At 64.7% G+C, this 51944-nt stretch carries 55 protein-coding genes and 1 tRNA gene (1 of these 56 cut by a window edge); 24 read left to right on the top strand and 32 right to left on the bottom strand.

Annotation, left to right across the window (positions count from 1 at the left end; genetic code table 11):
* The 3 genes in view from AAHM44_RS06135 to AAHM44_RS06145 are tightly spaced (at most 2 nt apart) and all read left to right on the top strand, a layout consistent with a single transcriptional unit that may run on beyond the window.
* Positions 1-170: the final stretch of a hypothetical protein gene (locus tag AAHM44_RS06135; RefSeq protein WP_342249385.1), read on the top strand. The gene continues 427 nt to the left of window position 1, outside the view; 170 of the gene's 597 nt are visible here — the last part of the coding sequence; the start codon falls outside the window, past its left edge; it ends in the stop codon at positions 168-170.
* 2 nt (positions 171-172) lie between these two features.
* Complete coding sequence (locus tag AAHM44_RS06140; protein WP_342249386.1) at positions 173-823, top strand: hypothetical protein; 651 nt, start codon at positions 173-175, stop codon at positions 821-823.
* The gene (locus AAHM44_RS06145) at positions 820-1269 is read left to right on the top strand and encodes a DUF6950 family protein (RefSeq protein ID WP_342249387.1); all 450 of its coding nucleotides are present in this window, start codon (positions 820-822) and stop codon (positions 1267-1269) included. The genes AAHM44_RS06140 and AAHM44_RS06145 overlap by 4 nt, the downstream gene beginning before the upstream one ends.
* Positions 1270-1335: 66 nt before the next feature.
* Here AAHM44_RS06145 and AAHM44_RS06150 read toward each other — a convergent pair whose 3' ends face one another.
* Both AAHM44_RS06150 and AAHM44_RS06155 read right to left on the bottom strand, forming a co-directional pair.
* Positions 1336-1692 carry a hypothetical protein gene (locus AAHM44_RS06150; RefSeq protein ID WP_342249388.1) on the bottom strand — a complete coding sequence of 119 codons (357 nt, stop codon included), beginning with the start codon at positions 1690-1692 and terminating at the stop codon, positions 1336-1338.
* 541 nt (positions 1693-2233) lie between these two features.
* The gene (locus AAHM44_RS06155; RefSeq protein ID WP_342249389.1) at positions 2234-2527 is read right to left on the bottom strand and encodes a hypothetical protein; all 294 of its coding nucleotides are present in this window, start codon (positions 2525-2527) and stop codon (positions 2234-2236) included.
* A gap of 238 nt (positions 2528-2765) precedes the next feature.
* Here AAHM44_RS06155 and AAHM44_RS06160 point away from each other — a divergent pair, with 238 nt between their 5' ends.
* The 7 genes from AAHM44_RS06160 (at position 2766) to AAHM44_RS06190 (ending at position 10411) form a co-directional block, all read left to right on the top strand.
* Positions 2766-6266 carry a hypothetical protein gene (locus tag AAHM44_RS06160; RefSeq protein WP_342249390.1) on the top strand — a complete coding sequence of 1167 codons (3501 nt, stop codon included), beginning with the start codon at positions 2766-2768 and terminating at the stop codon, positions 6264-6266.
* Positions 6263-6877: a DUF4376 domain-containing protein gene (locus AAHM44_RS06165; protein WP_342249391.1), complete on the top strand. Its 615-nt coding sequence runs from the start codon at positions 6263-6265 to the stop codon at positions 6875-6877. Before AAHM44_RS06160 ends, AAHM44_RS06165 begins: the two co-directional genes overlap by 4 nt.
* A 2-nt stretch (positions 6878-6879) precedes the next feature.
* On the top strand, positions 6880-8154 hold the full coding sequence (locus tag AAHM44_RS06170; protein WP_342249392.1) for a tail fiber domain-containing protein: 1275 nt from the start codon (positions 6880-6882) through the stop codon (positions 8152-8154).
* A gap of 18 nt (positions 8155-8172) precedes the next feature.
* Complete coding sequence (locus AAHM44_RS06175; protein WP_342249393.1) at positions 8173-8706, top strand: hypothetical protein; 534 nt, start codon at positions 8173-8175, stop codon at positions 8704-8706.
* Positions 8703-9125 (top strand): hypothetical protein, encoded by a 423-nt coding sequence (locus AAHM44_RS06180; protein WP_342249394.1) that lies wholly within the window; start codon positions 8703-8705, stop codon positions 9123-9125. Before AAHM44_RS06175 ends, AAHM44_RS06180 begins: the two co-directional genes overlap by 4 nt.
* 15 nt (positions 9126-9140) lie before the next feature.
* Complete coding sequence (locus tag AAHM44_RS06185) at positions 9141-9830, top strand: glycoside hydrolase family 19 protein (protein ID WP_342249395.1); 690 nt, start codon at positions 9141-9143, stop codon at positions 9828-9830.
* Positions 9831-9949: 119 nt separating this feature from the next.
* Positions 9950-10411, top strand: a complete 462-nt coding sequence (locus AAHM44_RS06190) for a hypothetical protein (protein ID WP_342249396.1) — start codon at positions 9950-9952, stop codon at positions 10409-10411.
* Between the two features lie 168 nt (positions 10412-10579).
* On the opposite strand, the gene AAHM44_RS06195 is transcribed toward AAHM44_RS06190, so the two are convergent.
* From AAHM44_RS06195 to AAHM44_RS06205, 3 genes are all read right to left on the bottom strand, one after another.
* Positions 10580-11110: a demethoxyubiquinone hydroxylase family protein gene (locus tag AAHM44_RS06195; protein WP_342249397.1), complete on the bottom strand. Its 531-nt coding sequence runs from the start codon at positions 11108-11110 to the stop codon at positions 10580-10582.
* A gap of 366 nt (positions 11111-11476) precedes the next feature.
* On the bottom strand, positions 11477-11812 hold the full coding sequence (locus tag AAHM44_RS06200) for a hypothetical protein (RefSeq protein WP_342249398.1): 336 nt from the start codon (positions 11810-11812) through the stop codon (positions 11477-11479).
* Between the two features lie 69 nt (positions 11813-11881).
* The gene (locus tag AAHM44_RS06205; RefSeq protein WP_342249399.1) at positions 11882-12286 is read right to left on the bottom strand and encodes a hypothetical protein; all 405 of its coding nucleotides are present in this window, start codon (positions 12284-12286) and stop codon (positions 11882-11884) included.
* A gap of 183 nt (positions 12287-12469) precedes the next feature.
* Here AAHM44_RS06205 and AAHM44_RS06210 point away from each other — a divergent pair, with 183 nt between their 5' ends.
* Entirely contained in the window at positions 12470-13390 is a 921-nt protein-coding gene (locus AAHM44_RS06210; protein WP_342249400.1) for a hypothetical protein, read from the top strand.
* Positions 13391-13537: 147 nt separating this feature from the next.
* On the opposite strand, the gene AAHM44_RS06215 is transcribed toward AAHM44_RS06210, so the two are convergent.
* On the bottom strand, positions 13538-14245 hold the full coding sequence (locus tag AAHM44_RS06215; RefSeq protein WP_342249401.1) for a hypothetical protein: 708 nt from the start codon (positions 14243-14245) through the stop codon (positions 13538-13540).
* Between the two features lie 138 nt (positions 14246-14383).
* Here AAHM44_RS06215 and AAHM44_RS06220 point away from each other — a divergent pair, with 138 nt between their 5' ends.
* Positions 14384-14575, top strand: coding sequence for a hypothetical protein (locus AAHM44_RS06220; protein WP_342249402.1), 192 nt, complete (start codon positions 14384-14386; stop codon positions 14573-14575).
* A 66-nt stretch (positions 14576-14641) separates the two neighbouring features.
* On the top strand, positions 14642-15067 hold the full coding sequence (locus tag AAHM44_RS06225; RefSeq protein ID WP_342249403.1) for a hypothetical protein: 426 nt from the start codon (positions 14642-14644) through the stop codon (positions 15065-15067).
* Positions 15068-15107: 40 nt separating this feature from the next.
* Here the strand turns inward: AAHM44_RS06225 and AAHM44_RS06230 are convergent, their stop codons facing one another.
* The 4 genes from AAHM44_RS06230 to AAHM44_RS06245 all read right to left on the bottom strand — a co-directional run bounded on the left by AAHM44_RS06230 (position 15108) and on the right by AAHM44_RS06245 (position 17038).
* Positions 15108-15512, bottom strand: a complete 405-nt coding sequence (locus AAHM44_RS06230) for a hypothetical protein (RefSeq protein WP_342249404.1) — start codon at positions 15510-15512, stop codon at positions 15108-15110.
* 517 nt (positions 15513-16029) lie between these two features.
* The gene (locus tag AAHM44_RS06235; RefSeq protein WP_342249405.1) at positions 16030-16356 is read right to left on the bottom strand and encodes a hypothetical protein; all 327 of its coding nucleotides are present in this window, start codon (positions 16354-16356) and stop codon (positions 16030-16032) included.
* An 84-nt stretch (positions 16357-16440) separates the two neighbouring features.
* A complete protein-coding gene (locus AAHM44_RS06240) occupies positions 16441-16671 on the bottom strand; it encodes a hypothetical protein (protein WP_184171477.1) in 231 nt (76 codons plus the stop codon).
* Positions 16672-16759: 88 nt separating this feature from the next.
* Complete coding sequence (locus AAHM44_RS06245; RefSeq protein ID WP_342249406.1) at positions 16760-17038, bottom strand: hypothetical protein; 279 nt, start codon at positions 17036-17038, stop codon at positions 16760-16762.
* Positions 17039-17452: 414 nt separating this feature from the next.
* Between AAHM44_RS06245 and AAHM44_RS06250 the strand changes: the two genes are divergently transcribed.
* Positions 17453-17689: a hypothetical protein gene (locus AAHM44_RS06250; protein WP_342249407.1), complete on the top strand. Its 237-nt coding sequence runs from the start codon at positions 17453-17455 to the stop codon at positions 17687-17689.
* 150 nt (positions 17690-17839) lie between these two features.
* Here the strand turns inward: AAHM44_RS06250 and AAHM44_RS06255 are convergent, their stop codons facing one another.
* From AAHM44_RS06255 to AAHM44_RS06265, 3 genes are all read right to left on the bottom strand, one after another.
* On the bottom strand, positions 17840-18115 hold the full coding sequence (locus tag AAHM44_RS06255; protein WP_342249408.1) for a hypothetical protein: 276 nt from the start codon (positions 18113-18115) through the stop codon (positions 17840-17842).
* A gap of 242 nt (positions 18116-18357) precedes the next feature.
* On the bottom strand, positions 18358-18783 hold the full coding sequence (locus AAHM44_RS06260) for a hypothetical protein (RefSeq protein ID WP_342249409.1): 426 nt from the start codon (positions 18781-18783) through the stop codon (positions 18358-18360).
* 997 nt (positions 18784-19780) lie between these two features.
* Positions 19781-20206 (bottom strand): hypothetical protein, encoded by a 426-nt coding sequence (locus AAHM44_RS06265; protein ID WP_342249410.1) that lies wholly within the window; start codon positions 20204-20206, stop codon positions 19781-19783.
* Positions 20207-20460: 254 nt separating this feature from the next.
* On the opposite strand from AAHM44_RS06265, the gene dld reads away from it, so the two are divergent.
* Positions 20461-22176 carry a D-lactate dehydrogenase gene (gene dld, locus AAHM44_RS06270; RefSeq protein ID WP_342249411.1) on the top strand — a complete coding sequence of 572 codons (1716 nt, stop codon included), beginning with the start codon at positions 20461-20463 and terminating at the stop codon, positions 22174-22176.
* A gap of 12 nt (positions 22177-22188) precedes the next feature.
* On the opposite strand, the gene AAHM44_RS06275 is transcribed toward dld, so the two are convergent.
* The gene (locus AAHM44_RS06275; protein WP_342249412.1) at positions 22189-23031 is read right to left on the bottom strand and encodes an amidohydrolase family protein; all 843 of its coding nucleotides are present in this window, start codon (positions 23029-23031) and stop codon (positions 22189-22191) included.
* Between the two features lie 173 nt (positions 23032-23204).
* Between AAHM44_RS06275 and AAHM44_RS06280 the strand changes: the two genes are divergently transcribed.
* On the top strand, positions 23205-24185 hold the full coding sequence (locus AAHM44_RS06280; RefSeq protein ID WP_342249435.1) for a bile acid:sodium symporter family protein: 981 nt from the start codon (positions 23205-23207) through the stop codon (positions 24183-24185).
* Here AAHM44_RS06280 and speD read toward each other — a convergent pair.
* The 14 genes from speD to AAHM44_RS06350 form a co-directional block, all read right to left on the bottom strand.
* On the bottom strand, positions 24182-24538 hold the full coding sequence (gene speD, locus AAHM44_RS06285) for an adenosylmethionine decarboxylase (protein WP_342249413.1): 357 nt from the start codon (positions 24536-24538) through the stop codon (positions 24182-24184). The two genes, AAHM44_RS06280 and speD, sit on opposite strands and share 4 nt — an antisense overlap.
* On the bottom strand, positions 24535-26145 hold the full coding sequence (locus tag AAHM44_RS06290) for an FAD-dependent oxidoreductase (protein ID WP_342249414.1): 1611 nt from the start codon (positions 26143-26145) through the stop codon (positions 24535-24537). The genes speD and AAHM44_RS06290 overlap by 4 nt, the downstream gene beginning before the upstream one ends.
* A complete protein-coding gene (locus AAHM44_RS06295) occupies positions 26135-27670 on the bottom strand; it encodes a polyamine aminopropyltransferase (RefSeq protein WP_342249415.1) in 1536 nt (511 codons plus the stop codon). Before AAHM44_RS06295 ends, AAHM44_RS06290 begins: the two co-directional genes overlap by 11 nt.
* Positions 27663-27875 carry a DUF350 domain-containing protein gene (locus tag AAHM44_RS06300; RefSeq protein ID WP_269573826.1) on the bottom strand — a complete coding sequence of 71 codons (213 nt, stop codon included), beginning with the start codon at positions 27873-27875 and terminating at the stop codon, positions 27663-27665. Before AAHM44_RS06300 ends, AAHM44_RS06295 begins: the two co-directional genes overlap by 8 nt.
* A gap of 10 nt (positions 27876-27885) precedes the next feature.
* Positions 27886-28032, bottom strand: a complete 147-nt coding sequence (locus AAHM44_RS06305) for a hypothetical protein (protein WP_184161688.1) — start codon at positions 28030-28032, stop codon at positions 27886-27888.
* Positions 28029-29402, bottom strand: a complete 1374-nt coding sequence (locus AAHM44_RS06310) for a DUF4178 domain-containing protein (protein WP_342249416.1) — start codon at positions 29400-29402, stop codon at positions 28029-28031. Before AAHM44_RS06310 ends, AAHM44_RS06305 begins: the two co-directional genes overlap by 4 nt.
* A complete protein-coding gene (locus tag AAHM44_RS06315; protein WP_342249417.1) occupies positions 29392-30066 on the bottom strand; it encodes a DUF4178 domain-containing protein in 675 nt (224 codons plus the stop codon). The genes AAHM44_RS06310 and AAHM44_RS06315 overlap by 11 nt, the downstream gene beginning before the upstream one ends.
* A gap of 7 nt (positions 30067-30073) precedes the next feature.
* Positions 30074-31075, bottom strand: coding sequence for an SPFH domain-containing protein (locus AAHM44_RS06320; RefSeq protein ID WP_342249418.1), 1002 nt, complete (start codon positions 31073-31075; stop codon positions 30074-30076).
* A gap of 128 nt (positions 31076-31203) precedes the next feature.
* The gene (gene rtcA, locus AAHM44_RS06325; protein WP_342249419.1) at positions 31204-32226 is read right to left on the bottom strand and encodes an RNA 3'-terminal phosphate cyclase; all 1023 of its coding nucleotides are present in this window, start codon (positions 32224-32226) and stop codon (positions 31204-31206) included.
* A complete protein-coding gene (locus AAHM44_RS06330; RefSeq protein WP_342249420.1) occupies positions 32223-33020 on the bottom strand; it encodes a nucleotidyltransferase domain-containing protein in 798 nt (265 codons plus the stop codon). The genes rtcA and AAHM44_RS06330 overlap by 4 nt, the downstream gene beginning before the upstream one ends.
* Positions 33021-33028: 8 nt before the next feature.
* Positions 33029-33472, bottom strand: a complete 444-nt coding sequence (locus AAHM44_RS06335) for a hypothetical protein (protein ID WP_342249421.1) — start codon at positions 33470-33472, stop codon at positions 33029-33031.
* A 53-nt stretch (positions 33473-33525) separates the two neighbouring features.
* On the bottom strand, positions 33526-34752 hold the full coding sequence (locus tag AAHM44_RS06340) for an RtcB family protein (RefSeq protein WP_342249422.1): 1227 nt from the start codon (positions 34750-34752) through the stop codon (positions 33526-33528).
* A gap of 570 nt (positions 34753-35322) precedes the next feature.
* A complete protein-coding gene (locus AAHM44_RS06345) occupies positions 35323-36867 on the bottom strand; it encodes a vWA domain-containing protein (protein ID WP_342249423.1) in 1545 nt (514 codons plus the stop codon).
* Positions 36868-36885: 18 nt separating this feature from the next.
* Positions 36886-36963, bottom strand: a tRNA-Pro gene (locus tag AAHM44_RS06350).
* 263 nt (positions 36964-37226) lie between these two features.
* Here AAHM44_RS06350 and rtcR point away from each other — a divergent pair.
* Positions 37227-38822, top strand: a complete 1596-nt coding sequence (gene rtcR, locus AAHM44_RS06355) for an RNA repair transcriptional activator RtcR (protein ID WP_342249424.1) — start codon at positions 37227-37229, stop codon at positions 38820-38822.
* 140 nt (positions 38823-38962) lie between these two features.
* The gene (locus AAHM44_RS06360) at positions 38963-39979 is read left to right on the top strand and encodes an alpha/beta hydrolase (protein ID WP_342249425.1); all 1017 of its coding nucleotides are present in this window, start codon (positions 38963-38965) and stop codon (positions 39977-39979) included.
* Positions 39980-40097: 118 nt separating this feature from the next.
* Here AAHM44_RS06360 and AAHM44_RS06365 read toward each other — a convergent pair whose 3' ends face one another.
* From AAHM44_RS06365 to AAHM44_RS06380, 4 genes are read right to left on the bottom strand one after another with little or no spacing between them, the layout of a single operon-like run.
* Entirely contained in the window at positions 40098-41339 is a 1242-nt protein-coding gene (locus tag AAHM44_RS06365; RefSeq protein WP_342249426.1) for an MFS transporter, read from the bottom strand.
* Complete coding sequence (locus tag AAHM44_RS06370) at positions 41340-42062, bottom strand: IclR family transcriptional regulator (protein ID WP_184161717.1); 723 nt, start codon at positions 42060-42062, stop codon at positions 41340-41342.
* Between the two features lie 39 nt (positions 42063-42101).
* The gene (locus AAHM44_RS06375) at positions 42102-43268 is read right to left on the bottom strand and encodes a mandelate racemase/muconate lactonizing enzyme family protein (RefSeq protein WP_342249427.1); all 1167 of its coding nucleotides are present in this window, start codon (positions 43266-43268) and stop codon (positions 42102-42104) included.
* Positions 43269-43270: 2 nt separating this feature from the next.
* Entirely contained in the window at positions 43271-44191 is a 921-nt protein-coding gene (locus AAHM44_RS06380) for a dihydrodipicolinate synthase family protein (protein ID WP_342249428.1), read from the bottom strand.
* Between the two features lie 211 nt (positions 44192-44402).
* Here AAHM44_RS06380 and AAHM44_RS06385 point away from each other — a divergent pair, with 211 nt between their 5' ends.
* From AAHM44_RS06385 to AAHM44_RS06410, 6 genes are all read left to right on the top strand, one after another.
* Positions 44403-47078, top strand: a complete 2676-nt coding sequence (locus AAHM44_RS06385; RefSeq protein ID WP_342249429.1) for a TonB-dependent receptor — start codon at positions 44403-44405, stop codon at positions 47076-47078.
* 27 nt (positions 47079-47105) lie between these two features.
* On the top strand, positions 47106-47834 hold the full coding sequence (locus tag AAHM44_RS06390; RefSeq protein WP_342249430.1) for an SDR family NAD(P)-dependent oxidoreductase: 729 nt from the start codon (positions 47106-47108) through the stop codon (positions 47832-47834).
* Positions 47818-48735, top strand: a complete 918-nt coding sequence (locus tag AAHM44_RS06395; RefSeq protein WP_342249431.1) for a 2-dehydro-3-deoxygalactonokinase — start codon at positions 47818-47820, stop codon at positions 48733-48735. The genes AAHM44_RS06390 and AAHM44_RS06395 overlap by 17 nt, the downstream gene beginning before the upstream one ends.
* Positions 48732-50171, top strand: a complete 1440-nt coding sequence (locus tag AAHM44_RS06400; protein WP_342249432.1) for a 2-dehydro-3-deoxy-6-phosphogalactonate aldolase — start codon at positions 48732-48734, stop codon at positions 50169-50171. The genes AAHM44_RS06395 and AAHM44_RS06400 overlap by 4 nt, the downstream gene beginning before the upstream one ends.
* Before the next feature lie 69 nt (positions 50172-50240).
* Positions 50241-51524 carry a BNR-4 repeat-containing protein gene (locus AAHM44_RS06405; RefSeq protein ID WP_342249433.1) on the top strand — a complete coding sequence of 428 codons (1284 nt, stop codon included), beginning with the start codon at positions 50241-50243 and terminating at the stop codon, positions 51522-51524.
* A 60-nt stretch (positions 51525-51584) separates the two neighbouring features.
* Positions 51585-51854, top strand: a complete 270-nt coding sequence (locus AAHM44_RS06410; RefSeq protein ID WP_269573808.1) for a hypothetical protein — start codon at positions 51585-51587, stop codon at positions 51852-51854.
* Positions 51855-51944: the final 90 nt, after the last annotated feature.

The raw sequence follows: 51944 nt of genomic DNA on the forward strand, positions 1-51944 counted from the left end.
AAGTAACCTTGAGCATCCACCCGATGTTGCGGGTGCAGCCGTCCAACGGAGCGATCTGCGAGTTCGCGAAGCCCTATATCGAGGGCATCGTCGGCGGCCAGAGCATCGACGTCGAGCTGAGCATCGCCAAGATGCAGGTGCCGACCATCACCATCACCGAGCGAGCCTGACCATGACCGCGCTCACACCCGCTCTCGACAGCGCCCTACGCGCCGACGCGCCGACCGTTTTCGGCGCGGTTTCGATCGACCTCCCCACCGCCCAGGTCAACCTGCTCGATGGTGCTGGCCTCCTTTCCTTCGGCGGCCGCACCTATGTCGGGGAGGACGCAACCTACGGGGTGCTTTCCGACGTCGAGGACATCACCGACGGGACCGGCGACAGCGCGCCAGCATTCTCGCTGACCATTCTGCCAAGCGGCGACGCCGCTGCCGCGGCGCTCGCCGCACCCGACATGCAGGGTTCTCAGGTGCGCGTCTGGTTCGGGGCAATCAATCCGCTTACCGGGTTGGTGATCCCTGACCCTCACCTGCTGTTTCTGGGGGAGCTGGACGTTCCGTCGCTGATCTCGTCCGGTGACGGCCGCCGGCTGGATTACGAGGTGGTCAGCGTCTTCGAGCGCCTGTTCGAGGATGATGAGAGCGCCCGCCTTTCGGACGGCTTCCACCGCAGCATCTTCCCGAACGAGTTTGGCCTCGAATACGTAACCGGCGTTGCGGAGCCGGTTTACTGGGGAGTGGCCGGCAACCCGTCGGCTGTGGTGCAGAACGCTTTCGGCAAGTTCTACAAATTCGAAGACGGCAGCCTCGAGTACCGCGAATGACAGACTCCCTCGTGCGCCGGCGTGATGCCGCGCAGCAGATCCTCGATGCCTGGAAGGCGAGGCCGCTCCGGCTGGGCACCAATGATTGCGTCCGGATGATCGCGGCGCACCTGCGGAAGCTCGGCTATAAGGTGAAGCTGCCGCCGTCAGGATCCTACCGCACCGTGGCGAGCGCGACTAAGGCGCTGCGGGCAGCGGGCTTCTCTTCGGTGGGCGCCGCGCTCGATGATTTAGGCCTGGAGCGGATCGCACCGGCGGCTGCCATCATCGGCGATATCCTGGAGTTGCCGGCAGTTGATGGCCTCGGGGCGTTTGCCATCGCGCTCGGGAACGGTCGCGCAGCAGCTTACCACGAAGACGTCGCTGGGGGCGTCCAGGTTATTCAGCCACTCGAATACGTAGACGCGTGGAGAGCTCCGCCGCGGAGCAAGGTCGTGAGCCCATAAACGACTGCTTTCGGCGTACCGGGTCAATCGGCTGATATTGGGTGGATTGCGGTCATTAGCGGTCGCTCACCCCAGCACGAAGGCGACCGCGCCTTCTGGTGACAGCCTGCTCCAGTAAAATCGCATTTTGTCTTGCAGCGCTGGAGTTTGAGCTAGAGTGCCGCGCAACTCTGCAGCCGCAAGATTTACCTTGATGCCAGCCCCTGCCGCTTCCTCCAAAGAGTGGAGCGCCAAAGCACTCAGAGCGCACTGTTCTTCTTCGTCGAGGTTTTCAGTTCGCAGGACACGCAGCATGTCGCCCAGCTTAGCCGGGTCGGCAAATTCTATCTCCCAATCTTGCTCATGGCCTGTAGCCGGCAGATCGAGCAGCCGGTTCAATCTTTCGACTGCGGCTACCGTGGGTCCATAGTATTCTGCGCTCATGCGACCGAATTAACGCTCAACACCATTTGCCGCAATGTCCGCTACTGGGGCGTTTTCAGCCCGACTGCTTTTGGATCGGCCGTTTCGCCGCCGAACGGCCGAAGATGGGTGGATCGCGGACATTGAGGATCGCCGCTTCCACGATGCAGCAGCCACATTATAACAAATGCGATGAGCCCTCTGTCCCGCTTTTACACCGCCACCTTTGGGCCATTTTTACTGATCCCGATCACTGTCCTGATTGGCGGCTATGACGATCGCATTGGGCAGCCTTTACTCTGGGCAACACTGGGAGTTTTTGCAGCCTCGACCATCTACCGGCAACTTCTCGCACGTTGCCCAACGTGCCGATGGAGGATTGCCTCCTTCGGCAAGCCGTTTGTGCGATCGCTCCCGCCTCGCCAATGTCCTCGGTGTGGTACTGACCTGAGCCGCGCGGCCTAATGTCCGCTTCTGGGGCGTGAGCCGCCGGGCGGCTTTAAATTCGGCCGGGCGGCGCCTGAACGTCGGCGTTTGGGTGGTTTGCGGTCATTACCAAACGTCATGCGCCTGCGTCATGCACCTCAATTCCCAGCACACCGGTTAAGCGCGCGAGAAGGTCGCTCATCCAACTTTCCCAACGGTCATTGTCCAAATTACCACTGATCAGCAGGCCAGACGGTTCTACCGACGCCCACAGAAACTGCGCGTCACCATCGTTTCCGAACCAGTAGGGAATCCCGTCTTTGTATCCGCGCCAACCCGCCATTTGTTGATATACTCCAGCAATCGAGCGCCAAGTTTCGTCGGGCAGCTCGTAGCTAACGTTCAGCGTGATCGTTTGAGCAGGCGCCACACAGAGTCCTCGAAATTTTGCGACCATTCGCTTCGGCAACTGTCGGGATGGCCAAATCTGCGAATGTCCGCAACTGGGGCGTAAGCTGCCGGTTCGCTTGCATGAGTCTACGGCCTAGCTGACGCACACCTGACCAGCGAACATTTGGCTCTCGACAGGCGGCACCCACGCCGAGCCTGCGGGATCAAACCCCAGTTGCAATAGCACCGGCATTCCTTCTTCCACCAGGAGGCTTCCTTTGAGCAAAGTCTTGAAGACTGCTGCCATCGTGGTGTCGGTGGTGGCGCTAACGCTCGCAATCCCAGGGGCCGGCACCGCCATCGGCCTGTCCGCTGCCGCGACCGCGACCGCGGCCTCGGTCGCCACGATAGCCGCAGCCGGATTGTCACTCGCCGCGCGGCTGACAACAAAGCCACCATCGGCGCAGGCGACAGGGTCGCAAACAAGCTTTAGCGCCGATCCCGACGCCGGCCTCCCCTATGTGGTGGGCCGGACGGGGTCGGCGGGCAACATCGTGTTGCGCAAGGGCTTCAACACCAGCGACGCCGGCGACAACGACCGGCAGTCCTTCGTGTCGGTGCTCTCTATCGGGCCGGTGAAGTCGGTGGGCGGGTTCACCGCCGATCGCACCGCCGTTTCGTTCAACGGCGTCGGCCAGGCCATCGGCACCTTTGCCGGTTTCATGTGGATGACGACGCAGCTCGGCCTGTTGCCGCAGCCGGCTGCCCTTGGCTTCGGCACGGGTGCTGGCACGCCGCCCGGGTGGTCAGCCGCCCACAAGCTCTCAGGCCTCGCGGCAGCCGCCTGGACCCTGCGCTTCGATACGAAGGCCAAGCTTTACCAAAATGGTGTGCCCGCCCCGATGTGGGTGGTCGAAGGCGGCCTTTGCTACGATCCGCGCAAGGACAGCACCTATCCTGGCGGAAGCGGCCCCCATCGCATGGCCGACCCGGCGGACACTGCAGCGTACGACGCCGCCGTCGCGACCTGGGAATATTCCGAGGACCCGTATCTTCATGGCCTCAAGTGGGTGCACGGCATCTGGCAGCGCGATCGAAACGATCCGACGTCGAAGTACCAGCGCGTCATGGGCATGGGTGCTCCTTGGGCCGGGATCGACGTCGCATCTTTCGTTGACGGGGCGAACATCGCGCAGGCGAACGGATGGAAAGTCGGTGGCGTCATCTTCTCGGGTGACAACAAGTGGGATAGCCTGAAGAAGCTCTTGCAGGCTGGCATGGGCGAGCCCCTCGCTCTCGGCGCCAAGATCAGCTGCCTGGTGAACGCGCCCAAGGTCAGCCTGGCCACGATCACCATCGACGATGTCGTCGGCGAGGCATCGGTTGCGGCAACGCAGCCGCGCCGCGCGCGCATCAACACGGTGACGCCGCGCTACCGCCTCGAGGCGAACAACTGGCAGCTGCTGCCGGGCCCTCCGATCTCGGTACCCGAATATGTCGCAGCCGATCGCGGCAAGCGATCGAAGGTGCTCGACTATGCGTTCATCCAGGACGCGAACCAAGTCGCCACCGCCGTCCGCTACGATATCGAGAACGCGCGTGAGTTCGGCCCGATCGTGCTGCCGCTCAAGCTGTTCTGGATGGGCTTCAAACCCGGCGACTGTGTAACCGCGCAGCTGCCGGAGATGGGCCTCAACGGCCAGACGATCCTCCTGCTCAACCGCGATCTCGATCCCGGCTCTGGTATCGCGACGATGACGGCGCGTAGCGAAACGCCGGGCAAGCATCCTTTCGCGCTTGGCCAGACCACTACGCCCCCGTCAACGCCCGCCCTATCCGGGCCGCCGCTGGTCCCGGTGCCCGGCGCGGCGGCCTGGGATATCTCCGAGACCGGCCTGACGAAGGACGGCGTTACCTTCCCGGCTCTGGTAGTTACGGGCGCCGTCGATGCCGGATCCGCAGAAAGCGTGGTTTTCGAATACCGGCGGTTCGTCAACGGGCAGGCGGCCGACGCCAATTGGAGCGTGGCCGGTGTCGAGCCGGTCACGACTGCTCGCAAGGAAATCGCGGGGGTTCTTCCTTCCACTGCCTACGAAGTCGCCGTCAGCTATCGATCGCGCGGGGTTCTGGGCGGTCGGCGCATTCTGGGGCCGGAAGTCACCACCGCGGACACCGCTGCGGACAACGCGTCTGCCGCGCTCGACCTTGCCGAAGCGGCGCAGGATCTCGCCAGCGGCAAAAGCACCATCTTCTATCAGGTGTCGCCGCCGACCGCCGCAGAGAGCGCCGAGAATGATCGCTGGGTCGATACCGATGCGGGCAACTTCGAATATCGGCGCCTCCCTGGCAGCGGCCGGCTCTCGATCGGCGGCACCGTGTTCACCTTCGGTGGTGCTGCGATCGTCTATCCGCCTTGGGCACCGGCGCCTGACCAGCGCATTGCGCAAGCGCTGACCGACGCGGCCGGCGCCCAGGCGACCGCCGACGGCAAGGTTGCCACCTTCAACCAGGAGGCCACGCCCACCGCCGAGAGCTTCGGCGACCTTTGGTATCAGCCGAGCACCCAGTCGCTGAAGCGCTGGAACGGCGCATCCTGGTCGGAAGTGGCGACGGTGGGTGCCACGCCCGCGCAGATCGCTCAGATCACCCAGGCACTATCCGACGCGGCCAATGCGCAGGCGACGGCCGATGGGAAGATCGACTCCTTCTATCAGCCCGGCGCGCCCGCTGTGTTCGGCGAGGGCGACCTCTGGACCGACACCGACGACGGCAACAAGCTGTACCGCGCATCGGCAAACTCAGCGGCCGGCGGGGCTTGGGTGCTGGTGCGCGATACGGGCATAGCGGCTGCGATCGCGGCCGCAGCCGGCGCGCAGGGCACTGCCGACGGCAAGGTCACCACCTTCACCGGAGCCGGCGTGCCGGCGGCGACTGCGGTCGGCGATCTCTGGTACAATGGCACCACCGGCGTGCTCGCGCGCTGGAACGGCGCCGACTGGATTTCAACCGCGGACAACACCGCGCTCGTGCAGCCTTCCGTGACCGGGCCGACGCCACTCAGCTTCAACGCCAACTATCTCGGCGTGCTCGACGCGGGCGCGGTGCCGAAGGACTTCCCCTACAAGCGACTGCAGGGCTCGACCGATGTCACCACTGCGACCGCATGGTCGATCGTCGCGGCGGACGGGGTGACGCTGACGATCGGCGCGGGCGACGGCGTGGCGAACATCACGGCCGTCAGCAAGGACTCGGCCAGCTTCACGATCCGATCGACCTACAATGGCGTGACCCGCGACTTCCCTGTCATCGTCCAGCGGTCCCGCGCTGCGGCGCCGGTCAACACGGGCAGCACCGGCAATCCGGGCACCTCCGGATCGGTCAACGCAAGCGCGTCCAGCACCTCCACCAGATATGGCGGGGCGGACAGCGCTTCGTTTACCTGCGTCGCCGGTTCCGCTGGCCAAGTCGCGCTCAGCACCTCGCTCACCGTTTCGCTCTACGCGCCGAGCGGGGTCTATTCGCAGTCGGGTTACGCGAAGCCGCAATGGCGGGTGCCGGGCGGCAGCTGGGCGGACGTCGGTTCAGAGTATCTCAGCAACGGCTCCGCCAGCTACGACAAGACCAACGGCCCTACGGACACCACGCTCGACGTCAATGTCACTAAGACCGGGCTGACGGCGGGCAGCACCTATGAGTTCCGCCTGACCTTCCGAAAGGCATCCGGCACCAGCGGCCAGACGATGTCGTTTTCCGGCACCTTCGCGGGGACCGGCTCGTGACCTGGTGGATGGTCCGCGATCGCGCCACGGGCGAGGAGCAGCTCGTCAGCTGCGACGGCGCCTACGCGCCGTACGACGGTGACCTCTTCGATCTCGCGGAGCTGGAGCGTGAGCTAGACCTGACGCAAGAGCGATGGGATTGGGGACTTGGCGCTATCGTGCTGCGGGCAACGCCCGAGCAGGCCCGGAACGACCGGTGGGAGGCGGCGAAGGTCTACCGCGAGCAGCGCCGCAACGCGCCACTGCCGATCATGGGTGTGCTCGCCGGCGACGTGATTATTGCCGATTGCGACCTAGAGAGCCGCCTCACGATCGCCGGAGCGGTCCAGATGGCCACGCTCGCGCAGGCGGCGAACGAGCCGTACTCTCTGACGTTCACCGATCACGACAATCGCCAGCACACCCTCGATGCCGGCCAGGTGATCGCGCTGGGTGTCAGCGTGGCGACATTCCAGGGGCTCTGCCACGCCGCGAGCCAGAGCGTGCGCAACGCGCTCGATACGGCGGTCGCCGAGGGAGCCACCGCTGCTGAGATCCTGCTCATCGACATCACCGCCGGCTATCCCGAACCACCCGAAGCCGGCGATCCACCCACTGAACCGGAGAGCTGACCGTGGCCGATACCGACTTCAACGCGCTGACCGCGACCAACACCATTGCGGCGACCGACAGCATCGTGATTGTGCGGGCTGGCGTTCCCTACCGCTACACCGGGCCGCTTTTCGTCGTAGACGGATCGGCGAACTTCGGCTTCGGCGCCGCTGCCCCGGTGAGCAAGATCCATGCGAACGTTGTCGGCAGCGTCAAGAGCTACGTCACCGCCGGGAATAGCGCGGGCGGCGCGATGATCGGCGTTGCCGCAGATGGCACCGCCGAGGTGAACAATTACGCTGGCGGGGCGATCACGTTCAACAACTACAACGCGGGCGGGGCAAAGACCGAGTATGGCCGCTTCAGCGGGGCGGGCGATCTTGGGATCGGCACCACCAACCCCGGCGGGTGGCGCATCAATGCCCGGCAGGGAAGCACTTCGCTGCTGGCGCTCGAAAACACTGCCGGCGTTGGTACGACAATCCGGTTGGCGGACGCCTCCTATGCCGGGCACCTCGTCCAGAACGCCGGCGCGATGATCATACAGGTCGCCGGCACGACAGAGGCCTTCCGCTGCGACACGTCGGGCAGCATCATTCCGGGTGCCGATAATGCGCGTAATCTGGGCTCGGCGTCCCGTCGCTTTGGTACGGTCTATGCGGCAACCTCGACCATCAACACTTCGGACGCAGCGCTCAAGACCGTCCGAGGTGAGGGCGGGCTGACGCCGGAAGAGATCGCCTGGGCCCGCGCGATCCGCATCCTTCCCTATCGCTTCAACGATGCGATCGCGGCGAAGGGTGAAGCGGCGCGGCTGCACTTCGGCGTGCTCGCTCAGGACGTGCACGCCGCCGGCTTGGCGGCGGGCATTAAAGATCCCTTCGCTTACGCCTTCCTGTGCCGAGACCCTCTCATGGAGGAAGTGGAGGTGATGGAGCAGGTCCATGTGCAGAAGACCGAGCCCTACGAACGCGCCGAAACGACCATCGTCGTGGAAGACGGTATCGCGCGAGCGCGGGAGCGCACCGTCAACGACGCGCGGCCAGTGTTCGAAGAGATCCCGCTGGTCGATGAGCAGGGCGTAGCCGTTATGCTGCGCACCGGCGAGGATGCGGAGGGCGCTCCCATCATGCGGCAGGCCGTACACCTGGAGCCGGTCATGGTGACGATCGAGCAGCCGGTGACCAAGGCAATGCCGGCGTTCGATGATCAGGGCAGGCCGGTCGAGCGCTGGGGCATCCGCTACGAGGAACTGGCCATGTTCCTGCTCGCAGCCTCTGCCGCGCCTCATCCCTGATCCCAGGAGAACCTCGCTATGAACGTCTCGAGCTTCGCCGAGAAGGCGATCGCCATGGGGCCGGCGACAGCCGCCCCACCCAGCTTCGACGGCCAAGGGTGGCTGGTGGTAATCAACCTGGCCTCATTCACTTTCGCCTTCCTGCTGTGCGCGATGCTGGCGGCAAAGTGGATCGGGGACATCTGGCGTAACCGGAAGCGCGACACGCTCGATCATCCCGTAACGATTTGGCGCGGAATCGGCATAGCACTCACCCTGGCCGGCGTGCTTCGCTTCGGAATTGCCGCCGCGGTGCTCTGGGGATGGAACCCGCTTGATCCGGTGGGAACGGCTGCGGTGCTGACGCTGCAACGATATGTGGATCCGGTGGCGGCAGCGCTTGGCATCAGCGGGCTCGCCACCTTCTTCCTCTCTGAGCGCGGTATGGTCGACCAACTGCGCAAGGAGCCCTTTCCGCTCAACATGTGGGCCTCGCTTCCCATGCTGAAGCGCCCCGCCTTTCTCGCCCTTCTTTGCCTGTTCGCGGCCATCGGCGTGGTCTCTACGCGATGATCTACCGGCTGGGGGCAACCGGTCTCGCAGTGACGCTGATCGCGGTGCAGGCAGTTCAAGCAGCGGGGGCAAGCGTGGCAACAGCAGAGCCGGTCATCTGGCACTTTCTCGGCTATCCCTTCGAAGCCGCCGGCATGATCTCGGCCGTGTTCGGTTGCATAGTCGCCCGAGTCTGGGTGAACGCTGCCCAGCACCTCAAGCATCAATATCGGCTGGTGCTGGATGCACCAATTACCGCTGCCGTCTTCGGGGTGACCGTGGCGCTGGTGATCTGGCAGCGGCCCGCGCCGCTCATCGGCATTTTCCTGGGCCTCGGCATGGGCATGCTCGGTGAGGGCGTCTTCAAGCTGGCCGAGCTTTACACCCGCAAGATCCTGCGCGTGGCCGGTATCGCCGACGATCCGCCGCCGGCACCCTAACCGAGGAGTATTACCATGTTTGATGCACGTCCCCTCCAGGGGCGGCTGGCAGCGCGCGGCTATTCGCTCGCGATCGACGGGAGTGCCGGGCCGAAGACCCTCGCCGCCTTGCTTGCCTTCATCGGTCGGCAGCAGCTCACGCCGCTGATCGCGCAACTCGGCGCAGCCGCAGCGCAGCACCTGCCTTCGGCGGAGATCATCACCCCGCTGCGCGTCGCGCATGCGCTGGCGCAGTGGGCCGTTGAGACCGGCGGCTTTGCGAAGCTCGAGGAAAACCTCAACTACTCGGCCACGCGACTGCGGGCCGTCTGGCCGAGCCGCTTCCCAACCCCACTCGATGCTAGCCTGTTCGCTCACAAGCCAGAGCATCTTGCCGAAAAGGTCTATGGCGGCCGTGGCGGCAATGCGAAGCCCGGCGACGGCTGGCTTTATCGGGGACGCGGCCCGACCATGCTTACCTTCCACGACAACTATGCCGATGCCCAGCGGCTCACCGGCGTCGCCGTGTTGGCCAGTCCCGACTTGGTGGCGACGCCCGATGTCGGCATGCTCGTTGCCTGCGCCTATTGGCGCCAGCGCAACATCAACGCCGTCGCCGACTGCGATGACCTGACGGCCGTTCGCGTGAAGGTCAATGGCGGCAAGATCGGGCTGGAACAGGCGCAAGCCTATCTCCGCCGCGCCAAGTTGGTTCTTCTTCCTTGATCATCTGGGTGGGACACTGCCAGTCCGCTCCTGACCGGCCCTTCACAATATCGGTGTTGAGAACTGCCAGCCGATATCCCGCTTGGCACTGTCGCCGATTATAGTGCTAGGCTTGCAACATGATGCGCCTTGTTCCGCTGGCAATGATCGCGATGCTTGCCGGATGTAAGGCGAAGCAAGAGGAGAAGCAGCGCCCGCCGACGCACCGGCCAAACGCTACGGTGATCGCCAACATGAGCAGTGGAGATCAGCCGCTTGGCATAGCCTTCATGCTTCAACCCGGATTGATCGGCATAAGGCTTGGTGAAGGCGGGCATTTCGAGGGAGATGCGTTGGCCCCGGTGCGAAAGGCTGTCGCGAGCCACTTCGCAAAACATCCTGACTGTCTGTGGACCAGTATTATGCTGACCGGAGATGTAACGAGTGTTCCTGGTCCGTCGGAGGATGCGCCGACGCATGGTGGCTCCAGCGTGCTGCGTGTTAACAAGGTATTCGAGTGGCACTTCATCGCGCCGGAAGAAAGCTCGCGGCGCACAGGCTATCCAATGGATCGGTTGGGTCCGAAGCGAGACCTCTGCTGAGGTTCTCAGCCTGAGCGATCTAGCGTTGCGGGCGCTTTTTATCTCAACGCGTGACTGACCGCTCGAAATGTCCGCTACTCGGGCGTTGGCTGCCTGTCCGCTCCTGGACCGGCGGCTGCCCGGCTGAGCGCCCGACAATGGGTGGTTAGCTGCCATTCGCCGTACGGGCTACAGCCGCATGCCAAGCCAGATGACGGCTTCCGTAGAGAATGCCACAACCGGGTCGATCAGCTTGGGCCACATGCCGACCTCCCTTATCCTCGCAGCCGAGCGGTCATGGTGCTCCTGCTCCTCCACGATGATTGCCCGCAAGGTATCGGCTGCTTGTTTATCGACTCCGTCGAGTGCCTGAAGCTGTTCTTGCATGTGATGAAGCACGACGCGTTCGATCGCTACCGTCGTCGCGGCGATCGCGTCGCGGCCAGCGAGACCCGTCGCAGCTCCAAGCGCAAATCCACCAACTGCGCACAGAAAGTAACTCCTGCAGCGAGGCCTTTCGCGACGCTGTAGCTCCGCGAGGAACTGTGCTCGGTGTGCAAGAAACTCGTCCAGCTCGTCTACCATCTCCGGTGCCCGCCAACGGGCGAACCATCGCTGCGCCGCGTAAATGCAGACGGCACCGTGCTCACCGGCATGGTCCACTTTCATGACGCGATCGCCGAGCGTTTCTCCTATATTGAGCCGTGCGATCAGGGCCATGTAGTCATGGTTCCACGGCTGACGAACGTTCGCACGTGGGGCATTTGCCGCCTGGCGGCTTTTGGATCAGCCGCCGAGCGGCCGATAATGGGTGGAAAGCGGACGTTGGCCAATCACTTTAGCGGATGGTAGTTTTAGGCGTGCCCTTTGAGAGAACTCATAACCCGGACCTGAAGCGCTTCCTGCTCGCACTCGACAGTTGGGCGGCGAACAATCACGTCGCGTCGATAACATGCGACCAATGTGGATCAGTCATACAGTTTCGACATCAGGATACGACCACTTGGCACGAATGCGACTGCGGCAAGTTCAATGGAGTGCTGAGAGGCCTCTAGCGAACGTCTGCAACTGGGTGGAAAGCGGACATTACCGCTTTGAGCGAAACAGGCAGCGTTGCGCCTCATTGATTGCGCCTTCGTCCCAGTCGATCTCGCGTCGAGAGGCAGGCAGGTAGTCGCGGCGCGACGGCTCGTCGTAGATGAGGGTGGCGTGGATACCTTGGGCCTCCCTTTTCAAAATAGGACGCTCCCAAATGCGAGAGAATATCTCTTCTGCCACGGCCTCGCCGACCCTGCCGATGACATCCTCGATTACCTCGATCTCCTCTCCGTTAGGAAAAAGGATCGCAAACTCTTCATCTGTGGCTTGGAACACGCTGAAGGTAGCGTTCAACGCGCTATCGACGGTCAGGATATTCTTCATAGGCCGTCGTTACCGAATAATGCTGGCGTCTGCCATTGGGTGGAAAGCGGACGTTCGAACAGAAACTCGTCAGACGGTCCGATTATTGACCACTTGGATGTCGAATGCTCCGATCGGTTGGCGATCACGAGGTTCCCATGTCCAACCTTGATATACCAAACCCGCTTCTTTGGCGGCTTCTAAAATGCGCGGAATGCGCCTTTGCAGCCACTCCATCTGAGGTTTGACGGTTTCCCATGCCTCAAGTCGGTCGGGCAAAAAGTCGACTCCTGCCGAAGCGAACAAAGGCACGAAATAGGAGTAGATCGCCTCCACGCTTGTCTTCATCGGATCGATCGGATCGACTTCGATAAAGTGGTGGCAAACAGGTTCCGGAGCCGCATGCACGCGATCAGCTTCAATTTGCATGATCGCGGTTGAGCCAGCGGCAAGATGTTGTGCTATTGTCCGGCGGGGCGTTTCTGCTTCTTCCATGAGGCCTTTCTACCAGCTGCCTAGAACGTCCGCTATCGGGGCGTTTGCCGCCCGACCGCTTCCGGATCGGCCTGGCACCGCTCGGACGGCCGACTATGGGTGGGAAGCGGCTAGTCAGCTTTTGAGTTTTCAATCGCGGAAAGCCGCCCCTATTTCTAGGTCTCGGCGGGTGGGGGATGATCGGTGAGGGGTCTTTTGAAATGGGCGTTCGGGCGCAAGCTGGCTGATCCCAGCACAGGCGCAATCTCGCTGCCCACCTCAGTAGAAGCGGGGCAGGTCTACTCCTTTCAGACTCGACCCTATTCGGAGTTCGGTCCAGCCGACACGGGCCGGTTTGCGGCCATCAAGATTCTCGGCGCTGATGACCAGCATGTCGTTGTCGCGGTGCTAGACCGCGTGTGGCCTGAAGCTCCGACCGGCAAAGACATCCGTGGCGTCTCGATAATCAACGAGCATCGGTTCGCGCATACGGGCAGGCCCGCTATATTTGGTGTAAATCGCAATTGGTGGAAGCCGGAGAGCGATCTGGACGAGTTCAACTTCGCTGGAACACTGCCAGTTTCCCGCGCGGAGCAATCGCATGTCGACGCGGTCGCGAGCTACGCGCCGGGCTCGCGGTTCTCCACGCTTCGTGCTGCCAATCATGCCGCCGAAGGGGAGTGGCGTTGGGCGAATGATCGAGAAGCGTTCCTCGTCGAGGCCGAGAAGAACAACGCCAAAAATGAAGCGGAGCGTGCGGCCAAGGAGGAGCGGTATCGCACGCGCTTGAGCAAGCTGACATGGGCGCAACTTCGATCAGAAACCCCCTTCGAGCGATGGACTCCATCGCCGCCGTTTCCATCAGAAGAGTTCACCACGGCTGCGCGCGCAACGATTCGCAATGCTTACGATGCTCTTGAGCAGCTTGGGCAGAAACCTCGTCGAGCGGACGTCCGAGCGATCCTGAAAAGGACAGTCAACTGGTTCAATGAGGCGGACGAGGAAGCCGGTGGCGTCATTGAGACCGAAGAGCGCGAGGACATATGTGCCGTGCTCGAAGAGATGGCCCACGTGGCGCGGCAGAAGGTCCTCGTGGAGGAGATCGACGAGTGGCGCGAGTGGTAAGGCTTGTGGCAGTGTTCCAATAGAACGGCAGATTTCAGGTCGTTCGATCCTCGGCACTAGTGGCAGAAATTGGGGCGTTTGCAGCCTGACAGCTTTTAGATCGACCGTTTCACCGCCGAACGGCCGACGATGGGTGGAAAGCGGTCGTCAGGCCACGCACTGACCGACCAGCAGGCACCAGTTAAACAACAGCCACCGGAGTGGACCGTAGAGAACGAAGGGTCCGGTTGCCAACCCGATCCACGGTACCGCAGCGAGAGACCGAACTCGCCAAATGACCATTGCCCAACCGACAACGCACGCCATCTCAATCGCAAATATAACCGGTGGATCGATCAGCGTGCTCACCGTCATAACGTCGAAGGCGAACGCCATTGCAGCAATTACTATGAGCAAGGCTCGCATAGTCGGAACATAGCGGTAGCGGAAAGGTCCGTTAGTGGCGGGTTTGCCGACATTCAGGCTGCGAGTGTAATCGCTTTCTCGCGCCTCATCGGGCAGGAGCGCTAGCACCTCGGCAGCTCTTGAACGGATCGCCTGCCAGCGCGGGTCGTCAAATAAGGCTTCCCGCACCCAGAAGTCCTCGTGTGACGGGCCACTCCAACAGCTCAACAGCTCATCAAGAGTTTGGAGGGCATCAATCTCATCCTGACTGATCTCGCCGAACTCAAGCATGTGACCGACAGCTACAAAGCTATCATCAAACTCCATCGCGAGCTCAAAGTTGCCGTAAGCCTCAGCGCTCTTGCCTCCTGTTAGGCCTGAGAAGCTGCTATCAAGATATGAAACTTGCGCCTCCGCCGATGCTGCTAGGTTGGCAACTGCCTCTCGCAACATGGTATAGCGCGTACCCATCACCTCTTCCTAGTCTAGCTGACTAAGGTCCGGAAGTGGGTGGAAAGCCGCCGTTGCGCCGAAGCGCGGTGTCGCTAAGCTCGCGGCATGATCTGCAATATTATCGACAGGCGGACTAGGCCCTACCGCTGGCGCGAGGTGAACGCCATCCTCGAAGCAACCTCGCATGACAACGCCTGCGAAGACGCGGATTTACAGCCGGCGACCGATGACGACCTTACCTATGACCAGCGAGAGAATATCACGCTGGCAGAAGCCATCGCCTGGGCTAGCTCAGAGTCCTCGGCAGTGACGTTGTATCTTTACGACAAGGGTGCGGGAACGACTTGATAAAGGTCAGCAATTGGGGTGGAAAGCGACCATTGCGAACTCGTGTGATTTGGTTACGCTGTAACAATGGCTACGAACATCAAAGCTCTATTGGCCGCTCCCGCACCGATCTTCGCCCTAGTATCCATTGCGATTGCACGCCCTAGCCTTGGCTGGTCGGACGTCGCTGTCAGCCTCGGCATCGCTTTTGCGGCCAGCTACGGGATGTTGGTTGCGGGCCTTCCAGTTCACCTGATGCTCCGCCGATTTCATCGCACTGATTTCGGGAGCTATTTGTTGGCTTTCCTGCTCGCTCTGGCCGTGGCGGTTGCGGTTACGACATTCACCGAGGTATCCCCAGCTCCTTTGGCGAGCGATAATTCGCCGTTCGCCGAAATGACGTTAAGGAACGGGGGATGGATTGTGCTCCTTCTTTTTGGCGCACCAATCGCGTCATTGATCGCGTGGATATTCTGGAAGTTTGTTGCTTCTCCGCGAGAGGAGCTGTGCTGAACCGAGGGCTGCTATTGGGGCGTAAGGCGACAGTCGGCCTTCAGTGCGTGTCTTCCGCAATGCGGACGTCGGAGAAGCGAGATTTCACCTTCGCGATTGCGTCTGCATCCAAGGTCTCCACCTCATAGAACGAGCTGTCGAATGCTCGGATAGTCAGCCATTCTCGATGTGGATCGTCAGGCGACGCGCCCACGAAGTCCCCCCAAATGACCTGCACTGTGTCGGCGGCGATAATGAGAAGCTCGTCACCAGCGATCCGAGCCGACGCCTCCGCCAACTCTTCGAGACGCCGCCCTCCTACGCCTGTCGCTTCGAAGGACGACTCATCTGGCGACGTAATCGTCCATGTTGCGGCCAGTGACAAAGGGGCGAGAGCACGGATTAGGTCGCGCAAGTCGAATGCGAGAGCGCCACCGTCCAAGTCATGAATTGTGAGTGTCGTCATGCCGCTTTCTCAATCTGGCTGTCATCGACGAGGTGAACGAACGGCCGCTTTCGGGCGAGCACCGCGATGCGGTGAACGACTACATATGGGGCATTTGCCAACGATCGGCTCTTGGGTCGGCCACCACACTGGTGCGCGGCCGAGAATGGGTGGGAAGCGGACCTAACGGCGTGCTGGCGAGTGGCGCTCACAAAACCACATCATCGCCGCCCAACATACGAGAAAAATCGCCACCGTTAGCACTTCACTGAAAGTGCTCGCCGCCCAACAGAGCGCGAGGCTGATCCATATCATCGGGATAGGATAGACAATGCCCTTCCAGTGCGTAGGCATGTAGCTCCACGCGACGCGGTCGAACCAAATCTCCCGCCCTTGATCGTTTCGCTTGCTCATGCTTTGATCAATAGCCCGTTTTTGCCGGGCGGCGAATGCCCGCTAATGGGGCGTGAGCAGCCCGACCGCTTTTTGATCGGCCCAGGCGCCGCTGGGCGGCTGAGAATGGGTGGAGAGCTGTCAGTCAGCTATCAGAGTGAAACGCGTCCCAAGCCGCGGCCTCCAAGCGGCCATCGCCATTCGCGATAGTGTCGCCGTTCCCGTCAGTTAAGACGAAGGAGTGTTGCTTGCCGCCCAATGCGGCTGCGCCGTCGAGTGCGAGAAGCAAGGTGTAAAAGGTGTCTGTCAGGACCGCATCAATTGCCGCGAACACCTGTTTGCGTTGAGATTCGGTCAGGTTCGCAGTTGCTAGGTGGGCCGCGACAGCGGTTCCTCCTGACACGTCGGCAAAGGATGAAAGCAGCGTATCGCGTTCCTCGCGGCAAGCCGCTGCGAACTCCTTAGCACCCATACTAGATCGCTCCCCGTTGCAGCCTAGCTATAGCAGCCGGCCCGATGGAGCCAATGTCTGCTATTGGGTGGGAAGCTGCCGTTATCAGGTTGGCTGAACGCCGAGCTCCGCAAGCTTCTCGATGCCGAAGATACTCCCCTCGCTGCGAAACACTTCAACGTCGGGGCCGCGATCATCGAAGAACTCAATTTCCCATCGCTCGCCAGGAAGTGTGACAATCACCATGACAGCCCCCTCGCGGACTGACGTGAGCGCATAATGCGTATTGTTGGCCTCAAGCTCGCGGATGAACTGCTGAACTGTTAGGTTGCTCATGCCGCCGGTTTATGGCTCGCCCCCCAATGTCCGCAAGTGGGTGGTTAGCTGACAAGCCGCTTTGAGCATTGCAGCGTGATACCTTGCACTAGCGACTTGCTTCGACCCTCTTACGATAGAGAGCGTCTGGTCCCTTTGCTGCTTCAAGTCGGATACGGCGGTGGACGATGCCAAACATCAGCGGTGCGCCGATCAGAATGAGTCCAATCATCGTCTCGGGCACGCTGGGTCGCCATCCCGCCAGTAAGGCTGCGCTGTAGACGAAAACGAAAAGGAACGCCCATGTTAGTGCGGCGAAGTCAGTCAGGCGCGATATCGGCCTGCTATGGTAGCGTGAATGCGCGAACCGCCAGAACGCCGCCTTCATCTCACTCCCCTCTAAGATCAGAGCGGTTTGACCGTTTTGGGGTCGTCCGGCAAGGCGCTTGAACAATGGAAAATGGGGCTTTGCGCCTCGGCAGCTTTTGGGTCCGCTGAACATCCGGAAATGGGTGGAAAGCCGTCATCCACGCGCCTTGCGAATCAGGGCCGCCGTTAGGTGCCACCCTAACTCCTTCGCGAGTTCGTGGTCTTGCTCGGCGATGGATGACTGTGGCCACGGGACTACGACCATAAGTGGCCGCTGATCCATAACCGCAATCTCACGAAAGGGCATATCTATGTTCGACACTTGAAACTGGCGCGTCGAAGACCGGATCGATTCAGCAAACATTGCCAGAACCTGCGTGTCCGCTGACGGAACAGCGCCAGTCGCAACGGCAAACGAGGACACTGGCTGTCCATGGGCATAGACAACGACCATCGCCGCGCTTTCAACGGCGGTACATTTTATGCGCAGATGACTGAGCGGCCCTTGGAGAGGCTGATCAAAAACAGGCCCGTAGTGATCGATCAAGGACGCGCAAACCCCAATCCAATGCTGGGACAACTCGTCGAACAGCCGCGCCCCAACACCGAGCAATTCGCCGTCTATGGCGAATGGAGCGATCCAGAAGCGATCACAGACGCCGGATTGTGAGTGGCTTTCGTCAGGCAGATCATGCGTCATCAAGCTTTTCGTAGGCGCCGCAGTGATGGTCCGCTAGTGGGGCGCTTGCCGCCTGTCGGCTCCTCGGCGGGCAGTTGCCCGGCTGAGCGACGACAGTTGGGTGAAAAGCAGTCGTTCGAGTTAGTATGCGAATGAGGCCTTGAAGCCCCAATTCCCGCTCTCATTCGAAGCGACCGAGTAGTTGGCCTCGCGCCACATAGAGCCGCTTACTCTGAAGCAATCACATAGCGCGTAGAGTGCTGAAGTTAGCTCGTCTGTGGTCCCCACGAGATCCCGCAGCCCTCTCGGGTTGCTGATCTCGATCTCAAGTCTTTCAATGCCGTCGGCTTCAACTCTCTTCACGCTTAGGTCCGCTGCGTCCCAGGTCTCTGGCGTGGCCTCGATGAGTGCGGACACAATGCGCCGGTCAATTGGAGCTTGCTCTTCCACCCGCATGATTTGCCCTCTCTTGGCTGGTTGAGATCAGCCTAACGGTCCAATCACCTCCGAGGCGAAACGGTAAGCCGCCCTCCGGTATGTCCGCAAGTGGGGCGCTTGCTGCCCGGCAGCTTCAGATTGATCGCCGCACCGCCGAGCGGCCGATAATGGGTGGGAGGCTGACTAGCAGCTTTCGTTCGCTCGCTATCGAAAGCGGCCGGTCAGTTCAGAAGCTGCAACACAGCCAGCGCAGCGCCGTGTTTATCGCCGATAGGAAAAAAGACAGCGGCATCAGAGATAGGTGCGAAGCCTTCCTTCGAGCCAAGGTTACGCTGTGGCGTGATCTTAATCTGATTGTCCACGACACGAATGCTCACCCTTTGCGCCGCTTTCATAAAAGCGGCGTGGCTGCGAACTCCAGCTGCGTCTTGAAACGGTTTGAAGAAGCCTTTCCACTCGCTCTGTTGCGGGTGTCCCACAACCACTGCGGACTTCGCCAAGGCATCTTCTATAGCGAGGGCAATGTCGGCGGCGACGGCCGGGTAGACGCCGGGATCCACTTCCAACCCGAGGCCGGTTGTCGTGCGAACGACAGGGGCAACAATGATTTTCCCATTGGCGGAATATGCGACGGCGGATTGAATCATCGCTCGATATTATGAAGGTTGGACTGTGTCCGCTATGGAGAACCGTAAATCAGCGGACGAATGACGGAGACTGGGGCGTAAGCTGCCGGTCCGCTTTATGAGTGCGCAAACTAGAACATCTGGTGGCCGGCCCACCATGTGCCCGCCTGACAGGTCGGTCACCCGCTCTAGAGTCGTGAGTGGCAATGTGGCAGGCTGTGAAGCGTCGATCACGTAGACTTGGACGGCGGCAGGCCCGAACTGGGATGCGTGATCGGCTTCCGCTATATGCCGCGCCAACATCGGGTCATCCGAATCTCGCCCCCGAGGTCACCGACTTTCGGATAACCCCGCGTCACGACAACCGAACACGGCCATCAAGAGCATTCGCCCCGCCTAGCCAGAAAACGTGGCCGGAAGACTAAGAGGGATCTCCCGGCCACGCGCCCGATGGGGAGCCCTGACTAATGCCAATTCCCCCAGGATCTCACGACAACATGGATCAGGACGCAGTCCCCGACTGCCTGCCGTGCGCACCGGAGCGACGGCGATCGCCCTATCTGCACGTCTTCAGGTACCGCAGAACATCCCGCTCAATAGCATCGCACGATAGGGCGAGGTGTGACTTCCGATAGAGCGGATTCGCCCTTTCGACCGTTTCGCAAAAGTGCAGCAGCGTACGCCTGCCCACCACCGGCATAAGCATCCGACAAGCGAGCTTCTCGCAGGTCGTCAACGGTCTCCCGGGGCCCTCTGCAATGCTGTCCCGCAGGATGGTAATGGCTTGCCGAAGCGCTCGGGGGTCATTGTAATCCACGCTGTGAACATAAAGGGAACGACAGCGATTCGCCTAGGCCGCGACTCGAGCCCTCGACCCGATCTTACGACTGTTGAAAAGGGCGACCGGAAGAAACCGTGGGGATATCTTCCGGCCGCGGTACTAGGGAGACGCGGGATACTGCCAAGTCACCCGCGCGCTTGCAAGGAGGCGCATCAACCCACTGACCGCGACTTTCGTCTAGGGCTTCTCGCGATTGCCTGCCTTCAGCCAGGCAATAATCTGCAGCGCGTGCCGGCGAAGGCAATTTGGCTCTTGAATGAGAGAAACCACCGCAGCCGTGTGATCGCGCTCAGCAAGCGCAGCCAGCTCGTCGAGATCGCCTCGATAATGCCGGACAATCCTGATTGCCGCCATCCCCATCCCCGCCGCCTCTTCGGACTGCACCTCGAGCGCCCGCCTGTACAGAACACCGGCTCGGCCGGGCGTCACACCAAGAGCAGCGCCGATCGCTTTGAAGGTTGAGCCCTGCTCGCGCATCTGCAGGACGGTTTGATGTCTTTCGAGCACAGCGGAAACATAGCAACTACTGCGCGCAGCGCCAGCCAAGGGTTGGAGATGCGCCCCCGCCTCCCTGATCTTCGCCCTCCCTGGCTGCATCTTCAAGCAGATGCGCCCCTCGCCAGCGGATCTGGCGCTCATCCTCGTTGCATCTCGCTTTGCACACGAATTATAATGTGGGGGTATCGGTGGGGGTATTTCGCAAACCTTGTGGGCGCAGAAGGGCTGATTTCGGCCGTTTCCAGCCCAGTTCATGGTAGGCGGCGGACCCACCACCGCCTCTCCGCGCACATGCGCCCATCCGGATCCGCGCAATTTCCATTTGGGCCCGGCCTGCGCACGCGCTGCAGCTGACGGGAATGACGGTGGGCGAAGAAACGCAGGTTCGGGACGATCTCCTCCAGGCGCTCGAAGGTGCCGTCGGTGCGCGACATGTATTGACCGATCCCAGGCGCACCCGCTTCTATCGCACCGGTTTTCGAACCGCGGCGGGAGATGCCCTTGCCGTGGTCCGGCCGGGATCGCTGGTGGAGATGTGGCGCGCGATCGAGGCCTGTACCCGCTTCGGCGCGCCGATGATCGTGCAGGCCGCCAATACCGGCCTGACCGGCGGCTCCACGCCGGCACCGGGCGGATATGACCGGCCGATCGTGATCATCAGCACCCTGCGCATCGGCGGCATCACCCCGATCAACGAAGGGCGCCAGGCGATCTGCCTGCCCGGGGCAACGCTTCACGCGCTCGAAAGCGCGCTGAAGCCGCTGGGCCGGGAGCCGCACTCCGTGATCGGCTCCTCCTGCTTCGGCGCGTCGATCGTCGGCGGAGTCTGCAACAATTCGGGCGGCTCGCTGGTGCGACGCGGCGTCGCCTATACCGACTATGCCCTGTTCGCCCGGTCGACGGCCGATGGCGGCATCGAACTGGTCAATCATCTCGGCATCAACCTGGGGGACGACCCCGTCGAGATCCTGCACCAGCTCGACACTGGAGCCTTTCCGCGGATCGCGGACGAGACCCCCGGCAAATCGGCCAGCGACAAGGACTATGCCAGCCAGGTCCGCGACGTCGATGCGGATACGCCCGCGCGCTACAATGCGGACAAGAGGTGCCTGCACGAAGCCTCCGGATCCGCGGGCAAGCTCGCGGTCTTCGCGGTCCGGCTCGACACGTTCGAGCTGGAGAAGGACACCCGTACCTTCCTGGTCGGCTGCAACGATCCCGCCCAGTTCGCGACGCTGCGCCGCGCTATCCTGAGCGAGGATCGCCCGCTCCCGATCGCGGCGGAATATCTGCATCGCGAAGCGTTCGATCTCGCCGACACCTATGGCAAGGACCAGTTCCTGCTGATCGAGAAGCTGGGGACGGACCGGCTTCCCAGGTTCTTCGCGCTCAAGAGCCGCATCGACGCGATGCTCGAGCGCTGGCGGTGGATGCCCGCCAATGCCGTCGATCGACTGCTGCACGGACTGGCGCGCTGGCTGCCGGACCATCTGTCCCCCCGGCTGCGCGAATGGCGCGGTCGGTTCGAGCACCTTCTCCTGATCAAGGTATCGGCCGGCGCGGTTCCGGAAATGCGCGCGCTGCTCGACCAATGGGGCTCCGGCAAGGACGCAGCGAGCGTCGAATGCACCCCGGGTGAAGCGGCCAAGGCGTTTCTCCACCGCTTCGTGATCGCGGGCGCGGCGATCCGGTACCGAGCGCTGCACACCCGGCAATCGGCGGGCGTCCTGTCGCTCGACATCGCGCTTCGCCGCAACGATGCCGACTGGTTCGAGACGCTTCCGGCCGAGATCAGCGAGCAGGTCGCCCACCGCATCTATTACGGTCACTTCCTCTGCCATGTGCTGCACCAGGACTATGTCCTCACGGCAGGCGCCGATCCCGATGCGATCAAGACAGCGATGCTCGACCTGCTGGACAAAAGGGGCGCGCGCTATCCTGCCGAACACAATGTCGGCCATACCTATCCCGCGGCACCGAACCTGGCAGCCTTCTACGAAGCGCTCGATCCGGCCAATCTTTTCAATCCCGGGATCGGCAAGACCTCGCGCCGGAAGAACCACGAGGCGGGATAAGGCACCGCTGGATCAAGCCGGCAATCGATAGATGCGTTCGGCATTCCGCCAGAAGAAGTGCTCGCGATCGGACTCACTCCAGTCCTCGCTCAGTGCTTTCGCCAGCCCGAACCAGGCCTTGTAGCCGCCCGCGACTTCACAAACCGGCCAGTCGCCGCCGAACAGGATGCGATCGGGACCGAACGCCTCGACCGCGGCGCGGGCGTACCAGAGGATCTCGTCCGGCACCCAGCCGGTCCAGTCCGCCTCGGTAAGCAGGCCGGAGATCTTGCCGGCGACATTGGGCAGAGCCGCCATCTCGCGCATCTGCGCGTGCCAGGGTTCCCGCAGCCCGGCCAGGATCGCCGGCTTGGCGCAATGGTCGAGGACGAACTGTCCGTCTGGGCATTGCCTGACGAGCTCGATCGCCTCCGTCAGCTGGTCATGGGTGAGGCAAAGCTCGAAATGCAGCCCGGACCGATGCACCTCGCGCACGCCGGCTACGAAGCCGGGCTGTACCGCATAGCCCGCAGGATGGCCCTGGAGATTGTCGCGGATCCCGCGCACCAGCGGCAGGGCGCGCACTGCCTCGAACGTTGCCGGCGCGGCATCGTCGAGCAGCGCGACGCGCGCGACAATGGCCTGGATACGCGGATCGGCCTCGGCCAGGCCGGCCACCCAGGCCGCCTCCTGCACCGAACAGCGCGGATGCGCATCGCACTCCACAAAGACCATCCGGGCAACCGGCACATCGGCGGAGGCGCGCTGATATCCGGCGGGAAGGAAACTGCGGTCGAACGGCGAGCCCTTCTCGATCCAGGGATAGTCGAGCGCATCGACATCCCAGAAATGGACGTGCGTATCGATGACCTGCAAGCAGCCTTCCCCTCGAGAGATTTTCAGGGCCGCATATTGCGTGCCGATGCGCCCGTTCCGCAATCCGCCGCAGCATCCCCGCGCACGAAATTGCCATCGATCGATCAAACCAAGGGATGGATTGCGCCAGCGCCCTCCCGTCCCCAAGGTCCAGTCTTCCCTGGTTCACGAGTATCGCCTTGCTTCGTTCGCTTCTCGCCCGCTTCTCGATCGATCCCTATCTCCTGCTGCTGATCGGCACCGTGATCCTCGCGCTGCTGCTTCCGGCACGCGGGGCGGCGCAAGGCATCGCCGAGATGGCGGTGACGCTCGCGGTCGGGCTGCTGTTCTTCCTCTATGGCGCAAGGCTTTCCGCCTCGGCGGTATGGGCAGGCATCGCCCATTGGCGGCTCCAGTCGCTGGTGCTGGCGAGCACCTTCGTCCTGTTCCCGCTGCTCGGCCTTGCGGTCTATTTCCTTGCCGGCGCCTGGGTGCCGCATGATATCGCGATCGGCCTGCTTTACCTCTGCCTGCTGCCCTCGACGGTGCAGTCCTCGATCGCCTTCACTTCGATCGCGCGCGGCAATGTGCCGGCCGCCCTGTGCAGCGCGTCGGTATCGAACCTGCTCGGCGTGGTGCTCACCCCGATCCTGGTCGCCTGGCTGCTACCGGCCTCGGGCGGCGGCTTCTCGATGGGCGCGATCGAGGACATCGCACTGCAGATCCTGCTCCCCTTCCTCGCCGGCCAGGCGCTGCGCCGCTGGATCGGCGGCTGGATCCTGCGCCACCGCACGCTCACCTCGATCGCCGACCGGGGCTCGATCCTGCTCGTCGTCTATGCCGCGTTCAGCGCCGGCGTAGTGGCAGGTGTATGGAGCAGCCTGAGCGTGCCGGACTTCGTCATCGTCCTGCTGCTGAGCACGCTGATCCTCGCCATCGTCATCGCGATCACCACCGCGCTCAGCCGCGCGCTCGGCTTCTCGACCGAGGACGAGATCGCCATCGTCTTCTGCGGCTCGAAGAAGAGCATGGCGAGCGGCATCCCGATGGCGACGATCCTGTTCGCCGGCCACGCGGTCGGCCTGATCGTGCTGCCGCTGATGCTGTTCCACCAGATCCAGCTCTTCGTCTGCGCAACACTCGCCAGACGCTATGCGAAGCGCCCGCAGGCCTAGCCCGCCACCGCCTGTTTGCCGAAGTTGCGCTGGACCAGCGAGCGCTGGTCGATCCTCGCCGCTAGGCCAGTCACGATAGTATCGAGCCCCGCATCGAGGTCGTGCGCAAGCCCGCACATGAAGATGTCGACACAGGCGGTGCCATATTCGGGCCAGGTGTGGATCGAGATGTGCGATTCAGCGAGCAGGGCCACGCCGGTCACCCCCTGTCCAGGGCCGAAGCTGTGCAGCCGCACTTCGAGCAGCGTCGCGCCGGCAGCCGCCGCGGCAGCGACGAGGCAGGCCTCGATATGATCGGCCTCCGTCAGCCGGGTGGCGCCGCTAAGATCGGCGATCAGATGGTATCCGGTCACAACAGGGACTCATGCGCGTGGCGTAACAGGGTCATCGCGTCTTCGGCGGCGCGAACCCCGTGATAATGGGCTTCCTCGAACAGCGACAGTCCGCTGAGGTCGGAATGGGCGAGGAACAGCGGTGGCGCGGGCTGATGCGTCGTGCCGCGATCGAGAAAGCCTAGGGTGGGGCGGATCATCGCATGGCCCCAGCGCCAGAGTTCGATCGCACCGATCGCGCCGTCCAGCTCGGGATGCAGCGCCAACAGGTCGTCGCGCACGATGCGCTTCCACTCGTCCGCCGAACGTTCGACCAGCAGCCGGCGCGCCGCGGCGGGCTCAAGGTTCGACAGCGGCAGATACCAGGTGAGTACCGTCTTCTCGGAGATCGCCGCGGGCCCCTGATGGGTGGCGACGACATAGCCGAGCGAGTCGCTGGTGCTCGACACATTGTCCCAGGCCAGCGGCACGCCGCGCCCGCCAGGCAAGTGATCGACCGTGACATTGGCGATCAGCCAGGGCGCATAGCTGAACGCCTTGGAATCGCCGAGCTCGGGGCAAACCCGGGTGGCGATGAAATGCGGCATGGCGAGGATCGCAGCGCGGGCACGGGTGCGGACGGTGCGATTGGCGGCGACATCGAAACTGTCGACCAGCACCCGGTCTCCCTCGCGAGTGACCCGGTGGACGATGTGGCCGCGCGCGATCTTCCCTGGAAAGAAGCCGGCGAGCTGCCCGACCAGGCGGCCATTGCCCTCGGGCCAGGTCAGCTCGTTCTCACCTGCACCGTTCGCGGCCCAGCCGCGGCGGCCGGCGAAATAATGGATACCCGCCCAGGCCGAGACATGCTGTGGCTCGGTGCCGTAGTCGTCGCGCATCGCATAGCGGACATGGGCGCGCAGCACCGGCGAATGCCAGCCCTGCGCATCGAGCCATTCGGCGAAGGACTGCCCGTCGAGTGCGCGCAGGTGCGGCTCCTGCGAACTATAGGCCATGGGCACGGCGAAAGCCGGCTTGCCGTCGGTGCCGATATAGCTGGAAAAGCGCTTCATCTGCGCGTCGAAGGCCGCGAGGTCTTCGCGGTCCCGCCCGGTGAGCCCGGTGCGCGGGATCAGCCCTTCCTGCCAGCGCCCCTGCCAGAACAGCCGTTCCTGCAGATCGGCGCAGAGCTGGACAGGATCATAGACCGGCACGCCATCCGCATCGCCGGTGATCATGCCGAGTTGGCGCAGCAGGTGCCGGAGCGCCTTCGCCTCCCGGTTGGCGATCGGCAGGTAATGCGCGCCAAGCGGATAGGCCGATACGGCGTTGCGCCCGCACCGGGCATTGCCGCCGACCGCGTCCTCCAGCTCGAGCAGCTTGAACTTGCCGAAGCCGGCATCGGTTAGCCGCCAGCCTGCGGAGAGCCCGGCCACGCCGCCGCCGGCGATGATGAGGTCGACTTCCTCCTCGGCGCTGGGTTCGGGAAAGCCGCCGTCACGCAGCCGGTGGCCGCGCGCCATGTCGGCGCCGCCCAGCGCGCCCGGCGGCAGCGGCGCCTCATGGTTCAGCGCATAGGCGAGACCGCCGCCGGCGACTGCGATCGCCGCTGCGCCCAGGCCCAGCGCCGTGCGCCGGTCAGCCTTCATATTTCCCCCAGGCATCGGCGAACTCGCGCACCAGCACCTGGTTGTCGAGCCGGTTCACCGGGGTCGGTCGCCGCGCCATGTCGGGCGGGAAATCGAACAGGCGCTGGTCGATCGTGGGGGTGAGGAAGCGCCCGCCCGGCAGGATGCGCGCCTGGTCCGGGATAGGCCTGGCCGCCGCCAGCACGAAACCCCACTCGCCGAAGCTCGGTACATAGACATGATAGCCGCGCGTCTGCAGCCCCACCGCCTCGAGCGTCGACGCAACGGTCCAGAAGGCGTTGGGCGCGACCAGCGGGGAAGTACTCTGCACCACCATCATGCCGCCCGGCGCGAGCAGCTTGCGCACCGCGCGATAGAAGGTGTCGGTATAGAGCTTGCCGACTGAGTAATCGACGGGATCGGGGAAATCGACGATGATCACATCATACTGGCCGCTATGCTCGCGCGCCCAGCGAAAGCCGTCGGCATTGATCACGGTCATCCGCTTGTCGGTCAGCGAGCCGCGATTGAGCGCGGCGAGGGTCGGCGTATTCGAGAACAGGCTGGTCATCTCGCCGTCGAGGTCGACCAGCGTGAGCTTCGCCACTTCGGGATGCTTGAGCACCTCGCGCGCGGCCAGCCCGTCGCCGCCGCCGAAGATCAGCACGTTGCGCGGATTGGCCACCCGGCCGAGCGCGGGGTGCACCAGCGCTTCGTGATAGCGATATTCGTCGCGCGACGAGAATTGCAGGTTGCCGTTGAGATAGAGCCGCAGGTCGTCGTCGCGGCGCGTCAGCACGATACGCTGGAAGCGCGTGGTCTGGGCATAGATCACCGGTTCGCCGTAACTCGCCACCTCCGCCCAGCGCTGGAGCCGGTCGGACGCAATGAAGCCGGCGATCAGGCCGATCAGGATCAGCACCCCGGCCAGCTTCTCGCTCCGGTAGCCGGTCGCGCGGGGCAGCACGAACAGTAGCGCCAGCGCCACTGCGGCGTTGGCGATGCCGAACAGGAAGCCGGTGCGGATCATCCCGAGATGCGGCATCAGCAGCAGCGGGAAGAGCAGGCTGGCAACGAGCGCGCCGACATAATCGAAGGTCAGCACGTTCGACACGGTCTCACGGAAATCGAAGCCGCGCAGGATGCGGATCAGCAGCGGGATCTCGAGCCCGACCAGGAAGCCGATGGCCAGCACCAGTCCGTAGAGCGCGACCCGGAAATGCTCGACCAGCGGGAAGAGCAGGAACAGCGCGGCGGCCGAGCTGCCGCCGATCAGCGCGATCAGCAGCTCGACCCGGACGAACAACCGCACTTCGTCGCGCTTCACATAGCGCGAGCACCAGCTGCCGACGCCCATCGCGAACAGATAGGAGCCGATGACGGTGGAGAATTGCGTGACGCTGTCGCCGAGCAGATAGCTGGCCAGGGTGCTCGCCAGCAGCTCGTAGATCAGCCCGCAGGTGGAGACGACGAACGCGGACGCAAGCAGCGCCGCCGCGGGGGCGGAGGCGCGGAACCGTGGATGGGCGGGATCGCCTTCAGCCATGGATGGCGGCGGCGACGATCATCGCGAGCCCGATCGCGACGGCACCGGCGAATATCGCAACGGCGATATTCTGCTTCTGGTGGATCTCCTGCCACAGCTTGCCCGGGGTGAGCAGGTCGAGGACGATGAAGCCGATTGCGAAGATGACGATGCCGACCACCGCATAGACGAGCGTGGCGAGCAGGGCTGGAAAAGAAGTGAACATATCCAACTCCTTATTTGTGGGTGGGGCCAGAGATGCGGGAATAACCGTGCGCCCGCCCGCCTTCGGCGAAGGGGGACCAGGCGAAGATGCCGCTGAGCACGAACAGCGCGGCCACGCCGAGGCACCAGAGCGCATAAAGGAAAGTGCGGGTGCTCATTCTTCGTCATCCTCCGAGGATTGCGTCAGCGCGGCAAAGCCGGTCGGTGCGAAATCGCTTTCCGCCTGGCGTGCCTTGTCGAACTGGATGTGGCGGATCAGGCCGATCAGCAGCGGCAGGCCGAGCAGGAGCAGCGCGATGAAGAAGCTCGAGGCGAACAGCGCGCCGCCCCGCACCTCCACCACGACTTCCGGCTGGTTGTCCTGGTTCAGCCAGCCCGGATCCTCGACTGACATGCTCCTGGCGTAATCCCAGGTCGTGCTGCTGTTCCAGCGATTGCCCTTGTAATCGACGACCAGGTCATAATCCCCGGCCGGCACGCTCGCCACCGAGATCGAGGAGCGGCGCGAGCCCTCCGTCCACGGCCCGTCGGAATCGCTGCCCGAATAGCGCTCGGCCGCGCCATAGGCCTCATAGACCTGCTGCGTCTTGCGATCGACCAAGGTGTAGTCGAGATCGACCCAGCCATTCTCCAGCCGCGGTACATCGGCGCGGATCTCGACGCGCTGATAGAGATGGCCAAGGTGGATCGGGCCCAGCGTGACGGTACGTTCGGTGCCGTCGGAGGCGATCGGGAAGCGCCCCGCGGTAACCCAGCTGGTGCCGCCGAAGGCCAGGATCAGCACGGTCAGCAGCAGGAACATGCCTGCGAAGATCTTGAACCCGGTGCCCAGCCAGGCGGCGTTGGGCGAAGGCTGGTGCGGCATCGGCGGCCAGCTGGCGCCCTTCTGCACGCCGAACGCTTCCGCCATCTCCTTGTGGTCGAGCAGGATCGACCGGGTCCAGCTCACTTCATGCGCGTTCTTCTCGCGCGAGAGCATCGAGCCCGGGCGGACCCAGTCGGCACCGACCACTTCCTCGCCTACCGCCACGCGCCAGTAGAATTCGCCGAGCACATAGTTCACCCGCGCGGTGCTGTCCTCGTAGAAGCGGGTATAGGCCCTGTCGCCGAGCAGCATCGTCTCGTAATCGGAATAGCTGGGCGAGACGGTCAGCTGCTCGCCCAGGCTCCAACCGCGGCCGTCCGTGATCAGCCAGCGATAGCCGTGATAGGGATTGAACAGCAGATATTCGTCCCAGGCCCCGCCGCCCGCCGCCGAGCGCTGCAGATAGCCGATCGCTTCCCATTCGATCCCGCGCAACGTGCCGCGCGACCCAAGCGGAATCTCCAGCGCCTCGGCGGCCTGGCGATATTCGGTGATCAGCTTCACTTGCGGATCGGTGACGTCGAGGATCGAGCTGCAATATTGGCAGACGACGCTCACGCTATAGCCGGCTGCGCGGAGCGCGACCGAGCCGCCGCATGCCGGGCAGGCCAGGGCCTTCACCGCAGGGGCCGCGGGCAGCTGGAGTTCGGTTTCAGGCTGCATAAGCGGGAAGCGTCCAGCCTTCGAACGCGCGCAGTCCGGTGGGAGCGAGTTCAGGGAGCGTCACATAGCACCCCTGGTAGAAAGTCGTGGCGAGCGCATCGCGCTGGAGCGAGGCGCATTCGCCCTTCGGCCCGCGCAGATCGACGCTGTAGACCCGCCAGCCCGGCGTCGGGGTGAAGGGCAGCTCGCCTTCGGCCGCGATGCAAAGCACGTCGCGCGCATCGACGATCGTCAGCTTGCGCGCGTCGAGCGTGATCTCGGCGCCCGGCACCGCCTCCTTGCCCTTGCCGATGTCCTTGAGCGTGCGGGTCTGGACCTGGCTGAACGCACGCTCACGCATCAGCATGAACTGGCCCATCGCATCGCCCAGCCAGCCATGGCTGCCGTCGCCGAACAGCAGCAGCCACTCGTTCCAGGCGCCGTCGGTCCAGGCCCAGCGCACCCGGCCGATCACTTCGAACGGCTGATCCTCGATGCGCCCCCGCATCCCGATCTGCACCGGGCTGACATCGAAGGGCAGCGGCGCGGACTTGCCGACCACCATCACGCCGGTGTCGCTGCGGGAAAGCAGGCTATGGCAATAGTCGCAGACGCGCGCCGGCAGGGCCGCCGAACGGAAGACGGCTTCGGCGCCGCAATTGGGGCAATTGACGCTCAGGCTCATGACGGCTTCAGCGGATGCGCGAAAGCAGCTCGGCCTTCTTGGCGTCGAACTCCTCTTGGGTGATCGCCCCGATCGTCAGCAGCTTGTGGAGCTTCTCGATCTGGGCATAGGCATCCTCGCCCGGCGCCGCGGCGGCACCCGGCGCCGGCAGCGCGCCGCCGCCGATCCCGCCGGCCATGCTCTGGCCGATCGCCACACCGGCCGCCGCGCCCGCGCCGATGCCGGCAATGCCGCCCGACTGGGCCGCCGCCGTCTCGATCGCCTCGGCGCTCTGGAAGCGCACGAACCGGTCAAGGTCCCCGACCACGCGCATCGAACTGGCCTTGTCGAGCATCGCCTGCACTTCGTCGGGCAGCGACAGGCTCTCGATGAAGAAGCTGGTGCAGCTCAGCCCCCATTGCGCGAAGGCCGGCTCGACCGCTGCCTTGAGCTTCTCCGAAAGCGCGCTCTGGTTCGCGGCGAGATCGAGGAAGGCGATCTCGCCGGTGCCCAGCGCCGAGGCGATCGACGTGGCGATCGCGGCGCGCAGCTGCGGCTCGAGGTCGCTCACCGTCAACCGGTCGAGCGAGCCCATCATCTTCACCGCGAAGGCCGAGACGTCCTCGACCCGGAAGCTGTAGCTGCCGAATGCGCGGATGCGCAGCGGGCCGAATTCCTTGTCGCGCACCGGGATCGGCTGGGTGGTGCCCCATTTGAGCCCGGTCTGCTCCTTCTGGCTGTAGAAATAGACATCGGCCTTGAAGGGCGAGGCAAAGCCCTTGTCCCAGTTCATCAGCGAAGTGAGCAGCGGCAGGTTGCCGGTCTGCAGCGTGTGCAGCCCGGGCAGGAAGGCGTCGGCAATCTCGCCCTGGTTGAAGAACAGCGCGGTCTGGCCGCTGCGCACGGTCAGCTGCGCCCCGTTCTGGATCTCGCGATCCTGCATCGGATAGCGGATGGCCAGCGTGCCGGGCTCGTCGACCCAGTCGATGACGTCGACGAACTGCTTCGAAAGGAAGTCGAAAATGCCCATGATGCCCCTCCTGCACTGCAGGATAGGCGATATATTGCCGGCGCAAAACTGCAAAGCGACATGCCAACCGGCATTTCGACATTCCGGCAACTGCCCGACCGCTTGCGCAAACCGGGCAGTTGCTGGTCTCAGCCGCTCGCCAGCCGGACGAGATGGCACCCATCGGACTGTTGCTCGAACAGCCAGCGTTGCCCCGTGAACCGTTCGATAATATCGGCGGCGGTCCGCGCATGCTGGCTCGGCTTCACCGTGGTGAAGCTGCCCCCACCGGCAAGCGCGAAGGGCAGCAGCAACTGGTCGGCGAGATACGGCCCTGCGAATGCCGGCGATTCGAGAAACCCGGCCATGCGCTGCGCCGCCGTCCGGGCGAGCGATTCCGCCGATACGCCCAGCTTGCCGAAGCCGGTGACGACCTCGGTCACCTGCTCGAACTCGGCCGCGAGCAGCAGCGCATTGCCCGGCCCCTGCCCCTCGGGGAGCTGGTGCATGGCAAAGGCGTCCTCGGGCCACTCAGGCAAAAGGCTGCGTGCAGTCCGCAATTCACGCTCGGCGATATTGCCCGGCAATGCCGCGAACAGCGCCATCGCCGAAACCGAGCGCAGCGCACCGCGCTCAATGCAGTCGATCGGCGCGAGCTTGCCCGGCACGATGTCCACTTCGATCCGGCCGCCACCGCGCGGGTAGAAGCCATGGCGGACCAGCCGCATGTCGATACCCGCGCCCATCCGCCGCACCACCGGCGCGAACGTCTTCGCGATGAAGTCGAACGGGGGCGCGAGCATGTTGTGCGTGCCGCCCTCGAGGACAATCCGCGACGGTCCATCGGCCATCAGCAACGGCATCAACAGGGTCTGGAAGACCAGCCCGGTGCTGCCCGCCGTACCCACCGCGAAATGATATTCGCCGGGCGTGACGCGGCCAGGCGTAAAGCTGAAGTCAGACGCGCCGACTTCCAACCCCTCGCAGACCGTGCCGCCGATCGCCAGCGCCGCTTCGATCGCAGTCACATGCTGGCGCATCAGCCCCGGCTTCTCGCGCTTGCCGCGCGCATTGGTGATGCGGAAGGGCTGGCCGGTCACCAGCGACAGCGCGCAGCTGTTGCGCACGATCTGGCCGCCGCCCTCGCCTTCCGATCCGTCGATGACAATCATGTATTCACCAGTTCCAGAAAAAGGTCGTTCGCACGATCGACGAAGCGATCGTGCAGCTTGCGCGCCGGCAGCTCTCCCGCCCGCTCGAGTTCGCCGCGGATCAGCGCGTCGATCTCGGGCGGCCGGGCGCCATTGGCACGCTCGTTAGTGCGCGCCTTGGCCTCGACCAGCGCCTCGATCTGCTCGACCAGCAAGGCCGGCAGGTCGCTCGCCGCAACCAGCGCCTGCAGGTTCATCGGCGGCCGCACCCCCGGGTTGAGCCGGATTGCACGGATCGCCAGCGCAGGACGCAGGGCGTAGAAATACTTCTTCACCGGCACATCCCCTTCCCCGTCGAGCCACCGATCCGCGGCCAGCTTGCCCGACCGCGCATAATGATAGGCGATCGCCCGCGGATCGAGCAGGTCGTCCGCCAGTTCCGCCAACCGGGCGATGAACGGATCATCGGTCCGATAGCGGATCGGCGAGAGCATCCACTCGCTGACCACGGCATTCGACTTGAGCAGCAGAGTGAGCGCCTTGCGCACGTCCCAGCCGTTCAGGTCGATCTCGTCCTCGATCGGCATCTCGATCACGTCGCGGCCGGGCGCCAGCGACAGATACCAGTCGCGCGGCCGCACATAGAGGAAGCGCACGTCATAGTCGCTGTCGGGCGAGGGAAAGCCCCAGGCCCGCGAACCGGATTCGGCCGCAATCAGCAGGCGCGCGCCATGCTCCGCCTCGATTCGCTCGAGGCGGGTTTCGATCTCCTTCCGCACGGCGGAGGGGATGGTCGCGTCGGCCTTGGCTGTCATCTCTTGTCTCACCAGAACATCCAGGGATCGGGCCGTCGCGCGTCGGATGGCCCGATGCCAAAATCATTTTGCCCGAGCATGAGGTCGATAAAGGCCTCTCGCAGCAGTGGCGCACGCTCCGCACCGATTCTGAGGATCAGCCTGTTCTCGACGGGCTCGATCTCCAACGCGGCCTGTTCAGGGCAATATTCGACCCGAAGCCTCTCGAACCTGTCCCACTTTGGCGAGCCGAAGTTCGGCCGCCCCCATATCGCTGGCGTTACCGGAGCGAGCCCCATCGTTCGATGGCTCGGCACTTCCTGACCGACCATGCGATCGATCAGATCGATGATCGATGCACAGCCGTCGCGGTCGGCATGGAAGTGCCAGCCGCGACGGCTGCCGCTGAGCGCGGCATAGCGCCAGATATAAAGGCTGCCCGCCTGCTTCCAGGCGGAAACCTCTGCAATCATCTTCCTGACCTCTTGGGAAACCGGCGGTGTGCGCCAAGAGCTGAGGAGAGCTTTTAGCCCTTCACGCACACCACCTGCTTCAGCGTATGGACGATCTCGACCAGGTCGGCCTGCGCCGCCATCACGGCCTCGATCGGCTTGTACGCCTTCGGCGTCTCATCGATCACGCCTTCGTCCTTTCGGCACTCGACGCCCGCAGTGTCACGGATGTGCTCGTCGAGCGTCACCAGCTTCTTCGCCGCGGTTCGGGACATGATGCGTCCAGCTCCGTGCGAGCAGCTGTCGAACGACTCCGCGTTGCCCAGCCCTCGCACGATGAACGACTTGGCGCCCATCGAGCCGGGGATGATCCCCAGCACGCCCTTCGCCGCGCGCACCGCGCCCTTGCGGGTGACCAGCACATTCTCACCGAAGTGATTCTCGCGCTGGACATAGTTGTGGTGACAGTTGACTGCTTCCAGCTCCGCATCGAACGGCTTGGCGATCTGTCCCCGCAGCGCGCGGATGACGTTGGTCATCATCATCCGCCGGTTCAGCGCCGCGAAGTCCTGCGCCCAGCCGACCGCCTCGACATAGTCGTCGAAATGGTCGGTCCCTTCCGGGAAATAGGCCAGGTTCTCGTCGGGCAGGTTGATGTGCCACTTGCGCATGTCCTGCTTCGCCAGCTCGATGAAGTAGGTGCCGATCGCATTGCCGACGCCGCGCGACCCCGAATGGAGCATCACCCACACGCGCTGGTCCTGATCCAGGCACAGCTCGATGAAGTGGTTGCCCGTGCCCAAAGTCCCCAGATGCACCAGGTGATTGGTGTTCTTGAGCTTCGGATACTTCTCGACGATCCGGTCGAATCGCTGGGCAAGCGTTGCCCAGGCTTCGACGATCGCCGGGGGCGGATCGCCCCACGAACCCGTGTCGCGCTTGTTGCGGTTCATCGACCGGCCGTGCGGCACGGCGCGCTCGATCGCGCTGCGGATCCCTTCCAAATTGTCGGGCAGGTCGCTTGCCACCAGCGAGGTGCGCGCCGCCATCATGCCGCAGCCGATATCGACACCCACCGCGGCAGGGATCACCGCGCCCTTGGTCGGGATCACCGAGCCGACGGTCGCGCCGATGCCGATATGGACATCGGGCATCGCGGCGACATGCTTGAACACGAACGGCATCTTCGCCGCGCGCGCCAGCTGGTCGCGGGCCCCGTCTTCCACAGGCACGCCACGGGTCCACATCTTGATCGGCACGCCCCCTTCGACGTGCTGGAAATCATACAGCGTCTCGGTCATCGCGACCTCCTTCAAACTCGATCATGGTGCCGGCGACGAGCGGTGGCGAGACAGTTTTGCTGAGCTATCCGGTTGCCCGGAGGCGGAGTTGAACCGCCGACCTCCCGCCGCAAGAGGGCGGGTGCTCTGTCCTGTAGTCCCGCCGGCATTCGCCAGCGAATTGGGTTCCGGCGACGAGGGATGCGATGGACGTTCCCCGAAGGGACACTTTGGAGGTGTAGTCCAACGCGGCATTCGCCGGGTTTTGCCGGTCACGGCGACGAGGGATGGGAAAGACTGCCCCGAAGGGCCGGTGCTCTATCCGCTGAGCTACCGCTCCCGGGGGAGCGGGCGGGATTCGAACCCGCGACACCCGCATTACCAATGTAGTCCTTGCCCGGCATTCGCCGTGATGTTCGTGTTGGGCCGTGGCGACGAGGAGTGACGAGAACGTCCTTGAGCTACCGCTGCAACGGGGGGACTCAAACCCCACCTCCCGTTCGGCCGAAGCCTCCCGGGCGCTCTTTCCGGACTTTCGGGTTTCCCCTTGGAGCAATGTAATCCCGCCGGCATTCGCCACGGCCCTGTTCGTCAGATCTCCACTTGCTTGACGATGCCCACCCAGTCACGCGTGTCGCCGGAAACGAAGCGCGCGATGGTGTCGAACACCGCGTCGGAGAAGCCCCCGACATTCAATATGTCCGCCCGGTCCTGCGCCTGGCTGGTGCCATGCGGCTGGATGTCGATGCAGACGAGCTTGGCAGCCGGGTTGCGGCGCTTCAGCGCGTTCCACTCGCGCATCGTCGCCGTCGCGCCGTACCGGTTGGCATCCACCCAGGACTCGTTGTCCGAGACGATCACCACCAGGTCCACCGGCTCGCGCAGCAGGTTGAGTGCAGCCAGCGGTGCCGAGACGTTGGTCCCGCCCCCGCCGATCGCCGCCAGCTTCGCCGCATTCACAGCGACGCGGGCGCGCGGATCGAGCTTCACCTTCACCACCGCCTGCTCGAACGGCAGTACGCGGGTATCGCGATTGGTGCGCAGCATCGCTGCAGCAACCAGCGCCGCGACATCGATGCACCGCACCTTCGACGAGACGCCCTTGCGGTAGCCCGTCGCCGGCGAAGACATCGACCCCGACACATCGGGACAGACCACGACCCGGCCCGGCACCTTCGGCACGCGCGCAAGCGACTGCTCGAGCGCATCCTCCAGTGCAGCCTGGACCTTGAGCGGCACGCTCTCGCGCGCCTGGTCCAGCGCCACCATCAACTGGTAGGGCATGGGCCGTACCTTCGCGATCGCGTCGCCAGCCGCCAGCCGCGCGGCAACCGCATCGGTGACTCCCGCCACGTCGAACGCGCCGTTGCGCGCCAGCGTGTTGAGGTTCATCCGCAGCGCCTGCCAGCCGATCCGCGTGGACAGCACCGCCCAGTCTTCCGCCGTCAGCGGAAAGGCAGTCAGCCACTCGAACGGCACGTTCGGCAGCGGGAGCGACCGATCGGCCTTCCACGCCTCGAACCCGGCGATCTCGGCAGGCAGCGCGGCAACGTCGTACGGACGCCCGATCAGCCAGCCGTAGAAAGCGCGCCGCGCCGCATCGGCGGGCTTGGGGTGCACCATGCGGACAATGTCCGCCAGGCTCGGATCCTTGCCCGTCGCCGCCATCAGCTGCGGCATCGACGCCTGCTCCAGCCAGCGCTGGACCAGCCGCTTCGGCCGCGAGCCGAGCGAAGTACGCCCCACATGCCCCGAGCGCATGATCTGCACGAAGTTGCGCAGCATGCGGCCATTGTCGATCACCCGGCCGAACACGCGGACCGCAAGATCCGGATCGGCAACCGTGAGATACGCCGCAAGCAGCGCCGGCATGTCCTTCATCGCGCCCGACTGCCGGGCGTAGACCGCGGCCTGGGCAACGAAATACGGATCGCAGACCCGTGCGGCATCGAGCATCTCGGCCAGCTGCGTTTCCGCCGGCGCGTAGAAATTGTCGGCCAGCGTGCCGGTCACGGCAAGCTGGGCGAGCTTGTGCTCGGGCCCATAGGCATATGCCGGCGCACCCTCGCGGTTCCGCGTATCCGCGGCCGGCATCAGCTTTGCGATCGCCGAAGCGAAAAGTCCTTTGTTGGCCATCGTCCAACTCCTCGTATCTGGTCAGGGCGGCAGGATTTGAACCTGCGACCTCCCGCTCCCAAGGCGGGCGCTCTGCGCAGCCTGAGCTACGCCCTGTGAAATTTCCCGGGGGGCGGCCGGCCCATTCCGGCCGCCCCGCGTTTCCGCCGCCGGCTTGGGAGGTTCGACATCTCCCCGTCCGACGCCGAAATGTATTGCAGTGCGCGTGCCAGTTTCGCTGCGCGCGCCGGAATTTTCTCACAACATATTGGTTATTAGTTATTTTATTCGGCACGCTGATGTGACTGCATTCTCATCGAAAACAAATCGAAAGCGATTTTGCTATCGATAGAGATCGTAATTTATCCTATGGTATAAGCATGAAGCCACTCACCGTTATCGGATTCCTCGGCTCGACGCTTGACGCGAGCAAGTTTGGCCCGTCACGCTGGGGCAAGTGGCGCCCGTCCGTCGCACTGACGATGCACGAGGATCTGCGCGTCGATCGCTTCATCCTGCTGCACGGCTCGCTGCATCGTCGGCTGGCGGAATACGTCGCCGAGGACATCGCCTCGGTGTCCCCCGAGACCACCGTCGAGATGCGGCTGCTCGATTTCGGCGACCCCTGGGATTTCGAGCAGGTCTACGGAAAGCTGCTCGACTTCGCCCGAGCCGAACCCTTCGATCCGGACGTCGAAGACTATCTGATCCACATCACCACCGGCACGCATGTCGCGCAGATCTGCCTCTTCCTGCTCACCGAGGCGCGCTATCTGCCCGGCCGCCTGCTGCAGACCCAGCCGCGGCGCGGCACGCCCGGCGATGCCGCCGGCCTGTGGAACGTGATCGACCTCGACCTGTCGCGCTATGACAGCATCGCCACCCGCTTCGCCGTTGCCGCGGAGGAAAGCACCTCCTTCCTCAAATCGGGCATCGAGACACGCAACGCCGCGTTCAACCGGATGATCGACGAGATCGAGCATGTCGCCCATCGCTCCAAGGCGCCGATCCTGCTGATGGGGCCCACCGGCGCGGGCAAGAGCCAGCTTGCGCGACGCATCTACGAGCTCAAGCGCCTCAAGCACCAGATCGCAGGCACCTTCGTCGAAGTGAACTGCGCGACGCTGAAGGGCGACGGCGCGATGTCGGCGCTGTTCGGGCACCGCAAGGGCGCTTTCACCGGCGCGGTTGCCGATCGGCCGGGGCTGCTGCGCGCCGCCGACAAGGGCATGTTGTTCCTCGACGAGATCGGCGAGCTGGGCCTCGACGAGCAGGCGATGATCCTGCGCGCGATCGAGGACAAGCGTTTCCTGCCGGTGGGGTCTGACAAGGAAGCCGCATCCGACTTCCAGCTGATCGCCGGCACCAATCGTGACCTGGGCGAGGCCGTCGCCGCCGGCCAGTTCCGCGACGATCTCTATGCCCGGCTCAACCTGTGGACCTTCCAGCTGCCCGGCCTGGCCGAGCGGCGCGAGGATATCGAGCCGAACCTCGACTATGAGCTCGAGCGCTTCGCCGAACGCGAGGGCGACAGCGCCAGCTTCAACAAGGAAGCCCGCCAGCGCTACCTGGCCTTCGCGACCGGACCGGATGCCAGGTGGCCGGGCAATTTCCGCGACCTCGCCGCCAGCGTGACGCGTATGGCGACGCTCAGCGCCAAGGGCCGGATCGACCTCGAATGCGTGGAAGCGGAGATCGAGCGGTTGAAGCGGCTCTGGTCGGGCCAGCGCGAGGACGAAGCGGGCGTGCTGGGCACGATCCTCGCCCCCGAGGCACTCGCCGAAATCGATCCGTTCGATCGCGTCCAGCTGGCGGAGGCGATCCGCACCTGCCGGCGCAGCCGCTCGCTATCCGAAGCCGGCCGCACCCTCTTCGCCGCCTCGCGCACCCGCCGGGCCAGCGCCAATGATGCAGACCGGCTGCGCAAATATCTGGCGCGCTTTGGGCTGGATTGGGCGGTAGCGTCGGGCCAATGAACCGGCCAAGACATATATAGCAACAATTATGGCCGATATTGTGCCTTTCCGCAGGATATCGGCCATTTTCGTTGCTGTGTTCGCCACACTGGCTAGGATGCCCTCGCCCGCATCGACAAGGGCCGCGCAGGGAGAGGATGATGACCCGCATCGTGGAAGCCGGTAGCCGCCGGAACATGCTCAAGGCGGCTGCGCTGCTGCCCGCCGTCGCGGCGGGCGCCGCGAGGGCGCAAGCCGCGTCGCCAGGCGACCTCCTCGCCTTCGCCCGCGACACCCGCGAGCCGGATCTCGTCCTGCCGCTCTGGCCCGAGGGCAAAATGCCGGGCAGCCCGATCCCGGCGATGACCGAACGCATCGACGACCAGACCGACAATGCCGGGCTGCGCTACCGCGTCGCCGAGCACGTCACGCGCCCCACCCTTTCCTTCTTCGCGCCGACCGCGAGCCCGACCGGCGCCTCGATCCTGATCCTGCCCGGCGGCGGCTATTCGCGCGTCGGCATCGACCGCGAAGGCTATGAGACCGCGCGCTGGTTCAATGCGCAGGGCATCGCCGCCTTCGTGCTGCGCTACCGATTGCCCGCGGATCGGTGGGGCGGCGGCGCGCTCGTCGCGCTGCAGGATGCGCAACGGGCAATGCGGCTGATCCGGGCGGGCGGCAAATGGAGCATCGACCCCAAGCGCGTCAGCGTGCTCGGCGGATCGGCCGGCGGGCATCTGGCGATCAGCCTGTGCGTGAAGGTCTATGACCGCACCTATCCGGTGATCGACGCCGCCGACCGGCTGCTCACCCGGCCCGATGGCGCTATCCTGCTCTATCCGGTCGTGTCGATGGGCGCGGGCGCGCATACCGGATCGAAGCTGGCGCTGCTCGGCCCCGACGCCTCAACCGCGGACGCAGCCGCCTGGTCGTTCGACCAGCGCCTGCCAGGGATCACGCCGCCGATCTTGCTGGCGCATGCAGTCCATGATCGGGTGGTGCCGGTCGATCACGCGCTCGCGCTGTTCGGCGCGGTGCGCGGATCGGGCGGCTCGATCGACATGCATTTGTTCGAGGACGGCGCACACGGGCTCGGCCTGCGCGGCGATCCGTCCTGGCCGATGTCGGACTGGCCCAACCTCGCCCGACGCTGGCAGCAGCGCAACGGGCTGGCCTAAGGCTTCCACTTACATCGTCACCCCGGTCCTGAGCCGGGGTCCCGCTTCTTCGCGGGACGGCCAGATAGCGGGACCCCGGGTCAAGCCCGGGGCGACGGTAGAAGATTCGGCGTAGGGCTCAGGCTGGCCGCAGTTCCGACTTCGGCTGGCTGCGCAGTGCCACAAAGGCGATCAGCATCGCCAGCGGGTGGAGGCACCCCATCAGCAGGAAGATCTGCCCGTAATTGCCCGACTGGGCGAGACGGCCGACAAGCTGAGTCGAGAAGATCCCGCCCAGCCCGCTGCCCGCCGCGACGATGCCGAACACGGTCGCCACCACCCGGGTCGGATAGAGGTCGACCACCAGGGTGCTGATATTGATCTGGAAGACGAGGTGCGCGAACGCCACCAGTGCCGCCAGCGCGAAGGTCACTTCGATCCCCGGATTGGTCGAGATCAGCATGCCCACCGGCGCCAGCACCGCCGCGACGCCAAGACCGACCAGCCGGCTGTTCGGAGGAGTCATCCCGCGCTTGATCAGCTGGCCCGAGAAGATGCCCCCGCCGATGCTGCCGATGTCCGCCGCGAGATAGACGATCCACGCCGTCGCCGCGATCGTCATCAGGCTCAGCTCGCGCTGATCGGCAAGGTATTTTGGGAACCAGAACAGGTAGAAATACCACACGGGATCGGCGAGCATCCGCGACACGGCAAAGCCCCAGAGCGGCCGCTCGCGCAGGATGACGCGCCACGGCGTCGGCTCGCGCACTTCCTCCCGCGCCTCCTTGCGACGCGGATAGATCGCCAGCCAGGCAACCAACCAGACAAAGCCCATCGCGCCGGTCGCCACGAACGCTTCGCGCCAGCCATAGGTGAGTGCCAGCCAGCCGATCAGCGGCGGGGCGATCGTCGCGCCGACCATTGCGCCGGCGGTATAGGTGCCGAATGCGAAGCCGCGTTCGCGCGGCGGGAAATGCTCGGAGACCGCCTTGGGCCCGGCGGTATAGTTGCCCGCCTCGCCCAGGCCGAGCATCGCCCGTGCCCCGCCCAGCGCCCCGGCGCTGCGCACGAAGCCCGTCGCCATGTTGGCGAGCGACCACCAGCCGACGAACAGCGCCAGCGCCGTCCGCGTGCCCAGCTTGTCGGTCAGCCAGCCGGCGACGAGATAGGCGATGGTGTAGGCGATCAGGAACAGCTGGACGACATGCGCATAGCCGATGTCGTTCATGCCCAGGTCGCGCTGGACCATCGGCGCCAGGATCGAAAGCGTCTGCCGATCGACATAGTTGAGCACGGTCGAGGCGAAGAGCAGCGCGAGGATCGCCCAGCGCAAAGGGCTCGGCGATTTGGTCTCGCCGATGGGCACAGCCGGATCGGACATTCAGCCTCCTATTTCGGGTGCAGCCTCGCGCAGCGCGGCAACCAGCGGCTCGGTCGCCGCCTCGGGAATCCAGCCGGAAAGCGCGATGCCGGCATGGGCCGGGTCGCCGGTCGAAACCGCGACGACATGATGGTCGCGCTCATCGGCGACATGGACACGCGCATAGCCCAGCCGCCGCACCTCGGCGAGCTTGGCGAGCAGCTGCTCGATCCCTTCCGGGAACATCGGAATGTCCTTGTCGCGGTAGATGTCGCGCACTTCGTCGTCGTCCAGCTCGGAGAGCAGGACGATGCCGATGCCGCTGGTGGTGGCGGGCAGCAGGCCGATACGCCCCAGCCCGCGCGATGCCTCGATTCCCGGCGGCGCGTGAAACAGATAGCTGACGCTGTCGCCCCACAGCACGCCGAGCGCGACCGTGTGGCCAAAGCGGCGAAGATTCTCGAGCACCGGCAGCGCGCGCCGGATCAGGCCTGATGCGAACAGGCTCTGCGCGGCGAGCACATGCATGCCGGCGCCGGCGGTATATTTGCGGTTGGCGGTCTGCCGGGCGATGCCGAGATAGGCGAGCGTCTTGAGCAGCCGGTTGATCTTGGTCGGATCGGCGTCGAGCCGGCGAGCGAGCTCGCGGCAGCCGACCGGCTCGGGCGAAGTGGCAAGCGCCTGGAGCGTGGCGATGCCGTCGATCAGGCTCTGGTTCGGCTGGGCGTTGAGTTTAGCGCGCATGGTTGCATCCTATGCACCCGCGCGTGCGCGCCGCATAGCTCACGCCACCTGCTCCGCATGGTCCCAGAAGCGGGCGTTCGGCTCGACGCCAAGGCCCGCACCAGTGGGCAGGACATAGCCGCCCGCGCCATGCCCCATATCGGTATCGAGCAGTGCCAGGTTCCGCTCGAACACGGAATGCTGCCACTCATGCTTCCACAGGCCCGGGATCGTCGCCGAAGCCTGGAGGCTGGCGGCGAGGAAGATGCCGGTGCCGACCGTCGCATGCGGCGCCACCGCGACGCGCTTCGCCGCTGCCAGCCGGGCGATTCGGACGAACTGGGTGATGCCGGTATGGCCCATCTCGGACTGGATGTACGCCAGCGGGCCGGCGGCTAGGCGGTTCGCGGCCTCATACTCGGTGTACCATTCCTCGCCCGCCGCGACCGGCACCGGGCTGGTCGCCGCAAGATGTGCCAAGCCGGCGATGTCCTCGGGCCTGACCGGCGCCTCGACGAAGCCGGGGCGGTACGGCACAAGCTTCTGGATCAGGTCGGCAGCCTCGGCCGGGCTGAACTTCCAGTGCAGGTCGATCAGGACCTCGGCCTTGTCGCCCAGCGCCTCGCGAAGCGCCGCCATCTCGGCAACGATCCCCTCATGGCTGACCACCGCGGCGAACTTGAACGCGTCGATCCCGCGCGCCTGCCATTCCCTGGCCAGCGCCACCCGCGCCTCAAGCGTCGCCGCAGGCAGGCCCGAGAGATAGCTCGGGATCGCCCCGTGCACCGTCTCGCCGATCAGGTCGCGGACAGGCTTGCCCCTGGCCTTGCCCTTCAAATCCCACAACGCGATGTCGATCGCCGCGATCGCATCGACATGGAAGCCGCCCCAGGCGCCGCGCACGCGCATCAGCCCGTAGAGCAGGTCCCAGGTCGCACCGATGTCGGTGATTTCCTCGCCCATCAGCACCGGTGCGAGCAGATCGTTGATGATCTCGCAGGTCGCGCGCGGTGCGCAGATGCCATAGGTCTCGCCCCAGCCCACGCTGCCGTCCTCGGTGGTCACGCGCACCACGATCGAACGGTCAACGGTGGGGTAGATCGTGCCGTTGCCCTTGCGCACGATATAGCCACGCGCATTCACGCGCTCCCCCTCCGCGAGCGGCCCGAGATAGGGGGTGTCGCGGGGGACAGTGACGATGAACGTGTCGATCGCGGCGATGCGCATGGTCAGGCGAGTGCCCCCTGGGGTGCTTCCATCGGCAGCAAGTCTGCCAGCCGGGCGAGCAGCGCGTCCAGCTCTGCCTGGTCGTAGCGGTCGAGTTCCGGCCCCGGCGCACGCACATAAGTGCTCTCGATCAACCCACGACGCTGCAGCACCGCCTTGGTCAGCCGCCAGCGAAAGATCGCCTGCATGTTGAGCAGGGGCAAAGTACGCTCGAACAAATCCCGCGCGCGCCCTTCCTCGCCCGCCGCATAGTCGGCGAGCATGCGGACGTGCAGCTCGGTGATCTCGCAGGCCGGCATCGTGCCGCGTGCGCCGCGCGCCAGCTCGTCGATCACATAGCGCGCGCCGGCCCCGCCGAACACGGCGTCGAGCGAATCGCCGGCCAGTGCGGTCAGCCGGGTGATGCGCTGGCCCGAGGGCGGCGCCTCTTCCTTGACATATTTGATGCCCGGCACCTGGTGCGCAAGTTCCGCGACCTGCTCCAGCGGCATGCCGATGCCCATCGGCGCCGGCGCGTTCTGCAGCATGATCGCGATGCCCGAGCCTTGGTGCGCGGCGTGGAAGAAACCGGCCATCGCGGCAAGATCGCCGGCAAAGGTCTTGGGCGTGAGGATCATCGCCGCCGAAGCACCGGCCTTCGCGCCGGCCTCGGCATAGGCGATCGCCTCATTGGTATCGCCGGTGCTGCCCCCGACCACGAAAGGCACCCGGCCATCCAGCCATTCGCCGATTCGCGCAGTGAGGTGCAGCCGCTCCTCGACGCTCAGCATGTCATATTCGCTGGCGAGCCCCGGGAAGACCACGCCCTGCGCGCCGGCGGCGACGATATAGTCGAGGACGCGGCGCATGCCGGCCTCGTCCACCGCGCCCGTGGCAGTGAAAATCGTCGGCAGAATCGGCAGCACGCCTTGCAGTTGGGTCACGTCCCCTCCGAAATATTTTGTTGCTATATTTGTCATATGCATCCGCAAAATCACCCTTGTCAACTCAAGTGTTGCGCCGATGTCACCGCGCCGCCCTCTGTGAACGAGGGTGTTGCGCGATCCCTATTGTTGCTTTAGTAGATACGTCATGCGGAAGCCAAGGGCATAAAGTCCGGGCCCGCCAACCGCCGGGTTGATAAGGGGAGAGGATATGAAGAATCGCACCGTCCAGCGCCTGCTGGTGTCCACCATTCTCGGGTCGGCGGCATTGCTCGCCACGCCCGCCGCAGCGCAGACCGACTCGGCCGCGCCGGCCGCCCAGGCAGCCGATCCCGCCGGGCAGCAAGACGACGGCGCCATCATCGTCACCGGCATCCGCCAGAGCCTTGGCGCCGCGCGTGACATCAAGCGCGACGCGATCCAGTTCGTCGATGCGATCGTCGCCGACGACATCGGCAAGCTGCCCGATCGCAACGTCGCCGAATCGCTCGCCCGCGTCTCGGGCATCCAGGTCGATCGCGGCATTGCGGAGGGCACCAACGTCTCGGTGCGCGGCCTTCGTCAGAACGTCTATCTGTTCAACGGCCGCGAGATCGTCGATGCCACCGGCCGCGGCGGCGTCGGCCTCGATCAGCTCGGCAGCTCGACCTATGGTATCCTGTCGCTGGTCCCCTCCGAGCTGATCTCGCGCCTCGAGGTGACCAAGCTTGCCGGCGCCGACGACATTGCGGGCGCGCTTGGCGGCATTGTCGATATCAACACGCGCAAGCCGCTCGACGGCCCGAACAGTATCGCCGCCCGCGCCGGCGCCAGCTACGACACGCTGACCGAGAAGCCGAGCTACGAGCTGTTCGGCCTGGTCTCGCAGAAGTTCGCCGGCGACACGCTCGGCGTGCTGGTCTCGGCTTCCTATGGTCGCCGCAAGCTTTCGCAGCAGGGACTCGATACCTTCTCGGGCTATACCCGCTTCACTGACTCAAACGGCGCTGTGCATTTCGGTCATTCGGACGTTCGCCCCGAGGAAATTTCCGAGACGCGCACCAAGTTCGGCCTGGACGGCGTGATCCAGTGGAAGCCGGGGCCGGGCGTCGAGATCACCCTGGACAGCTTCTATTCCAAGCTGATCTCGGACCGCGAGCGCTACTGGGTCTCGTTCAACCCGCAGACCGGGCTGACCAACGCCACCTATTCGCCGAACAACATCCTGATCTCGGGCAACTCGACCGCGCCGGTGCTGACCAACAGCGAGTTCGCCTATACCAAGGCCGACACCTGGTCCTCGGCGCTGAACGGCAAGTTCGACGTGACCGACCGGATCAAGGCAAGCGCCGAGGTGTCGTACAACCGCTCGACCTCGAGCTACGACCAGAATTACCTCCGGCTCCAGCCGCTCACCACGATCACGCCGAGCACCAGTTTCGACTTCTCCAAGGGCGATCTTGGCGCCTATTCGATCAGCGGCATCAACCTGAGCGATCCATCGCAGCTGCGCTTCACCATCCTGTTCGACAATCTCTACCGGGCGAAGACCGAGGCCACCGCCGCGCGCACCGACTGGAGCGCGGACCTGGGCGAAGGCTTCCTCGACAAGCTGAGCGTCGGCGTGCGCTATCAGAAGCTCGACACGCGGGTGAACCCGGCGCTCGCCGATATCCGCCCGACCGGCGGCATCGTCGCGACCTCGCTCGCGCAATATCTGACGCTGCGCTCGAATCCCAAGTTCGCCGAGGGTGACTTCGCGGGCCTGACCCGCACCTTCCTGGCGGGCAATGACACGATCGCCAACGGCTGCAGTGCCTGGACCACGGTCACCGCCGTCTCGCAATCGGCGGCCTGCCTCAATCCGACCCAGACGGCCACCGCGCTCGCCGGTACCTATCGGATCAACGAGAAGTTCACCGAAGGCTATGCCAAGCTCGACTTCAAGGTGGAGGGCGGCCTCGACCTCGCCGGCAATATCGGCGTGCGCTACCTGCACCGCGACATGACCTCGATCGGCAACCTGATCGGCGCCACCGGCGGGGTCACCCCGGCCAGCTTCGAGCGCACCGATGACGAATGGCTGCCCTCGGCAACCGTCCGACTGAACGTCGCCGACGGGATGATCGTGCGCCTGGGCGCGGCGAAGGTCGTCGCCTTCCCGAACACCGCCGATCTCAACAACGGCGTCACGCTCAACAACACCGCGATCTTCGTCGGCGGCGTGCAGACCACCCCGGGCACCGGCAGCGGCGGCGCGCCGAACCTCAATCCGTTCAAGGCGAACCAGTTCGACGCCTCGCTCGAATATTATTTCGGCCGCCAGGCGCTGTTCTCGGTCGGGCTTTTCTACAAGGACGTCTCGACCTTCATCGTCGCCAAGCAGAGCCCTGAGACGTTCAACAACGTCAACTACCTCATCAACCGCAAGATCAATGGCGACGGCGCCAAGGTGAAGGGTATCGAGGCACTGCTCCAGCTGCCCTTCTACTTCCTCCCCGGCGCGCTGGACGGGTTCGGCATCGTCGCCACCTATTCGTACATCGACTCGACCACGCCGATCCGCGACGCGGTGGGCCGCGTGCTCGCCTTCCCGGGCCTGTCGAAGAACAATGCCAATCTGGTCGGCTATTACGAGAAGGGTCCGGTTTCCTTCCGCGTCGCATACAACTGGCGCGACGACTATCTGGTCGGCCTGTCGGGTGCGAACACCGGCATCTACAACGATGCCTATACCGATCTGTCGGCGACCTTCCGCTATGACATCTCGAAGAACTTCTCGCTGAACCTCGAGGCGAACAACCTCCTCAACGAGCATCAGCGCACCTATGACGGCTCCTCGGAGGCCCTGCGGACGAACCTGTTCTTCGGGCGCATGTACAAGGCCAGCGTGAGCGTCAAATTCTGACGCCGGCCTGCCGGGAGGAGATCGAAGGTGAGCGATAGCGAACTGGCCGGACGCACGGCGCTGGTCACCGGCGCCGCGAGCGGGATCGGTGCGGCGATCGCCCGGCGGCTCCGCACTGCCGGCGCCCGGGTCGTCGGGCTCGATCTTCGGCCGGCATCCGATGCGGACGAGGCGCTGGTCGCCGATCTTCGCTCGGATGCGGACGTGGCCGAAGCGGTGGCGCGGCTGGGCGGGATCGACATCCTCGTCCACGCCGCCGCGATCTCGGTGCATGGCGGCGTGATCGACACCGACACCGCCGCCTGGGCCGACATCTACAATGTCAACGTGATCGGCGCCGTGCGGTTGCTGCGCCATGCCGTGCCTCCGATGCGGGCGCGGGGCGGCGGGTCGATCCTGCTGCTTTCCTCGATCAACGCCGATTTCGCGACGCCGACGCTTGCGGCCTATGCCGCATCCAAGGCCGCTATCGAGAGCCTGACGCGCACCGCCGCGCTCGAATTCGCGCCGGATGGGATCCGGGTCAACGCAATCGCTCCGGCTTCGGTCGATACGCCGTTGCTGCAGGACTCCTTCGATCGCGCGGCCGATCCTGAAGCCGCGCGTGCCGCCAATATCTTGCGCCATCCGCTTGGCCGCCTCGGCACGCCCGAGGACGTTGCGGAGCTGGCGCTGTTCCTCGCCTCGGATCGGGCGAGCTGGATCACCGGGGCCATTCATCCCCTGGACGGAGGTGCAAGTGTCACACGCCGCTGATGCCGAGATTGTCGGCGTCAATTGGGGAAGCTCGAACTTCCGCGCCTGGCGCATCGCGGGCGACGGGACCGTGGTCGATGAGATCGTCGCGGCGAAGGGCGTTGCGGGGCTGAGCCGGGAAGGCATGGCCGAGGTTATGGCGACACTCGCCGCGCGCTGGCCCGATCACGGCCCGATCTACGCATCGGGCATGATCGGATCGAATATCGGCTGGGCCGAGGCGCCCTATGCGATTGCACCGGCCGGCATGGCGGACCTCGCCCGTGCGACGATCCCGGTGGAGATCGGCGACAGCCCGGTGCGGATCGTACCTGGCATCGCCTGCAACCGCGACTTCGACGCCGCGCCGGACATCCTGCGCGGCGAGGAAACCGAACTGCTCGGCCTGATGGAGCTGGCTCCCGGCGACGGCGTCGCGGCGCTGCCCGGCACCCATACCAAATGGGTGCGACGCGAGAATGGACGCATCGGCGAGTTCCTCACCGCCATGTCCGGCGAGATCTTCGACCGGCTGACCGCGCAGGGGCTGCTCGCCTCGATCGTCGAAGGCGAGGCGGCGGACGGACCGGCATTCCGCGAGGGAGTCGCACGCGGCCGTGCCGGCGGGCTTGGGCTGTCGAGCCTCCTCTTCGGCGCCCGCGCCCGCGTGATCCGCGGCGCGCTCAGCCGTGCCGACGCCGCATCCTATATCCGCGGACTGCTGATCGGTTCGGAGATCGCCGATGCGATGGCGGCCTTCCCCGATATGGGCGGTGCCGTGGTGCCGCTGATCGGTAACGGGCCGCTTTCCCGCCTCTACGCCGCCGCGCTCGGCTCGGTCGGCATCGAGAGCGAACTCGTCGAATCGCGCCGCGCCTGTCTTCTCGGCTTCCGCGCGATCCACCGGGCTAGCATCGGATGAGCGACGGCGCGGCCGCCCGGCTCGATGCGGCGCTGGCCGAACTGCCGATCGTCGCGATCCTGCGCGGCCTGCGCGTGGAGGAAGCGGTGGCGGTGGTCGGCGCGCTCTACGATGCCGGAATCCGCGTCGCCGAAGTCCCGCTCAATTCGCCCGACCCGTTCGACACGATCGCGCTGCTCTGCCGCCAGTTCGGCGACCGGATGGCGATCGGGGCGGGGACCGTCACCGATCCGGAGCAGGTACGAAAGCTGGCCGCATGCGGCGCGGCGATCTGTGTCTCGCCCAATGTCGATGCCGCGGTTATCGGGGAGGCACTAAATCTCGGCCTGGTTCCGCTGCCCGGTTGCGCAACGCCGAGCGAAGCGTTCGCCGCACTCGCCGCCGGCGCGCGCCACCTTAAGTTCTTCCCTGCCGCCGGGCGCGAAGGTGACATCGCCGCGCTGCGCACGGTGCTGCCTAAGCATGTGGTGGTGCTGGCGGTCGGCGGCGTCGGCCCGGCCAATATCCCGACATTGCGGGGGGCCGGCTGCAGCGGCTTCGGCATCGGATCGGATCTCTACAAGCCGGGCCGCTCCGCCGAGAAGGTCGGCGGCCGCGCCCGTGCGCTGGTCCGCGCCATCCGGCACGCCCCGCGCGCGCTGCTGCTCGCCAACCCGCAGGCGATCATCGGCGAGTCCCCGGTAGTGCAGGGCGATACCGTCACCTGGACCGATCCGGTGCGCCGCCGAATCTATCGCTTAACCGAAGGCCAGGCGACCGAACAACCGACCGACCAACCCGTCTTCGGCCTCGCCCCGCTGCCCGATGACCGCATCGCCGGCACGCTCGAGAGCGCCTTCTGCACCCTCGCCGGTACTACCGGACCCGTTGCGGAGATCGGCGCCGGATGCCGCTTCAACGACCTGGCCGTCGATCCCAAAGGCGGCCTGTGGGGCGGGACGATGCACAAGGCGATCCTGGCGGGCCGCGGCGCAATCTTCCACGCGCCAAGCCCCGAAGCCGCGCCGCGCCGCGTGGCGGAAGGCCTGGGCGTTCCCAATGGCATGGCCTTCTCCGAAGACGGCAAGACGCTGTTCGTCATCGACACGCTCTCGCGCACCTTGATCGCCTATCCTGCCGATATCGAAGCTGGGATGCTCGGTGAGCCGGTGATCGTCAGCGACTTCATGAGCGTGCCCGGCAAGCCCGACGGCATGACCCGCGCGGCCAATGGCCGTTTCTTCGTCGCGATGTGGGGCGGCGGCTGTATCGCCGAGCTGGCGCCCGACGGCGCCATGCTGCGCAGCATCCCGGTGCCGGCACCCAATCTCAGCAGCGCCGCACTGGCCGGCGACACGCTCTACGTAACAAGCTCGCGCATGCGGCTTTCGCCTGCCCAGCTCGAGGCTTTCCCCGCCAGCGGCGGGCTTTTCGCGATTGACCTGACGGGCGGCTGATCCGCCCGACACACCCGGTCCAAGGAGACGCGTACCGAGTAACCAAAACTAAAATCAGGAGAGAATGCCATGCGCTTGCGCTTGATTGCCAGCACAGCGTTGCTGTGCCCGCTTGCCCTTTTGACGCCCGCCACCGCCCAGGCCCAGGTGGTCGTGGACACGGTACCGGCCGAGACCGATTCCTCCAATGCCGCCGCCTGGTGGCGGCCGATGGTGGTGAAGGGCAACACCACCTATGTCGCGTTCAACGCGCCGGGCGATACCGCCGGCACGCACAAGATCAAGATCGGTGTGAAGACCGGCACCGGCGCCTGGACGATCGACTATCTCAAGGACGAGAACGGCAATGTCTGGAGCCATGCCGACGATGTCGGGCATGACCAGCCGACGATCGCGGTGGACGGAGACGGCTATATCCATGTCTGGACCGATCATCATGTCGACGACTGGCGCTATTTCCGCTCGAGCGCACCCAATGATCCCACCGGAATGCTGCGCCGCATCAGCGACATGCCGGGCACTGTCGGCGCAACCTATCCAATCGCCGAGGATGCGCCCAATGGCGACATCTTCCTGATCATCCGCAACCATTACAACAATGCCGGCCAGGGCGAGCTCTATCGCTGGGACAATGCCGCGAACAGCTGGTCGAAGATCGGCATCTTCGCGCGCGAGAACACCAACTACGTCTATCCCGACGACCTGAAGATCGACGATGCGGGCAACGTCCATATCGCCTTCGAATGGGCCTATGGCACGCCGCGCTCGCTGCGCCACTACGGCTCCTACCTGAAGTACGATGTCGCCGCCGGCGTATTCCGCACCGCGAACGGCGTCGCGCTCAGTGCCCCGGCCACGCGCACCACCGCCAATGTCCTGTTCCAGGGGCTGGGCACCGGCGAGGTGTGGAACAACTCGAACGACGGCGTCGGCATCCAGGCGGCAGGACTCACCGTCGATCAATATGCCCGGCCGAGCATCGCCTATCGCTATCGCACCGCCGGCGGCACCAACGCGTACAACTTCGACGTCTACCGCGTGCGCTGGAACGGCGCCTGGGTCGATCGGGTGAAGATCTACACGGCGAACAACGACGTGCCCGCCGCCGTGGAGACCACGCACAACGGCACCCGGGCGCGGGTCTATTTCACCGTGCTGGGCAGTGGCCTGATGGCGGCGGAAAGCCCGACCTGGGCAGTACACCAGGTCGCGCCGGCCCAGAGCGCGGTGACCCGCATCTCGGGCATCCTCAAGTCGACGACCGAGGACGTGATCTACGCCGCGGCACCGACCGAGATCGACGCCAATCGCGGGCGGCTCCACGTCATCAGCATCGGCAACACCCTGCCCTGACCGAACGAACGCTCCGGCGGCGGGTCCCGCCGCCGGAGCGCTTCCGCATGGAGATCGCCCTTGATCCGCAAACACTTGCTCTGGCTGCTGCCGCTGGCGGGCATAGCCGGCCTGATGCTGTTCCTCGCACGCACCGCCGATGCGCCGGCAAAGAGCGGCACCGTGATCGTTTCGCCGACGCCCGACGCCGCGCCGAGCCCGGCGCCCATCCTCACTCCGCTGCCCGTCGCCACCGAGACGCCGAAGCCGAAGACGGTCCTCATTCCCGAGGCTCCAGCGAAGACGGCGGACGGCACGATCGTCACCCGCTGCACCGATCCGGAGTGCTGAGCGGCTTGGCGCGGCGTTCCATTTGCCCTATGCGCCGCGCCGTGGGGGGGGCCCCCCCCCCCCCCCCAAAAAGCGCCGGGGGGCCCCAAA

This window comes from Sphingomonas sp. OTU376, assembly GCF_038440415.1.
Taxonomy (GTDB): Bacteria; Pseudomonadota; Alphaproteobacteria; order Sphingomonadales; family Sphingomonadaceae; genus Sphingomonas; species Sphingomonas kyeonggiensis_A.

Excerpts from the sequence above, each read along its gene's own strand:
- AAHM44_RS06250 (WP_342249407.1), top strand. The coding sequence starts at position 17,453 with ATGGGCATAGACAACGACCATCGCCGCGCTTTCAACGGCGGTACATTT.
- AAHM44_RS06305 (WP_184161688.1), bottom strand. The coding sequence starts at position 28,032 with ATGAGCACCCGCACTTTCCTTTATGCGCTCTGGTGCCTCGGCGTGGCC.
- AAHM44_RS06330 (WP_342249420.1), bottom strand. The coding sequence starts at position 33,020 with ATGACAGCCAAGGCCGACGCGACCATCCCCTCCGCCGTGCGGAAGGAG.
- AAHM44_RS06405 (WP_342249433.1), top strand. The coding sequence starts at position 50,241 with ATGCGCTTGCGCTTGATTGCCAGCACAGCGTTGCTGTGCCCGCTTGCC.
- AAHM44_RS06365 (WP_342249426.1), bottom strand. The coding sequence starts at position 41,339 with ATGTCCGATCCGGCTGTGCCCATCGGCGAGACCAAATCGCCGAGCCCT.
- AAHM44_RS06315 (WP_342249417.1), bottom strand. The coding sequence starts at position 30,066 with ATGAGCCTGAGCGTCAATTGCCCCAATTGCGGCGCCGAAGCCGTCTTC.
- AAHM44_RS06260 (WP_342249409.1), bottom strand. The coding sequence starts at position 18,783 with ATGATTCAATCCGCCGTCGCATATTCCGCCAATGGGAAAATCATTGTT.
- AAHM44_RS06290 (WP_342249414.1), bottom strand. The coding sequence starts at position 26,145 with ATGAAGGCTGACCGGCGCACGGCGCTGGGCCTGGGCGCAGCGGCGATC.
- AAHM44_RS06345 (WP_342249423.1), bottom strand. The coding sequence starts at position 36,867 with ATGGCCAACAAAGGACTTTTCGCTTCGGCGATCGCAAAGCTGATGCCG.
- AAHM44_RS06175 (WP_342249393.1), top strand. The coding sequence starts at position 8,173 with ATGAACGTCTCGAGCTTCGCCGAGAAGGCGATCGCCATGGGGCCGGCG.
- AAHM44_RS06180 (WP_342249394.1), top strand. The coding sequence starts at position 8,703 with ATGATCTACCGGCTGGGGGCAACCGGTCTCGCAGTGACGCTGATCGCG.
- AAHM44_RS06310 (WP_342249416.1), bottom strand. The coding sequence starts at position 29,402 with ATGCAGCCTGAAACCGAACTCCAGCTGCCCGCGGCCCCTGCGGTGAAG.
- AAHM44_RS06340 (WP_342249422.1), bottom strand. The coding sequence starts at position 34,752 with ATGACCGAGACGCTGTATGATTTCCAGCACGTCGAAGGGGGCGTGCCG.
- AAHM44_RS06145 (WP_342249387.1), top strand. The coding sequence starts at position 820 with ATGACAGACTCCCTCGTGCGCCGGCGTGATGCCGCGCAGCAGATCCTC.
- rtcR (WP_342249424.1), top strand. The coding sequence starts at position 37,227 with ATGAAGCCACTCACCGTTATCGGATTCCTCGGCTCGACGCTTGACGCG.
- AAHM44_RS06300 (WP_269573826.1), bottom strand. The coding sequence starts at position 27,875 with ATGTTCACTTCTTTTCCAGCCCTGCTCGCCACGCTCGTCTATGCGGTG.
- AAHM44_RS06295 (WP_342249415.1), bottom strand. The coding sequence starts at position 27,670 with ATGGCTGAAGGCGATCCCGCCCATCCACGGTTCCGCGCCTCCGCCCCC.
- AAHM44_RS06400 (WP_342249432.1), top strand. The coding sequence starts at position 48,732 with ATGAGCGACGGCGCGGCCGCCCGGCTCGATGCGGCGCTGGCCGAACTG.
- AAHM44_RS06230 (WP_342249404.1), bottom strand. The coding sequence starts at position 15,512 with ATGACGACACTCACAATTCATGACTTGGACGGTGGCGCTCTCGCATTC.
- AAHM44_RS06140 (WP_342249386.1), top strand. The coding sequence starts at position 173 with ATGACCGCGCTCACACCCGCTCTCGACAGCGCCCTACGCGCCGACGCG.
- AAHM44_RS06360 (WP_342249425.1), top strand. The coding sequence starts at position 38,963 with ATGACCCGCATCGTGGAAGCCGGTAGCCGCCGGAACATGCTCAAGGCG.
- AAHM44_RS06245 (WP_342249406.1), bottom strand. The coding sequence starts at position 17,038 with ATGAAGGCGGCGTTCTGGCGGTTCGCGCATTCACGCTACCATAGCAGG.
- rtcA (WP_342249419.1), bottom strand. The coding sequence starts at position 32,226 with ATGATTGTCATCGACGGATCGGAAGGCGAGGGCGGCGGCCAGATCGTG.
- AAHM44_RS06185 (WP_342249395.1), top strand. The coding sequence starts at position 9,141 with ATGTTTGATGCACGTCCCCTCCAGGGGCGGCTGGCAGCGCGCGGCTAT.
- AAHM44_RS06385 (WP_342249429.1), top strand. The coding sequence starts at position 44,403 with ATGAAGAATCGCACCGTCCAGCGCCTGCTGGTGTCCACCATTCTCGGG.
- AAHM44_RS06335 (WP_342249421.1), bottom strand. The coding sequence starts at position 33,472 with ATGATTGCAGAGGTTTCCGCCTGGAAGCAGGCGGGCAGCCTTTATATC.
- AAHM44_RS06195 (WP_342249397.1), bottom strand. The coding sequence starts at position 11,110 with ATGGCCCTGATCGCACGGCTCAATATAGGAGAAACGCTCGGCGATCGC.
- AAHM44_RS06200 (WP_342249398.1), bottom strand. The coding sequence starts at position 11,812 with ATGAAGAATATCCTGACCGTCGATAGCGCGTTGAACGCTACCTTCAGC.
- AAHM44_RS06240 (WP_184171477.1), bottom strand. The coding sequence starts at position 16,671 with ATGAGCAACCTAACAGTTCAGCAGTTCATCCGCGAGCTTGAGGCCAAC.
- AAHM44_RS06150 (WP_342249388.1), bottom strand. The coding sequence starts at position 1,692 with ATGAGCGCAGAATACTATGGACCCACGGTAGCCGCAGTCGAAAGATTG.
- AAHM44_RS06235 (WP_342249405.1), bottom strand. The coding sequence starts at position 16,356 with ATGGGTGCTAAGGAGTTCGCAGCGGCTTGCCGCGAGGAACGCGATACG.
- AAHM44_RS06215 (WP_342249401.1), bottom strand. The coding sequence starts at position 14,245 with ATGGGTACGCGCTATACCATGTTGCGAGAGGCAGTTGCCAACCTAGCA.
- dld (WP_342249411.1), top strand. The coding sequence starts at position 20,461 with ATGACGGTGGGCGAAGAAACGCAGGTTCGGGACGATCTCCTCCAGGCG.
- AAHM44_RS06225 (WP_342249403.1), top strand. The coding sequence starts at position 14,642 with ATGGCTACGAACATCAAAGCTCTATTGGCCGCTCCCGCACCGATCTTC.
- AAHM44_RS06190 (WP_342249396.1), top strand. The coding sequence starts at position 9,950 with ATGATGCGCCTTGTTCCGCTGGCAATGATCGCGATGCTTGCCGGATGT.
- AAHM44_RS06370 (WP_184161717.1), bottom strand. The coding sequence starts at position 42,062 with ATGCGCGCTAAACTCAACGCCCAGCCGAACCAGAGCCTGATCGACGGC.
- AAHM44_RS06320 (WP_342249418.1), bottom strand. The coding sequence starts at position 31,075 with ATGGGCATTTTCGACTTCCTTTCGAAGCAGTTCGTCGACGTCATCGAC.
- AAHM44_RS06205 (WP_342249399.1), bottom strand. The coding sequence starts at position 12,286 with ATGGAAGAAGCAGAAACGCCCCGCCGGACAATAGCACAACATCTTGCC.
- AAHM44_RS06375 (WP_342249427.1), bottom strand. The coding sequence starts at position 43,268 with ATGCGCATCGCCGCGATCGACACGTTCATCGTCACTGTCCCCCGCGAC.